General features: G+C 69.8%; 45 protein-coding genes, 1 tRNA gene, 1 other RNA gene and 1 pseudogene (1 of these 48 cut by a window edge). 38 read left to right on the top strand and 10 right to left on the bottom strand.

The features are described 5' to 3' along the window. Positions 1 to 216 precede the first annotated feature (216 nt). From ftsE to dacB, 6 genes are all read left to right on the top strand, one after another. A complete protein-coding gene (ftsE, locus tag ACFC96_RS26715) occupies positions 217 to 906 on the top strand; it encodes a cell division ATP-binding protein FtsE (RefSeq protein WP_116512695.1) in 690 nt (229 codons plus the stop codon). 49 nt (positions 907 to 955) lie between these two features. Further along, a complete protein-coding gene (gene ftsX / locus ACFC96_RS26720) occupies positions 956 to 1,873 on the top strand; it encodes a permease-like cell division protein FtsX (RefSeq protein WP_376256728.1) in 918 nt (305 codons plus the stop codon). A 78-nt stretch (positions 1,874 to 1,951) separates the two neighbouring features. Then, positions 1,952 to 3,109, top strand: a complete 1,158-nt coding sequence (locus tag ACFC96_RS26725) for a S41 family peptidase (protein ID WP_376256726.1) — start codon at positions 1,952 to 1,954, stop codon at positions 3,107 to 3,109. A gap of 30 nt (positions 3,110 to 3,139) precedes the next feature. Next, positions 3,140 to 3,682 (top strand): SsrA-binding protein SmpB, encoded by a 543-nt coding sequence (smpB, locus tag ACFC96_RS26730; RefSeq protein WP_376256724.1) that lies wholly within the window; start codon positions 3,140 to 3,142, stop codon positions 3,680 to 3,682. Positions 3,683 to 3,837: 155 nt separating this feature from the next. Beyond that, positions 3,838 to 4,207: a transfer-messenger RNA gene (gene ssrA / locus ACFC96_RS26735) on the top strand. A 262-nt stretch (positions 4,208 to 4,469) separates the two neighbouring features. Next, positions 4,470 to 6,089: a D-alanyl-D-alanine carboxypeptidase/D-alanyl-D-alanine-endopeptidase gene (gene dacB, locus ACFC96_RS26740; protein WP_376256722.1), complete on the top strand. Its 1,620-nt coding sequence runs from the start codon at positions 4,470 to 4,472 to the stop codon at positions 6,087 to 6,089. Positions 6,090 to 6,102: 13 nt separating this feature from the next. Here dacB and ACFC96_RS26745 read toward each other — a convergent pair whose 3' ends face one another. Next, complete coding sequence (locus ACFC96_RS26745; RefSeq protein ID WP_376614486.1) at positions 6,103 to 7,359, bottom strand: MFS transporter; 1,257 nt, start codon at positions 7,357 to 7,359, stop codon at positions 6,103 to 6,105. 83 nt (positions 7,360 to 7,442) lie between these two features. On the opposite strand from ACFC96_RS26745, the gene ACFC96_RS26750 reads away from it, so the two are divergent. The 14 genes from ACFC96_RS26750 (at position 7,443) to ACFC96_RS26815 (ending at position 24,238) form a co-directional block, all read left to right on the top strand. Continuing rightward, a complete protein-coding gene (locus ACFC96_RS26750) occupies positions 7,443 to 8,456 on the top strand; it encodes a LysR family transcriptional regulator (protein WP_376256719.1) in 1,014 nt (337 codons plus the stop codon). Between the two features lie 214 nt (positions 8,457 to 8,670). Further along, positions 8,671 to 9,390: a hypothetical protein gene (locus ACFC96_RS26755; protein ID WP_376256717.1), complete on the top strand. Its 720-nt coding sequence runs from the start codon at positions 8,671 to 8,673 to the stop codon at positions 9,388 to 9,390. Continuing rightward, positions 9,391 to 11,565, top strand: coding sequence for a glycosyltransferase (locus tag ACFC96_RS26760; RefSeq protein WP_376614488.1), 2,175 nt, complete (start codon positions 9,391 to 9,393; stop codon positions 11,563 to 11,565). Continuing rightward, positions 11,562 to 12,851: an acyltransferase gene (locus ACFC96_RS26765; protein WP_376256713.1), complete on the top strand. Its 1,290-nt coding sequence runs from the start codon at positions 11,562 to 11,564 to the stop codon at positions 12,849 to 12,851. The genes ACFC96_RS26760 and ACFC96_RS26765 overlap by 4 nt, the downstream gene beginning before the upstream one ends. A 151-nt stretch (positions 12,852 to 13,002) precedes the next feature. Beyond that, the gene (locus ACFC96_RS26770) at positions 13,003 to 13,911 is read left to right on the top strand and encodes a hypothetical protein (RefSeq protein WP_376614490.1); all 909 of its coding nucleotides are present in this window, start codon (positions 13,003 to 13,005) and stop codon (positions 13,909 to 13,911) included. Positions 13,912 to 14,057: 146 nt separating this feature from the next. Further along, positions 14,058 to 15,410 carry a nitrate/nitrite transporter gene (locus ACFC96_RS26775; RefSeq protein WP_376614492.1) on the top strand — a complete coding sequence of 451 codons (1,353 nt, stop codon included), beginning with the start codon at positions 14,058 to 14,060 and terminating at the stop codon, positions 15,408 to 15,410. Positions 15,411 to 15,507: 97 nt separating this feature from the next. Continuing rightward, a complete protein-coding gene (locus tag ACFC96_RS26780; RefSeq protein WP_376614494.1) occupies positions 15,508 to 16,668 on the top strand; it encodes a uroporphyrinogen-III synthase in 1,161 nt (386 codons plus the stop codon). Positions 16,669 to 16,708: 40 nt separating this feature from the next. Continuing rightward, positions 16,709 to 17,233, top strand: coding sequence for a GNAT family N-acetyltransferase (locus ACFC96_RS26785; RefSeq protein WP_376256706.1), 525 nt, complete (start codon positions 16,709 to 16,711; stop codon positions 17,231 to 17,233). A gap of 64 nt (positions 17,234 to 17,297) precedes the next feature. Continuing rightward, the gene (locus tag ACFC96_RS26790) at positions 17,298 to 17,885 is read left to right on the top strand and encodes a CGNR zinc finger domain-containing protein (RefSeq protein ID WP_376614495.1); all 588 of its coding nucleotides are present in this window, start codon (positions 17,298 to 17,300) and stop codon (positions 17,883 to 17,885) included. Positions 17,886 to 18,030: 145 nt separating this feature from the next. After that, positions 18,031 to 18,606 (top strand): sigma-70 family RNA polymerase sigma factor, encoded by a 576-nt coding sequence (locus tag ACFC96_RS26795; protein ID WP_227295039.1) that lies wholly within the window; start codon positions 18,031 to 18,033, stop codon positions 18,604 to 18,606. After that, on the top strand, positions 18,603 to 19,400 hold the full coding sequence (locus ACFC96_RS26800) for an anti-sigma factor family protein (RefSeq protein ID WP_376256703.1): 798 nt from the start codon (positions 18,603 to 18,605) through the stop codon (positions 19,398 to 19,400). Before ACFC96_RS26795 ends, ACFC96_RS26800 begins: the two co-directional genes overlap by 4 nt. 81 nt (positions 19,401 to 19,481) lie before the next feature. Further along, complete coding sequence (locus ACFC96_RS26805) at positions 19,482 to 21,863, top strand: HelD family protein (protein ID WP_376614497.1); 2,382 nt, start codon at positions 19,482 to 19,484, stop codon at positions 21,861 to 21,863. Between the two features lie 363 nt (positions 21,864 to 22,226). Beyond that, a complete protein-coding gene (locus ACFC96_RS26810) occupies positions 22,227 to 23,660 on the top strand; it encodes an NAD-dependent malic enzyme (RefSeq protein ID WP_376256699.1) in 1,434 nt (477 codons plus the stop codon). Between the two features lie 296 nt (positions 23,661 to 23,956). Next, entirely contained in the window at positions 23,957 to 24,238 is a 282-nt protein-coding gene (locus tag ACFC96_RS26815) for an HU family DNA-binding protein (protein WP_030680681.1), read from the top strand. A 219-nt stretch (positions 24,239 to 24,457) separates the two neighbouring features. Here the strand turns inward: ACFC96_RS26815 and murA are convergent, their stop codons facing one another. Continuing rightward, positions 24,458 to 25,798: a UDP-N-acetylglucosamine 1-carboxyvinyltransferase gene (gene murA / locus ACFC96_RS26820; RefSeq protein WP_100593927.1), complete on the bottom strand. Its 1,341-nt coding sequence runs from the start codon at positions 25,796 to 25,798 to the stop codon at positions 24,458 to 24,460. Positions 25,799 to 26,124: 326 nt separating this feature from the next. On the opposite strand from murA, the gene ACFC96_RS26825 reads away from it, so the two are divergent. The 12 genes from ACFC96_RS26825 to mycP all read left to right on the top strand — a co-directional run bounded on the left by ACFC96_RS26825 (position 26,125) and on the right by mycP (position 41,055). Continuing rightward, on the top strand, positions 26,125 to 26,685 hold the full coding sequence (locus ACFC96_RS26825; RefSeq protein ID WP_376256697.1) for a YqgE/AlgH family protein: 561 nt from the start codon (positions 26,125 to 26,127) through the stop codon (positions 26,683 to 26,685). 100 nt (positions 26,686 to 26,785) lie between these two features. Beyond that, positions 26,786 to 27,073, top strand: coding sequence for a DUF3039 domain-containing protein (locus tag ACFC96_RS26830; protein ID WP_100593929.1), 288 nt, complete (start codon positions 26,786 to 26,788; stop codon positions 27,071 to 27,073). A gap of 237 nt (positions 27,074 to 27,310) precedes the next feature. After that, positions 27,311 to 28,603 carry an extracellular solute-binding protein gene (locus ACFC96_RS26835; protein WP_376614499.1) on the top strand — a complete coding sequence of 431 codons (1,293 nt, stop codon included), beginning with the start codon at positions 27,311 to 27,313 and terminating at the stop codon, positions 28,601 to 28,603. A gap of 4 nt (positions 28,604 to 28,607) precedes the next feature. Beyond that, entirely contained in the window at positions 28,608 to 29,507 is a 900-nt protein-coding gene (locus ACFC96_RS26840; protein WP_376256693.1) for a carbohydrate ABC transporter permease, read from the top strand. Then, positions 29,504 to 30,349 carry a carbohydrate ABC transporter permease gene (locus ACFC96_RS26845; protein WP_376256692.1) on the top strand — a complete coding sequence of 282 codons (846 nt, stop codon included), beginning with the start codon at positions 29,504 to 29,506 and terminating at the stop codon, positions 30,347 to 30,349. Before ACFC96_RS26840 ends, ACFC96_RS26845 begins: the two co-directional genes overlap by 4 nt. Next, positions 30,349 to 32,001, top strand: coding sequence for a beta-N-acetylhexosaminidase (locus ACFC96_RS26850; RefSeq protein ID WP_376614501.1), 1,653 nt, complete (start codon positions 30,349 to 30,351; stop codon positions 31,999 to 32,001). The genes ACFC96_RS26845 and ACFC96_RS26850 overlap by 1 nt, the downstream gene beginning before the upstream one ends. Before the next feature lie 317 nt (positions 32,002 to 32,318). Continuing rightward, positions 32,319 to 33,203, top strand: coding sequence for a xanthine dehydrogenase family protein subunit M (locus ACFC96_RS26855; protein ID WP_116512717.1), 885 nt, complete (start codon positions 32,319 to 32,321; stop codon positions 33,201 to 33,203). After that, the gene (locus ACFC96_RS26860) at positions 33,200 to 34,918 is read left to right on the top strand and encodes a 2Fe-2S iron-sulfur cluster-binding protein (RefSeq protein ID WP_376614503.1); all 1,719 of its coding nucleotides are present in this window, start codon (positions 33,200 to 33,202) and stop codon (positions 34,916 to 34,918) included. The genes ACFC96_RS26855 and ACFC96_RS26860 overlap by 4 nt, the downstream gene beginning before the upstream one ends. Further along, positions 34,915 to 37,242, top strand: a complete 2,328-nt coding sequence (locus tag ACFC96_RS26865; RefSeq protein ID WP_376256686.1) for a xanthine dehydrogenase family protein molybdopterin-binding subunit — start codon at positions 34,915 to 34,917, stop codon at positions 37,240 to 37,242. Before ACFC96_RS26860 ends, ACFC96_RS26865 begins: the two co-directional genes overlap by 4 nt. A 177-nt stretch (positions 37,243 to 37,419) precedes the next feature. Then, the gene (locus tag ACFC96_RS26870; RefSeq protein ID WP_376614505.1) at positions 37,420 to 38,022 is read left to right on the top strand and encodes a hypothetical protein; all 603 of its coding nucleotides are present in this window, start codon (positions 37,420 to 37,422) and stop codon (positions 38,020 to 38,022) included. After that, the gene (locus ACFC96_RS26875; RefSeq protein ID WP_376614507.1) at positions 38,022 to 39,656 is read left to right on the top strand and encodes a translation initiation factor IF-2; all 1,635 of its coding nucleotides are present in this window, start codon (positions 38,022 to 38,024) and stop codon (positions 39,654 to 39,656) included. Before ACFC96_RS26870 ends, ACFC96_RS26875 begins: the two co-directional genes overlap by 1 nt. Positions 39,657 to 39,660: 4 nt before the next feature. Next, entirely contained in the window at positions 39,661 to 41,055 is a 1,395-nt protein-coding gene (gene mycP, locus ACFC96_RS26880; protein WP_376614509.1) for a type VII secretion-associated serine protease mycosin, read from the top strand. Between the two features lie 455 nt (positions 41,056 to 41,510). Here the strand turns inward: mycP and ACFC96_RS26885 are convergent, their stop codons facing one another. The 3 genes from ACFC96_RS26885 to ACFC96_RS26895 form a co-directional block, all read right to left on the bottom strand. Then, positions 41,511 to 42,020, bottom strand: coding sequence for a hypothetical protein (locus ACFC96_RS26885; protein ID WP_376614511.1), 510 nt, complete (start codon positions 42,018 to 42,020; stop codon positions 41,511 to 41,513). Between the two features lie 189 nt (positions 42,021 to 42,209). Next, the gene (locus ACFC96_RS26890) at positions 42,210 to 44,456 is read right to left on the bottom strand and encodes a hypothetical protein (RefSeq protein ID WP_376614512.1); all 2,247 of its coding nucleotides are present in this window, start codon (positions 44,454 to 44,456) and stop codon (positions 42,210 to 42,212) included. Then, positions 44,456 to 44,914 carry a hypothetical protein gene (locus ACFC96_RS26895; protein ID WP_376614513.1) on the bottom strand — a complete coding sequence of 153 codons (459 nt, stop codon included), beginning with the start codon at positions 44,912 to 44,914 and terminating at the stop codon, positions 44,456 to 44,458. Before ACFC96_RS26895 ends, ACFC96_RS26890 begins: the two co-directional genes overlap by 1 nt. Before the next feature lie 423 nt (positions 44,915 to 45,337). Between ACFC96_RS26895 and ACFC96_RS26900 the strand changes: the two are divergent. Beyond that, positions 45,338 to 45,505: pseudogene (locus tag ACFC96_RS26900) on the top strand (transcriptional regulator); the annotation flags it as partial. 466 nt (positions 45,506 to 45,971) lie between these two features. Here ACFC96_RS26900 and ACFC96_RS26905 read toward each other — a convergent pair. Continuing rightward, the gene (locus ACFC96_RS26905) at positions 45,972 to 46,094 is read right to left on the bottom strand and encodes a hypothetical protein (protein WP_376614515.1); all 123 of its coding nucleotides are present in this window, start codon (positions 46,092 to 46,094) and stop codon (positions 45,972 to 45,974) included. A gap of 515 nt (positions 46,095 to 46,609) precedes the next feature. On the opposite strand from ACFC96_RS26905, the gene ACFC96_RS26910 reads away from it, so the two are divergent. After that, the gene (locus ACFC96_RS26910; RefSeq protein WP_376614516.1) at positions 46,610 to 47,257 is read left to right on the top strand and encodes a TetR/AcrR family transcriptional regulator C-terminal ligand-binding domain-containing protein; all 648 of its coding nucleotides are present in this window, start codon (positions 46,610 to 46,612) and stop codon (positions 47,255 to 47,257) included. Between the two features lie 751 nt (positions 47,258 to 48,008). Here the strand turns inward: ACFC96_RS26910 and ACFC96_RS26915 are convergent. The 4 genes from ACFC96_RS26915 to ACFC96_RS26930 all read right to left on the bottom strand — a co-directional run bounded on the left by ACFC96_RS26915 (position 48,009) and on the right by ACFC96_RS26930 (position 51,513). After that, positions 48,009 to 48,536: a hypothetical protein gene (locus ACFC96_RS26915; RefSeq protein ID WP_376614518.1), complete on the bottom strand. Its 528-nt coding sequence runs from the start codon at positions 48,534 to 48,536 to the stop codon at positions 48,009 to 48,011. 8 nt (positions 48,537 to 48,544) lie between these two features. Further along, positions 48,545 to 50,617, bottom strand: coding sequence for a hypothetical protein (locus tag ACFC96_RS26920; RefSeq protein ID WP_376614520.1), 2,073 nt, complete (start codon positions 50,615 to 50,617; stop codon positions 48,545 to 48,547). 64 nt (positions 50,618 to 50,681) lie between these two features. Beyond that, a complete protein-coding gene (locus ACFC96_RS26925) occupies positions 50,682 to 51,038 on the bottom strand; it encodes a hypothetical protein (protein ID WP_376228273.1) in 357 nt (118 codons plus the stop codon). 403 nt (positions 51,039 to 51,441) lie between these two features. Beyond that, a tRNA-Cys gene (locus ACFC96_RS26930) sits at positions 51,442 to 51,513 on the bottom strand. Positions 51,514 to 51,725: 212 nt separating this feature from the next. Here ACFC96_RS26930 and ACFC96_RS26935 point away from each other — a divergent pair. The 4 genes from ACFC96_RS26935 to ACFC96_RS26950 all read left to right on the top strand — a co-directional run. Beyond that, on the top strand, positions 51,726 to 53,300 hold the full coding sequence (locus ACFC96_RS26935) for an MFS transporter (RefSeq protein ID WP_376614522.1): 1,575 nt from the start codon (positions 51,726 to 51,728) through the stop codon (positions 53,298 to 53,300). Between the two features lie 434 nt (positions 53,301 to 53,734). Beyond that, on the top strand, positions 53,735 to 55,543 hold the full coding sequence (locus ACFC96_RS26940) for a DEAD/DEAH box helicase (RefSeq protein ID WP_376614524.1): 1,809 nt from the start codon (positions 53,735 to 53,737) through the stop codon (positions 55,541 to 55,543). Positions 55,544 to 55,906: 363 nt separating this feature from the next. Beyond that, the gene (locus ACFC96_RS26945; protein WP_266671017.1) at positions 55,907 to 56,548 is read left to right on the top strand and encodes an IclR family transcriptional regulator; all 642 of its coding nucleotides are present in this window, start codon (positions 55,907 to 55,909) and stop codon (positions 56,546 to 56,548) included. Positions 56,549 to 57,003: 455 nt separating this feature from the next. Beyond that, positions 57,004 to 57,671: the 5' portion of a S16 family serine protease gene (locus ACFC96_RS26950; protein WP_376256671.1), read on the top strand. 91 nt of this gene lie beyond the right edge of the window; the window shows 668 of its 759 coding nt (coding positions 1–668); it begins with the start codon at positions 57,004 to 57,006; its stop codon lies beyond the right edge, outside the window.

Raw genomic sequence — 57,671 nt, forward strand, 5'->3', positions numbered from 1 at the left:
GTTCCCCCTACCACTGTGCCAGCTTCCGGGGATTTCGGCGCGCCTCCCCGGATGCTGCCCCTTTGGACCCGTTCCGTTCCCGTCAGGACCTGCCTGTGCCCGGGCAATCATCGGGACAAACCACTCAACCGAGGACGCCGACTGCGCCGCACAGCCGGGTTCGCGTATGGTCACGCACACCTACCCCCGACGCCCACGATGCACCGAGGCGCACCCGTGATCCGATTCGACAACGTCTCCAAGGCCTACCCCAAGCAGACCCGGCCCGCCCTCAGGGATGTGTCCCTCGAGGTCGAGCGCGGCGAATTCGTCTTCCTTGTGGGATCTTCCGGCTCCGGAAAGTCCACCTTCCTGCGGCTGGTCCTGCGCGAGGAGCGCACCAGCCACGGCCAGGTGCACGTCCTGGGCAAGGACCTGGCACGCCTGTCCAACTGGAAGGTGCCGCAGATGCGCCGCCAGCTCGGCACGGTCTTCCAGGACTTCCGGCTCCTGCCCAACAAGACCGTCGGCGAGAACGTCGCCTTCGCGCAGGAAGTCATCGGCAAGTCCCGCGGCGAGATCCGCAAGTCCGTGCCCCAGGTGCTCGACCTCGTCGGCCTGGGCGGCAAGGAGGACCGGATGCCCGGCGAGCTCTCCGGTGGTGAGCAGCAGCGTGTGGCCATCGCCCGCGCCTTCGTGAACCGCCCCAAGCTCCTGATCGCCGACGAGCCGACCGGCAACCTCGACCCGCAGACCTCGGTCGGCATCATGAAGCTGCTGGACCGGATCAACCGCACCGGGACGACCGTCGTGATGGCCACCCACGATCAGCAGATCGTGGACCAGATGCGCAAGCGCGTCATCGAGCTGGAGAAGGGCCGTCTCGTCCGCGACCAGTCGCGCGGCGTCTACGGCTACCAGCACTGATCCCGTGCCCAAGAGCACCAGAGCACTGAGAAAGGCCTGACCAGACGCCATGCGCGCCCAATTCGTCCTGTCGGAGATCGGCGTCGGTCTCCGCCGAAATCTCACGATGACCTTCGCGGTCATCGTCTCGGTCGCCCTCTCGCTCGCCCTGTTCGGCGGCTCGCTGCTCATGCGTGACCAGGTGAGCACGATGAAGGGCTACTGGTACGACAAGGTCAACGTCTCGATCTTCCTGTGCAACAAGGGCGACGCCGAGTCCGACCCGAAGTGTGCCAAGGGAGCCGTCACCGCCGAGCAGAAGCAGCAGATCCTCTCCGACCTGCACAAGATGCCGGTCGTCGAGAAGGTCTCCTACGAGTCGGCGGACCAGGCGTACAAGCACTACAAGGAGCAGTTCGGCGACTCCCCGCTGGCCAGCTCGCTGACGCCGGACCAGCTCCAGGAGTCGTACCGGATCAAGCTCAAGGACCCGGAGAAGTACCAGGTCGTCGCGACCGCCTTCGACGGGCGTGACGGGGTGCAGTCCGTGCAGGACCAGAAGGGCATCCTCGACAACCTCTTCGGACTCCTCAACGGCATGAACTGGGCGGCGCTCGCCGTGATGGCGCTGATGCTCGTCGTCGCGCTGATGCTGATCGTCAACACGGTGCGCGTCTCGGCGTTCAGCCGCCGCAGAGAGACCGGCATCATGCGCCTGGTGGGCGCGTCCAGCTTCTACATCCAGATGCCGTTCATCATGGAGGCCGCCGTCGCCGGGGTCATCGGCGGTGTGGTCGCCTGCGGCATGCTCCTCGTGGGCCGTTACTTCATGATCGACCACGGTCTGGCGCTCTCCGAGAAGCTGAACCTGATCAACTTCATCGGCTGGGACGCGGTCCTGACCAAGCTGCCTCTCGTCCTCGCGATCGGCCTGCTGATGCCCGCGATTGCCGCTTTCTTCGCGTTGCGCAAGTATCTGAAGGTGTGACAAGACTCCCCGGAGTTGCAGGGCGCCGTGCGGTTCAACGAGCCGTACGGCGCTTCTCGTTGTCCTAGACTCACCGTCATGTCGGGCCCCGAGCTGTTCTCCCGGCCCCGCCGCTTCGGCCGCGGGGCGGCCCTGACATTGGTCTTCGCGAGCGTCCTCGCGACCGGCGTCGCGACGGGTTCGTGGAGCGCCGAGGGCGGCGGCAAGTCCGAGGAGCGCCCGGCCGGTTCGGCCGCCGGCGGCGGACACGAGGACGTGCGGGACGCGGCCGCCGAGGCGATGGCGGACGGCAAATCCCCTACGCAGGCTGCCGAGGAGGCCGTCAGCCGCAGCGGTGACCGCTGGGGCGCGGTCTACTCGCAGGGTGAGTACAAGGAGTTCGAGCAGGAACTCGACGGCCAGTACACGGGCGTCGGCCTCTGGGCCAGGCGTACCGCCGACGGACGGATCGAGGTCTCCAAGGTCGGTTCCGGTTCTCCCGCGGCCCGCGCGGGCGTGCGCCCGGGCGACCGGCTCCGCACCGTCGACGGCCGGCCCGTCACCGGCCGCCCCGTCACCGAGGTCGTCTCCCTGCTGCGCGGCGAGCACGCGGGGACGGCGGTCCGGCTGGGCCTGGCGCGCGGCACGCGCGCGTGGACCGAGACCCTGCGCCGGGCGAATCTCGCCACCGAGCCCGTCACCGTCTCCCGCCTCCCCGGCGGCACCGTCCTGATCAAGGTCGCCGCCTTCACCAAGGGCTCAGGCGATCGCGTACGGTCCGCCGTGCGCGACGCCCCCCACGGCGACGGCGTCCTCCTCGACCTGCGCGGAAACTCGGGCGGCCTGGTCACGGAGGCGGTCACCGCGGCGTCGGCGTTCTTCGACGGCGGGCTCGTGGCGACGTACGACGTGCGCGGACGCCAGCGCGCCCTGCACGCCGAGCGCGGCGGCGACACCTCCAGGCCGGTGGTCGCGCTCGTCGACGGCGGCACGATGAGCGCGGCCGAGCTGCTCACCGGGGCCCTCCAGGACCGCGGCCGTGCGGTCGTCGTGGGCTCGAAGACCTTCGGCAAGGGCTCGGTCCAGATGCCGAGCCGGCTTCCCGACGGGTCCGTGGCCGAGCTGACCGTCGGCCACTACCGCACCCCCACCGGCCGCGGCGTCGACGGCCGGGGCATCATCCCCGACCTCGAGGCCGAGGAGGGCGCCCGGCAGCGGGCCGAGACAGTATTGAGTGGCCTCGGGGACCCCTCGTAGTGCGAAAATGGCCGCACTATGGCTAAGGGAATGTTCGTACCGAAGGAATCACAGCCCAAGCAGGGCGCGTCCGGGAAGTCCGGCAAGGACAAGGACGGCAAGCGCAAGATCGTCGCGCAGAACAAGAAGGCCCGTCACGACTACGCCATCGTCGACACGTACGAGGCGGGCATGGTCCTGACCGGCACCGAGGTGAAGTCGCTGCGGCAGGGCCGCGCCTCGCTGGTCGACGGCTTCGTCCAGATCGACGGGCACGAGGCGTGGCTGCACAACGCCCACATCCCCGAGTACAGCCAGGGCACCTGGACCAACCACTCCGTGCGCCGCAAGCGCAAGCTGCTCCTGCACCGCGAGGAGATCGACAAGCTGGAGTCGAAGTCCCAGGAGACGGGTCACACGATCGTGCCGCTCGCCCTGTACTTCAAGGACGGCCGCGCGAAGGCGGAGATCGCGCTCGCCAAGGGCAAGAAGGAGTACGACAAGCGGCAGACGCTGCGTGAGCAGCAGGACCGGCGCGACTCCGACCGTGCGATCGCGGCGGCCAAGCGGCGGCAGCGGGCGCGGGAGCGCTGACGCTCCGCCCGGATCCGGCAGTCCGGCGGGTCCGGCAGTCCGGCTTCGTCCGCCCTTGCCGTCCGCGCCGGGAATTGGCTGGCACCGTCGGCCGTCGGTCACGTACGATGGGTCTTGTCCCGCTGGTGACGGGGCACATTTTGAAAAATCAACATGGGGATGATCGGTTTCGACAGCGGCTGTCGAAGCAGGGGAAGCGTGTCGAGGAAGCGGCAATGATCTCGTTAACCATATGTCGCAACCTATAATCGCCAACACCAAGCGCGATTCCTTCGCCCTCGCTGCCTAAGTAGCGACTTGCGAAGTGTCAGCCCGGGGGTGATCCCGACCCGGATCCTGGCATCATCAAGGGATCTAAACTTCTAAGCCCGGTCACGGGGCCTAGAAGGAAATCAAACAGTGACTGAGCCCGTCGGAGACTTGTTCGCGTGATCTCCGGGGCTGAGAAAATCGAAGCGAACTGCACACGGAGAAGCCCTGATTCTGCACCGTTGGACGCGGGTTCGATTCCCGCCATCTCCACAGAATTCCCATGTGAGACGAAGGCCCGGCTGCCATGCAGCCGGGCCTTCGTCGTGCCCCGACGCCCTCGAGGCGACCGGGCCGCCGAACGTCGGCGCGACCTCCGGGACGATGGCCGCGCACCCGGGGAAAGCTCCGCCGGAGGCGTCGCCGCCGGGCTGCCGTACGGGCCGTGCGGGTGCGAGGCCGACCCGGCGGGCCATTCCTGGAGTCCCGGCTGACGCACCCTGTCCACGGGAGCCGTGATCCGGGATGCTCCTGAGGCATGAGTAGATCCGACGGACCTGTGAGACGCATCCTCAATCCCCTTGCGCGTCAACGGCGTTACCTCGTCTGGCCCGCCCTCGTCGCGCTCGCTGCGGGCCTGGCCTGGGGCTCGCCTGCCGGTGCCGACGGCGACAGCACCGGCCTCCCGGAGGCCATGGACACCATCCTCGGCGACCCATCCATGGAGGGCGGCGCGGCGAGCGTCGTCGTCGCCGACGCCAGGAGCGGCGACATCATCTACCAGCACAACCCCACCGGACGCCTGATGCCCGCGTCCAACACCAAGCTCCTCACCTCGACCGCCGCGACGGAACTCCTCGGTACCGGCTACCGGTTCACCACCGACGTGCTCGGCGACGGGCGGCGGCGGGGGAGCGTGCTCGACGGTGATCTGTATCTGCGCGGCACCGGCGACCCGACCGCCCTCGCCAAGGACTACGACGAGCTCGCCGCCAAGGTCGCCGCGTCGGGCGTGAAGTCGGTCAGCGGTCGTCTCGTCGCCGACGACACCGCGTTCGACAGCCGGCGCCTCGGCCGCTCGTGGGCCGCCGACGACGAGTCCTCGTACTACTCGGCGCAGATCTCCGCCCTGAGCGTCGCGCCCGACACCGACTACGACACCGGAACGGTGATCGTCGAGGTCTCGCCGGGCGCGAAGGCCGGGGACAAGCCGAAGATCACCCTCACGCCGAGGACGCGCTACGTGAACGTCGACGTGCGGGCCACGACCGTCGCGGCCGGTGGTGACGACAGCCTCACCGTCGAGCGGCAGCACGGCACGAACACCGTCACCGTCACCGGCACCGTTCCCGTCGGTGGGGACACCACCAAGGAGTGGGTCGCCGTCTGGGAGCCCACCGGATACGCGGCCTCCGTCTTCCGCGACGCGCTCGCCGCGCACGGTGTGAAGGTGTCGGGCGGCACGAAGCTCGGGCGTGCCACCCCGAAGGGTGCCGTGCGGCTCGCCACGCACGACTCCATGCCCCTGAAGGACCTGCTGATCCCCTTCATGAAGCTGAGCAACAACATGCACGCCGAGATCCTCACCAAGGCCATGGGCGCGAAGGCGACCGGCCGTGCGGGCAGCTGGGACGACGGACTGGCGGCGATCAGCGGATATCTGAAGGGCATCGGTGTCGACACCGGGCGGCTGCGCCAGGCCGACGGGTCCGGACTCTCCCGCATGGACAGCATCCCGGCGGGCCAGATCGCGAAGCTGCTGCTCGCGGTGCGGGCCGAGCCGTGGTTCGGCGACTGGTACAAGGCGCTGCCGGTGGCCTGCGACCCCGACCGGTTCGTCGGCGGGACGCTGCGCTCGCGGATGTGCGGGACACCGGCCGCGCTCAACGCCCGCGGCAAGACCGGCTCCCTGACCGGCGCGTCCGCGCTCTCCGGCTATGTGAAGGACGCCGGGGGACGTGAACTCGTCTACAGCGTCGTCCAGAACAACTACCTGGTCGACTCGGTGAAGCCTCTCGAGGACGCGATCGTGGTGACGCTCGCGAAGTCCGACGCGGACGCGGCGGTGGCGGTGAAGCCGCGCTCGCTGCGCTCCGTGCCGGTCTCCGAACGCGGGGGCGACCTGGAGTGCTCGTGGCGTAAACCGGCGGTGTGCTGACGGCTGCGGGCGACTACGTACGGGCGCGTGCGGCGCCGCGTACATAGCCGATGAGCGCGAGCACGAGCGCGCACGCGGACGCGGCGGCCGGGACCGCGTAGCCCGCGGTGGGACCCAGGTGCTCCACCGCGGAGCCGCCCGCCGCCGCGCCACAGGCGATGCCCCCGAGCAGGCCGGTCACGGCGAGGGTCATGCCCTCGTTCAGCTGGCCCTCGGGGGTCCGGGCCTGGACCAGCGTCATGCCCGTGACCATCGTCGGGGCCGTCGCCATGCCGGCGACAAGGAGAGCCCCGGCGAGCATGAGGAGGGAACCGGTGAGCGCCGCGCACAGGGGAAGGGTCAGCAGGACGGTCATCGCGGCGACGCACCAGGGGTGCCGGCGCGCCGCCGGACCGGCGGGCCGCACCGCCCCGTAGACCAGACCCGCCACACAGGAACCGGCCGCCTGGAGCGCGAGGACCGCGCCGGCCGCCGCCTTGTGACCCCCCTCGTCCGCGAACGCGATCGTGACCACCTCCATCGAGCCGAACACGGCGCCGGTGGCGAGGAACGACGCCAGGAGAACGGGCATCCCGCGCGCGCGGAGGGGCGATTTCGTGGCCGTGCGCCCATGGGTGGGCGGTTCCGTGGCGCGCTGCGCGGCGAAGACCAGTACCCCGGTGAACAGCAGGACCGCGCCGATCAGGGTGCCGGCCTCCGGGAAGAGCGACCCGCACAGGAAGGCGGCGAGCACCGGGCCGAGCATGAAACACAGCTCGTCCACCGCCTGTTCGAAGGAGTTAGCGGTGTGCAGGGCGGCCGGGTCGCCCTGGAGGAGATGGGCCCAGCGGGCGCGTGACATGCCGCCCGTGTTGGGCGTCGTGGCCGTCGCCGCGTAGGACGCGAAGAGCGTCCAGTCGGGCGCTTCGAGGTGCACGCACAGGAGCAGGGCGAGCGATCCGCAGACCGCGACCGCCGTGGCGGGCACGGCGATCCTGGCCTGCCCGTACCGGTCCACGAGGCGTGCCGTCCACGGGGCGACGACGGCGGTCGCGGCCATCCCGGTCGCGGTGACGGCCCCGGCGAGCGCGTACGAGCCGCGCGCCCCGGCGACCATGATGACGGCGCTGACGCTGAACATGCCCACGGGCAGGCGGGCGAGGAGGTTCCCGAGCGTGAAGGCGAGCGCGCCGGGCGTGGACAGGAGCCGGACGTACGGGGAGCGGCCGGGCCGGGGCCGGCGGGTGGCGGTCAGGGGAGCGGTGGCGGGCTCGGATATCGCGTCGGGCATGTGATCAGCGTCGTCGTGGACCGGGCGCCCGGTCCAACACCTTCTCCGTACCGATTCACGCACCGGCGTTGTAAGTTCGCCGGATGCCCGACCAGCCAGCCGCGCCCGGCACGTCCGCCCCCGCCCACCTGGAGCCCCGGCTGCTGCGCGCGTTCCTCGCCGTCGCCGAGGAGCTGCACTTCACGCGCGCCGCCGCCCGGCTGTACGTCGCACAGCAGGCCCTGAGCAGGGACATTCGCCGGCTCGAACGGGAACTGGGCGCCGAGCTGTTCGCGCGGAGCACGCGCCAGGTCGCCCTGACCGCGGACGGTGCGCGGCTGCTGCCGTACGCGCGCCGGGTCCTCGATGCGCAGGACGAACTGCTCGCCGCCTTCACGCGCCGCCCGGCCGGAGGGGCGGCGCGGCCGCTGCTCGTCGACGTGAACAGCCCCGGCCTCGTCTTCGAGCGCATCCTGGAGCGGGCCCGCGAGTTCGCTCCCCAGTGCGAGCTGATGGCCCGCTACGAGAGCGGTCTGACCGGCGCCGCCGCGGAGATGACCGCGGGCCGCCTGGACGCGTCGTTCGGGCGCTACGCGGGGCTCGATCCGGCGGTGCGGGCACGCCTGTCGCAGCAGCCGGTGCGGTACGAGCCGATGACGGTGGTCCTGCCCGACGGCCACCCCCTCGCCACCCTGCGCGCCGTACCGCTCGCCCGGCTCGCGGGCGAGACGGTGTACGCGGGCGCGGGCAATCCCCGTACACCGGAGTGGACCGACCTGGCCGGGCGGCTCTTCGAGGGGCGCGGGATAGCGGTCGCGCCGCCCGCGCCGCTCGCCGTGGGCGTCGAGGAGTTCCGGCGGATCATGGCCAAGACGGGTACCCCGGTGCTCGCCGCCGGGGACTTTCCTGCCATGCCCGGCTCCGTCGTGAGGCCCCTGACCGACCCCGTGCCCCTGTCGCCGGTGTCGCTGGTGTGGCCGACGGGGCTCGTGCACCCGGGGATCGACGCGCTGCGTGCGGCGGCGGCCACGCTCGCGGAGGAGAACGACTGGCTCCGTAAGCCCCCAGGCGCCTGGATTCCGGCCATAGATGCACTCATCATGATGAGTCAGGACTGAGGGTTGGACACGGCTGTCACTCGCGTGCGCTACATTCGTCGTCCGAGCGCATTGTGATAAGGGGGGCGCTCGGATCGGGTGGGGGCCCGGTCCGAACGACGAGTGCTCGGTACGTCGTGCGCGCACCCGCTATCCATGTCCTTGGGGGGATGTGCGTACGGTGGAACATTGGCGAGAAAATGCCCGTTCCGGGCAGACTCACGATCCTAATGAAGTGACGGTCCAACTCGACGGCGCAGGCCGCCAGTTGGACGAGCTCATCGCTGCACGGCGCGAGGGAGCGGCCGCCAAGGAAGTCCCGGTCTTCGTGGACGACTCGGGCCGGCGAAACCGCAGGTACCGCCGCTTCGGCGCGATCGTCGGGATGATCTGCGCGGTCTACGCCGTGGTCATCGTGGCGACGCTGCTCTCCGGAAACTCGAACGCGCCCTGGCTGCCCATCCAGGGCGAGGACCGCGACAGGCCCGCCGGCAAGGTGGACACGTCGCCGCTGCCCGCCGACCCGTCGGCCAGGCCGTCCTCCTCGGCGGGTGTCACGGCCGAACCCGGTGCTTCCGGCACGGGAGCGGTGTCCGACGAGCCGGGTGCCGGCTCGTCCACCGGGCCGGACGCCAGTGCGAGCGCCGAGCCGGACGACAAATCCGGCACGTCGCCCACCCCGAAGCCGTCCGGCGGCCATGGCAAACCCGCCCCCGGCAAGTCGCCCGACCCCGGCCCCGGCCCCTCGGAGCAGCCCAGCTCACCCGACCCCGGCGAGCCGTCCCCGTCCGACAGCGGACCACCCGTCGAGCCGTCGGGCTCCCCGGCCGCCCAAGGCGGTTCGGAGACGGTCGCGGCGTCGTCCGTCGAGTCGCCCGTCGTGTCACCCGTCGACCCGAGCAAGAGTCCGGCCGGACCGTCAGCGGCCTCGTCCCCGGAAAGCGGCATCCTGTAAATGTCCTCCCGCCCACGCAGCAACCGCAGGGCGCCGCGTCGCCGCCTGCCCATGCGCTATCTGCTGCCGTCGCTGCTCCTTGTCGCCCTGCTCGCGATGCTCATGCTCCGCGGGTACGTGCACAGCGAGATCCTCGCCGACCACCGCATCCAGCCGCCCGCCGCCACCGATCACGTGCCCGAGAAGATCCTCGAGGGCGGTCCCGTCATCGACACCCGCGGCGGGCGCGAGACCAGCATGAGTGTGCCCGAGCACCGGCTCGTCCTCACCTTCGACGACGGCCCCGACCCGGAGTGGACCCCGAAGGTCCTCGACGTCCTGAAGGAACACCACGCGCACGGCGTCTTCTTCGTCACCGGCACCATGGCCTCCCGCTACCCGGACCTGGTCAAACGCATGGTCGACGAGGGTCATGAGGTCGGCCTGCACACCTTCAACCACCCCGACCTCTCGTACCAGTCCAAGAGCCGCATCGACTGGGAGCTCACCCAGAACCAGACGGCCCTCGCCGGTGCGGCCGGCATCCGCACCTCGCTGTTCCGGCCGCCGTACTCCTCGTTCGCCGACGCCATGGACAACAAGTCGTGGCCGGTCACCAAGTACATCGGCAGCCGCGGGTACATCACCGTCGTCAACAACACCGACAGCGAGGACTGGAAGCGCCCCGGCGTCGACGAGATCATCCGTCGCGCCACGCCCAAGGGCGGCAAGGGCGCGATCGTCCTGATGCACGACTCCGGTGGAGACCGCTCGCAGACCGTCGCGGCCCTCGACCGTTTCCTGCCCCGGCTCCAGAGCCAGGGATACGACTTCGTCAACCTCACCGAGGCGCTCGGGGCACCCAGCGCCCACACGCCCGTGCACGGTGTCGAACTGGCCAAGGGCAAGGCGTGGATCTACGCCGTCGACGCCTCGGATAACGTGACGGACGTGCTCGTCGTCGGGCTCGCGGTGATCGGCGTCCTCGTCTTCACCCGCTTCGGCCTGATGCTCCTCCTGTCCGGAGCGCACGCCCGGCGCGTGCGGCGCCGCGGATTCTCCTGGGGGCCGCCCGTCACCGAACCGGTGTCGGTGCTGGTCCCGGCGTTCAACGAGGCCAAGTGCATCGAGAACACGGTGCGTTCACTCATGTCGAGCGAGCACCCCATCGAGATCATCGTCATCGACGACGGCTCGACCGACGGCACGGCCCGCATCGTCGAGAATCTGCGCCTGCCGGGCGTCCGGGTGGTCCGCCAGCACAACGCGGGCAAGCCGGCGGCCCTCAACAGGGGCCTGGCCAACGCCCGGTGCGACCTGATCGTGATGATGGACGGCGACACGGTCTTCGAGCCGTCCACCGTCCGCGAGCTCGTCCAGCCCTTCGGTGACCGCCGCGTCGGCGCGGTCGCGGGCAACGCGAAGGTCGGCAACAAGGACTCCCTGATCGGGGCCTGGCAGCACATCGAGTACGTGATGGGCTTCAACCTCGACCGCCGCATGTACGACATGCTGCGCTGCATGCCCACGATCCCCGGGGCCGTGGGCGCCTTCCGCCGCAGCGCGCTCGAGCGCATCGGCGGCATGAGCGACGACACGCTCGCCGAGGACACCGACGTCACCATGGCCCTGCACCGGGACGGCTGGCGCGTCGTCTACGCCGAGAAGGCCCGTGCCTGGACCGAGGCCCCGGAGTCCGTCCAGCAGCTGTGGTCCCAGCGCTACCGGTGGTCCTACGGCACGATGCAGGCGATCTGGAAGCACCGCCGCTCCGTGATCGAGTCGGGCCCCTCCGGGCGCTTCGGCCGCATCGGCCTGCCGTTCGTCGCCCTCTTCATGGTCGTGGCGCCGCTCCTGGCACCCCTCATCGACGTCTTCCTGCTCTACGGCCTCGTGTTCGGCCCCACGGAGAAGACGATCGGCGCCTGGCTCGGCGTCCTCGCCGTCCAGGCCGTCTGCGCGGCGTACGCCTTCCGGCTCGACCGCGAACGCATGACCCATCTCATCTCACTCCCGCTCCAGCAGATCCTCTACCGGCAGCTGATGTACGTCGTGCTGCTCCAGTCCTGGATCACCGCCCTCACCGGCGGCCGACTGCGCTGGCAGAAGCTGCGGCGCACCGGAGCGGTCGAGGCGCCGGGGGCGATTCCGCGCCAGCGGGCGTCGCGCGGCAACGATCGGAGGCCCGTCGCATGACGTATCCCACTCCCGCCACCGACGGCCAGAGCGGGTTCCGGCAGACGCGGCGCCTGCCGCAAGTGCCCTTCCCGCAGGTGCCGTTCACACCGGAGCCGTCGCCCGCCCCCGTTCCGCCCGCACCGCCCGCGCAGGCGGCCGCGCCGAAGAAGCCGGGCCGCGACCGCTATCTGGACCTGCTGCGCTCCATCGCGCTCGTCCGCGTCGTCGCCTACCACCTCTTCGGGTGGGCCTGGCTGACGGTCCTCTTCCCGTCCATGGGCGTGATGTTCGCGCTCGCCGGATCGCTGATGGCGCGCTCCCTGAGCCGGCCCGCCATAGGTGTCATCAGGGGCCGTGTCCGCCGGCTCCTGCCGCCCATGTGGGCGTTCAGCGTCGTCGTCCTCGCCCTGCTCTTCCTGGGCGGCTGGAACCCCGGCAAGGACCCCGACAGCGGGGGGACCTGGGGCTGGATCAGCCTGTTCAACTACTTCGTGCCCGTCGGCGCACCGTCGTTCCCCTGGCATCTCGGTGACAAGGCGGGCCTCCTGGAGGACACCTGGCCGTCGCAGGCCGCGGGCCCGCTCTGGTATCTGCGGGCCTACCTGTGGTTCGTCATCGCCTCCCCGCTCCTGCTGTGGGCGTTCCGCAAGGTGCCGTGGGCGACGCTGCTCGCGCCGCTCGCGCTGACGGCCGTCGTCGGTACGGGCATCGTCACCATCCCCGGCGAGACGGGGAACGCGGTGACCGACTTCGCGGTCTACGGCGGCTGCTGGGTCCTCGGTTTCGCCCACCACGAGGGCGTCCTCGCGAAGGTGCCGCGCTATCTCGCCGTGTCCTGCTCGGCGATCGTGATGGCGTTCGGACTGTGGTGGGCCTCGGGCCATCTCGGGCCGGACGGCTGGGACCTGAACGACATCCCCCTGGCGCAGGCGACCTGGTCCTTCGGTTTCGTCGTCATCCTGCTCCAGTACTCGCCGTCCTGGCAGGAGCTGCCCGGCCGGCTCGCCAAGTGGGACAAGCTCATCACGTTGTCCAACAACCGCGCGGTCACGATCTATCTGTGGCACAACATGCTGATCATGGCGACGGTGCCGATCATCGACCTCGCGTACAACCTGCCGTTCATGCAGGACGCGAGATGGAGCGGCGCCCTCGACTCCACGTACATGCTCTGGATGTTCGTGCTGACCTGGCCGCTGATCGCTCTCGCGGTCCTCGGCACGGGCTGGATCGAGGACCTGGCCGCCAAGCGGCGCCCGCGGCTGTGGCCGAACGGCGTCAAGAAGCGGGCACACCGCCGCTAGGACCTGTCGTCCGGATCACGCCGGGCTCGCGGGTGCGGGTCCGGCCTGATCCGGACGAAAGGCCCTGGGCGGGGTTGTGCGGCCGGTGGGGGTGGAGGAGGTTGGGTCGCGAGCGACCAGTGACCGCAGGACCACGAGGGGACCCGGACCGATGACACAGCCTCCCGGCCAGCCGCCGCAGGACGGATCCGGGCACCACCCGGCGTACGGGCCGCCGCCCACCCCGCCGCAGTCGCCGTCCGGCGGCGGGCAGGACAACCCGTACGCCGGCGCGCCGACCCCGCCGCCGGCTCCGCCCCAGACACCGCCACCGGCCCCTCAGGGCCGGCCCGGCTACGGGGACCAGCCCGCATACGGCTCCCAGCCTCCCTACGGCCCGCCCCCGCAGGGGCAGCCGCAGGGTCAACCCCCGTACGGGCAAGCCCCGTACGGGCAAGCCCCGTACGGGCAGCCGCCCCACGGCGGGGGTGCCTATCCGCCGCCCCCGCCCCCGCAGGGCAGTGGTGGCACGCGCCGGACCGCCGTCATCATCGGGTCCGCGGTCGTCGCGCTCGTCGTGATCGTCGGCGGGGTCTTCCTCGCCACGAACGGCGGCGGCGACGACAAGCCGAAGGCGAAGGACTCCGTGTCCGCGGAGCCCGCCACGTCGGACGGGCCCTCCGACGAGCCCACGAGCGAGGACCCCGCGACGGAGGACCCCGTCGAGGAGCCGAGTGATCCCTCGGGGACGGATCAGGAGCGGCCCGCCGGGTCCACCGGCTACCAGGGCCAGTGGCAGGACGAGCAGGCCAGGACCCTCACGGTCGGCGACAAGGTCGCGTCCGGATCGGCCAAGGGCAAGTACAGCGTGTCCTACATCGACGCCGGCGGTAAGGGCATCTGCACCGGCATCGGGGAGAACCGCAGCGGCGGGGCGTTCCGGATCGCCGTCAAGTGCATGGGCAAGGACACCGGCGACGAGGTCTTCGGCGCGAACCTGACACAGGCCGACGACGTGGTCACGCTGAAGTGGGACAAGGGCGGCTCGGCGAGCCTCAAGTGGGCGGGCACCACGACCTGACCCGCGCCGGGGAGCGAAGCTCACCGCCGGGCCCCGCGCCCGGTGAGAGCAACGTTCCCCGCCGGTCACGGTGCGGCACAGCGCGGTAATCCCGCCTCCCTACCTTCGGGGTCATCAGCCGAGAACCGTGACCCTGGAGGCGTGTGATGGCAGCCCGGAGTTGGATCCAGAGGTGGGATCCGGAGGACGAGACGTTCTGGTCGCAGGGGGGCGGCGAGAAGGTCGCGCGGCGCAATCTCGCGTTCTCCATCCTGTCCGAGCACATCGGGTTCTCGATCTGGACCCTGTGGTCCGTGATGGTCCTGTTCATGGGGCCCGAGTACGGCATCGACCCGGCCGGCAAGTTCTTCCTGGTCTCGATGGCCACGCTGGTCGGGGCGGTCGTCCGCGTGCCCTACACCTTCGCCGTCGCCCGCTTCGGCGGCCGGAACTGGACGGTCTTCGCGGCGAGCCTGCTCCTGATCCCGACGGTTGCCGCGTTCGCCGTGATGGAGCCGGGGACCTCGTACACCACGTTCATGGTGTGCGCGCTGCTCACCGGGGTCGGCGGCGGCAACTTCGCCTCGTCGATGACCAACATCAACTCCTTCTTCCCGCTGCGGAAGAAGGGCTGGGCCCTCGGTCTGAACGCGGGCGGCGGCAACATCGGCGTCCCCGTGGTGCAGCTCGCCGGGCTCGCCGTGATCGGCGCGAGCGGCGGGCCGCGCGTCCTGCTCGGGATCTACATCCCGCTCATCGCGGTGTCGGCGATCTGCGCCGCGCTGTTCATGGACAACCTCGCGACCGTGAAGAACGACACCGGGGCCGCCCAGGAGGCCGTGCGCGACCCGCACACATGGATCATGGCGCTCCTGTACGTCGGGACGTTCGGGTCGTTCATCGGTTACAGCTTCGCGTTCGGGCTCGTCCTGCAGACGCAGTTCGGCAGGACGCCGCTGCAGGCCGCGTCGATCACGTTCATCGGGCCGCTGCTCGGCTCCCTGATCCGGCCCGTCGGCGGCCGGCTCGCCGACCGGTTCGGCGGCGCCCGCATCACGCTGTGGAACTTCGTCGGGATGGCCGTCGCCACCGCCGTGGTCGTCCTCGCGTCGACGCAGAAGTCGCTGCCGCTGTTCACCACGGCGTTCATCGCCCTGTTCGTGCTCACGGGCCTCGGCAACGGGTCGACGTACAAGATGATCCCCGGCATCTTCCAGGCCAAGGCCGCCGCCATGGGGCTCGCGGGGGAGGAGGCCGCGGCGTACGGCCGGCGTCTGTCCGGGGCCTCGATGGGGTTGATCGGCGCGGTGGGCGCGCTCGGCGGGCTCGGCATCAACCTCGCCTTCCGCCAGTCCTTCCAGACCGCCGGCACGGGCACGGCCGCGTTCGTCGGGTTCCTCGTCTTCTACGCGGTGTGCTTCGCCCTGACCTGGGTCGTATACATTCGCCGCCCGGCCGCCGCGAAGGCTCCCGTCGAGGCCACGGAGACGGAAGCCCGGCTCAGCTACGCCGAGGTGTGACGTAACACCGCTGACATCATGGGGAACCGAGCCCGTCACGGGATCCTGACAGGCTCGGTCGACCCCGGCAGAACCACCCGAGCGGGACGAGAGCCACATGTACGACGCACAGCAGGACCCCCCGGCGGGGCAGCACGGCCCCCTCGCGGGCTTCACCGTGGGCGTGACCGCCGCGCGCCGCGCCGACGAGCTCGGCGCGCTGCTCCAGCGGCGCGGCGCGGCCGTCCTGCACGCACCCGCGCTGCGCATCGTCCCGCTCGCCGACGACAGCGAGCTCCTCGCGGCGACCAAGGACATCGTCGACCACGCGCCCGACGTCGTCGTCGCGACCACCGCCATCGGGTTCCGCGGCTGGATCGAGGCCGCCGACGGCTGGGGCCTGGGCGAGGCGCTCGTCGCCCGGCTGCGCGGCGTGGAGCTGCTCGCCCGCGGGCCCAAGGTCAAGGGCGCCGTCAGGGCCGCCGGGCTCACCGAGGAGTGGTCCCCGTCGTCCGAGTCGATGGCGGAGGTCCTCGAACGGCTCCTCGACGAGGGCGTCGACGGCCGCCGGGTCGCCGTCCAGCTGCACGGCGAGCCGCTGCCCGGCTTCGTCGAGGCGCTGCGCGAGGCGGGCGCCGACGTCGTGGGCGTGCCGGTGTACCGGTGGATGCCGCCGGAGGACACAGCACCCCTCGACCGGCTGCTCGACGCGACGCTCAGCCGGGGCGTCGACGCGCTCACGTTCACCAGCGCGCCCGCCGCCGTGTCCCTGCTCTCCCGGGCCGAACTGCGGGGCCAACTGACGGAGCTGCTCGCCGCTCTGCATCACGACGTCCTGCCCGCCTGCGTCGGTCCCGTGACCGCGCTGCCGCTCCAGGCCCACGGCGTGGACACCGTGCAGCCCGAACGTTTCCGGCTCGGCCCGCTCGTCCAGCTCCTGTGCGCCGAACTCCCGGGCAGGGCGCGTACGTTGCCGGTCGCGGGTCACCGCGTGGAGATCCGCGGGCAGGCCGTCCTGGTCGACGGCGACCTGCGCCCGGTGCCGCCCGCCGGGATGTCGCTCCTGCGCTCCCTGTCGCGCCGGCCCGGCTGGGTCGTGCCGCGTGCCGAACTGCTGCGCGCGCTGCCCGGCGCGGGCAGCGACGAACACGCGGTGGAGACGGCGATGGCCAGACTGCGCACGGCGCTCGGCGCCCCGAAGCTGATCCAGACGGTGGTCAAACGCGGCTACCGCCTGGCCCTGGACCCGGCGGCGGACTCCAAGTACGGGACGGAGTAAGGGAGTTCGGAGCCGGCGCGCGCCCGGCTACCGTGGGCGGATGGTCACCGACGCCTTTCAGGTCCGCCCCGCCGAGCCCGCCGACGCGCAGGCCATCGCCGACGCCTATCGGCGCAACCGTGCACACCTGCGGCCCTTCGAGCCGTGGCGGGGGCCCGAGTTCTGCACCGCGGCCGGTCAGGCGGCGCGGCTCGCCGAGCCGGGGAGCGCGCGCTGGGTCGTGACCGACGGCGACCTCGTCATCGGCCGCGCGGATCTCTCCGGCATCGTGCTCGGACCGTTCCGCAGCGCCTCGCTCGGCTACTGGATCGACGCCGGATACGTGGGCCGCGGCCTCGCCCGCAGGGCGGTGCGGGAGGTGTGCCGGGCCGCCCGCGACGAGCTCGGCCTGCACCGCGTCGACGCCAGTACCCTGCTGGACAACCACGCTTCCCAGCGTGTCCTCGCCGCCTGCGGGTTCGAGCGTTACGGGACCGCTCCCGAGTACCTCCACATCAACGGCCGCTGGCGCGATCACCACCTCTTCCAGCGGATCCTGCACGACGGTCCGCCGGCCCGTCCGTGAACCCTTCGTGAGGGGCCCGGCACCAGGGGTTCCGGCGGTGCGTGCGTGCGGGCACTGTAGGGACATGGCATCGCCATCGTCCTCGTCCTCGTACGAGCTGCGCTTCGACTCCGGGCGCAGTTCGCTGGATCTCCTGGCCACGGCGCATCCCGACGAACGGCTCGACTCGGTGGGGCGGCTGCGGGCCTGGCTGGTCGGCTCGGGGCTCGTGCCCGCGGACACGCCGCTGCGCGACGCCGACGCGGCCTGGCTCGACGCCGTGCAGGAACTGCGCGGCCACATCGGCCGGTTGGTGCGCGGCGAACTCGACGGCAGGCCCGCGTCCGGCTCCCTGGAGCGGGTCAACGCCCTCGCCCGCGCGGCGCCGCCCGCGCCCCGCGCGACCCGCCGCACCGACGGCACTCTTGTCAGGGACCTGCACACCGACCCCGGCTGCCGCGAGCTGCTCGCGGCCGTCGCCCGCGACGCCGTGGAACTGCTCACGGACCCGGTCGCCCGCTCCTGTCTGCGCCGCTGCGAGGGCGACAGCTGCCCGATCATCTACCTCGACACGTCCCGGGGACGGCGCCGTCGCTGGTGCTCCAGCGAGGTGTGCGGCAACCGCGAGCGGGTGGCGCGGCACCGTCGCAGGGCGGCGCTCGCCCGGGCCTGAGGATCCCCCGAACACCTCCCCGAACCTCTTTTGGCATGTCCCGGCAGATCGTTTGAACGCTTCGCGGCCCGCTTGCGTACTGGGGTGCGTCCAGCCGAGCGGCGACCAAGCCGGAACGCTCAACCAGGGGACAGCGGAGGTAGGCGTGCGCAAGGATTCCGCCGTGGCCGATGAACGCCCGCCGAGGGCACGACATCGCGCGCCGCAGCCTCCCGAGCCCGACGAGGAGCTGATGCGCGCGCTCTACCGCGAGCACGCGGGTCCCCTTCTCGCCTATGTGCTCCGGCTGGTGGCGGGGGACCGGCAGCGTGCCGAGGACGTCGTGCAGGAAACGCTCATCCGTGCCTGGAAGAACGCCGGTCAGCTCAACCGAGCGACCGGTTCGGTACGCCCCTGGCTGGTGACGGTCGCCCGGCGCATCGTCATCGACGCTCACCGCAGCCGGCAGGCCCGGCCGCAGGAGGTCGATCCGTCGCCGCTGGAGGTCATCCCCGCGGAGGACGAGATCGACAAGGCGCTGTGGCTGATGACGCTTTCGGATGCGCTCGAGGACCTGACGCCTGCCCACCGCGAGGTGCTGGTGGAGACGTACTTCAAGGGGCGTACGGTCAACGAGGCGGCCGCGACACTCGGTATTCCCAGCGGAACGGTGCGCTCACGGGTGTTCTACGCGCTGCGTTCCATGAAGCTGGCGCTGGAGGAGCGGGGGGTGACGGCATGAGTGCCTCGTACGACGACTACGGACCGCATGGGTCCGGTGACGTTCACGAGACGGTCGGCGCCTACGTGCTCGGCGTCCTCGACGACGCCGAGGCGAGCGCCTTCGAGGCGCATCTGGCGGGGTGCGAGCTGTGCGCGCGCCAGCTGGAGGAGTTCGCCGGCATGGAGCCGATGCTCGCCGCGCTCGCGGATCTCCCCGAGCCGCAGGGCACCCCCGGCAGAGAACGCCTCGGCGCGCAGCTCGGCGCCCGCCCGAGCGACCGGCTCGCCGGCCGGCTCTTCGACGAGGTGGCGCAGCGGCGGGCGCGCAAGCGCCGCCGTGGGATGTACCTGGTGGCGGCCGCGGCCGCGCTGATCATCGGCGGACCGCTGACGGTGATGGCGGTGAACGGCGGCGGCACGCACGACACCGCGTCTCCCCACCCCACCAGCCCCGCCGAGGACGCCTTCTTCAACCACATGGACGAGAAGGTCAGGGCGACCGACCCGGCCACGAAGGTCACCGCCACCATCGGCATGGAGAAGAAGGCCTGGGGCACCCACACCGTCCTGGAGCTGAAGAACGTCAAGGGCCCGCTCACCTGCTCGCTGGTCGCGGTCGGCAAGAACGGCCGGCGCGAGACGGTCACCACCTGGGCCGTGCCGAAGTGGGGTTACGGCATTCCCAACAGCAAGCACGAGGCGTCGAAGTACCCCTTGTACGTGCACGGGGGCGCCGCGTTCGAGCGCAACGCCATCGACCACTTCGAGGTCGAGACGCTCGACGGCAAACGCCTCGTGGAGGTCGACGCGTAGCCCCGGCAGCCGGATGCGTAGCCTCGCGGGCCTCCCTTCGCGTACCTTTGACGGCTGCCCAGCACGTCAGAAGGGGGCCCGGTGGCCGCTCAGGCTCATCAGCAGACCGCGCTCGACCAGGATCACGATTCCGTCCGGGACCGCGAGGTCGGTGTCGAACAGGAACACCTCGACCAGGTGTACCGCCGGCTCGAGGAAAAGATCCACGAGGCCGAGTTCCTGATGAACGACGCGGCCCAGCGGGGACAGGTCGGCACGCCCGGCGCCCTCGCCGAGCGCGACGCCCAGGTGTTCCGCGCGGGGATCCACCTCAACCGCCTCAACAACGAGTTCGAGGACTTCCTCTTCGGCCGGATCGACCTGCTGCTCGGCAAGGACGGCAAGAAGGGCCCCGACGGCGCGTACACGGCCGTGGAGCCCGCCGAGGGGTCCGTGCGCGAGGACGCGGACGGGAAGCGGACCGCCGACATCGCCGAGACGCTCCACATCGGCAGGATCGGCGTCCTGGACGCCGACTACTCGCCCCTGGTCATCGACTGGCGCGCGCCGGCCGCCGCGCCCTTCTACCGCTCGACGCCGGTCGATCCGGGACGGGTCGTACGCCGCCGGGTCATCCGCTCCAAGGGCCGCAAGGTGCTCGGCGTCGAGGACGACCTGATGCGCCCCGAGCTGACCGCGTACCTCGACGGCGAGCAGCTGCCCGTCATCGGCGACGGCGCCCTGATGGCCGCCCTCGGCCAGGCCCGCAGCCACACCATGCGCGACATCGTGGCGTCCATCCAGGCCGAGCAGGACCTCGTGATCCGGGCCCCCGCCGCGTCCGTGACGTACGTGGAGGGGGGACCCGGCACCGGCAAGACGGCCGTCGCCCTGCACCGCGCCGCGTATCTGCTCTACCAGGACCGCCGCCGGTACGCGGGCGGCATCCTGATCGTCTCCCCGACGCCGCTCCTCGTCGCCTACACCGAGGGCGTCCTGCCCTCGCTCGGCGAGGAGGGCCAGGTCGCGATCCGCGCGGTCGGCTCCCTGGTCGACGGCGCGGAGGCCACGGTCTACGACTCCCCGGCGGTGGCCCGCGTCAAGGGCTCCTCGCGGATGCTGCGCGTCCTGCGCAAGGCCGCGCGCGGCGCGCTCGAACTGGGCACGCAGGACCCGCAGCAGGGCACGGGCCAGCTGGCCTTCGGCGAGGAGCCCGACGACAGGCCGGCCCCCGTCGAGCAGCCCACGCGCCTGCGCGTCGTCGCCTTCGGCCGCCGCCTGGAGCTGGAGGCCGCCGACCTGGCGAGGATCCGCCAGAACGCGCTGAGCGGCACCGCCCCCGTCAACCTGCTGCGCCCGCGCGCCCGCAAGCTCCTCCTGGACGCCCTGTGGTCGCAGTCCGGCGCGGGCACCCGCCACAGCGACCCGGAACTCGCCGCGGAGCTGCGCTCCTCGTTCGACGACGACATCACCTCCGAGGACGACTTCCTGCGCTTCCTCGACGCGTGGTGGCCCGAGCTCACCCCGCGCGGTGTCCTCGCCGCGATGGGCGACGAGCGCCGCCTCGGCCGCTGGGCCCGCCGGATCCTCAACCCCGGTGAGGTCCGCAAGGTCGCCCGCTCGCTGCGCCGCGACGACCTGTCGGTGCACGACGTGGCGCTCCTCGACGAGCTGAACGCGGTCCTCGGCACCCCCGTACGCCCGAAGAAGAAGCGCGAGTACGACCCCCTCGACCAGCTCACCGGTCTCGAGGAGCTGATGCCCTCGCGCGAGGAGACGCAGCGCGAGCGCGCCGAGCGCCTGGCCCAGGAGCGCACGGAGTACGCGCACGTCATCGTCGACGAGGCGCAGGACCTCACGCCCATGCAGTGGCGGATGGTCGGCCGCCGCGGCCGGCACGCGACCTGGACGGTGGTCGGCGACCCCGCCCAGTCGTCCTGGTCGGACCCGGACGAGGCGGCCGAGGCCCGCGACGAGGCCCTCGGCTCCCGTCCCCGCCGCCGCTTCACCCTCACCGTGAACTACCGCAACCCGGCCGAGATCGCCGAACTCGCCGCCAAGGTCCTCGCGCTCGCCATGCCGGGCTCCGAGTCCCCGTCGGCGGTCCGCTCGACGGGCGTGCGTCCCCGGTTCGCGGTCGTACAGGAGGGCCTCGGGCACACCGTCCGCGAGGAGGCGGCGCGCCTGCTCGACCAGGTCGACGGCACGGTCGGCGTCGTCGTCGCGATGAACCGGCGGGACGAGGCGGCGCGCTGGCTGGCGGGGCTCGGCGACCGCGTGGTCGCGCTCGGCAGCCTGGAGGCCAAGGGCCTGGAGTACGACGCGACGGTCGTCGTGTCGCCCGCGGAGATCGCCGACGAGTCCCCGGCGGGCCTGCGCGTCCTGTACGTGGCGCTGACCCGCGCCACGCAGCAGCTCACGGTCGTTTCGGGCAGCCGCGACGAACCGGACGAGGGCGGGGTGCCGGACCTGCTCCGTGAATGAGTTCGAGGGATGGGAATTGCCTTACGGGGATCCTTTGTTACCTTGGACGTGGCACCGGCTCGATCCAAGCCCCCGGGCCCAACCTTCGTCGCTACGAGCGACCACTTGCCGCGAGGCGAGCATGGCGGGTCGGTGTCGTCAACGTAAGTGAGAGGTCCACGTCAGCTGACGTGGACCTCTTTCTGTTTCCTGTCACTTCTCGTATGGTGGAAACAACTTTCCGAAAGTGCGCGACCGAGGTGCTGTCCGGGCAGTGAACAAAACGTTCGCAATCCGGGGCGGCTACCACGTACTCAGCGGTAGGTGCGACGATCGGACGGAAAAACAGCAGCAGCCACACGGTGAAAGCAGAGGAAGTCGGCCATGGCAACGGCGCCCAGCGTCTCCTACTCGATGACGGTCCGCCTTGAGGTGCCCGCCAGCGGAACAGCGGTATCCCAACTCACGACGGCCGTGGAGTCCCACGGAGGCTCGGTGACCGGTCTCGACGTGACGGCGTCCGGCCACGAGAAACTCCGGATCGACGTCACGATCGCCGCGAGCTCCACCGCGCACGCCGACGAGATCGTCGAGGGCCTGAGCGGCATCGAGGGCGTCATCCTCGGCAAGGTCTCCGACCGTACGTTCCTGATGCACCTCGGCGGCAAGATCGAGATGCAGTCGAAGCACCCCATCCGCAACCGTGACGACCTGTCCATGGTCTACACGCCGGGTGTGGCCCGCGTGTGCATGGCGATCGCCGAGAACCCCGAGGACGCCCGGCGTCTGACGATCAAGCGGAACACCGTTGCGGTCGTGACGGACGGCTCCGCGGTGCTCGGCCTCGGCAACATCGGCCCGATGGCCGCCATGCCGGTCATGGAGGGCAAGGCGGCCCTCTTCAAGCGCTTCGCCGACATCGATGCCTGGCCGATCTGCCTGGACACCCAGGACACCGACGCGATCGTCGAGATCGTCAAGGCCATCGCCCCCGGCTTCGCGGGCATCAACCTCGAGGACATCTCCGCCCCGCGCTGCTTCGAGATCGAGGCCCGCCTGCGCGAGGCCCTCGACATCCCGGTCTTCCACGACGACCAGCACGGCACGGCCATCGTCGTCCTCGCCGCCCTGACGAACGCCCTGCGTGTCGCGGGTAAGGCCATCGGCGACATCCGCGTCGTCATGTCCGGCGCGGGCGCGGCCGGCACGGCGATTCTCAAGCTCCTGATCGCGGCCGGCGTCAAGAACGCGGTCGTCGCCGACATCCACGGTGTCGTGCACGCGGACCGCGCGGATCTCGTCGACGCCCAGGCCGATTCGCCGCTGCGCTGGATCGCCGACAACACCAACCCCGAGGGCCTCACGGGCACGCTCAAGGAGGCCGTGCGCGGCGCCGACGTGTTCATCGGAGTCTCCGCTCCGAACGTGCTCGACGGCGACGACGTGGCGGCCATGGCCGAGGGTGCGATCGTGTTCGCGCTCGCGAACCCCGACCCCGAGGTCGACCCCGCAATCGCCCGTCAGACGGCGGCAGTTGTGGCCACGGGCCGCTCGGACTTCCCGAACCAGATCAACAACGTCCTCGTGTTCCCGGGCGTCTTCCGTGGCCTCCTCGACGCCCAGTCGCGTACGGTCAACACGGAGATGATGCTGGCCGCCGCGGCCGCCCTGGCGGACGTGGTGAGCGAGGACGAGCTCAACCCGAACTACATCATTCCGAGCGTCTTCAACGACAAGGTCGCGGGCGCCGTCGCCGGAGCGGTGCGCAACGCCGCCAAGGCCGTCGGCGGTGCTGTGACGGGCGCCACGGCCTCCTGAGGCCCGGCGCGTCGCGGAATGCGGGGCCCCTGGCCGCCCTCTAGGGTGGCCGGGAAGCACGGCCCCACCCCGCCCCACAGCGGGACGGCGACGCAATCCGTGTGACCCCCAAGGGCGCCGGATTGGCTTTCCCGCCGCTGGTGGGGGCAGGATGCGTCTTCGGGCGCGAGGGTCTGAAGACGGACCCGGGTCCGGGGCCTGACCGAGGACCCTGGCAGCATCGGCTTCGCTGTGCCCAACATGCGGCTCCGCCGCGTGGCACGCCTCAACGGCAAGAAGAACACGGGAGTACAAACATGAACCGCAGTGAGCTGGTGGCCGCGCTGGCCGACCGCGCCGAGGTGACCCGCAAGGACGCCGACGCCGTGCTGGCCGCGTTCGCCGAGACGGTCGGCGAGATCGTCGCCAAGGGCGACGAGAAGGTCACCATCCCCGGCTTCCTGACCTTCGAGCGCACGCACCGTGCCGCTCGCACCGCCCGCAACCCGCAGACCGGCGAGCCGATCAACATCCCGGCCGGTTTCAGCGTGAAGGTGTCCGCGGGCTCCAAGCTCAAGGAAGCCGCCAAGGGCAAGTAAGCCAGGCAGCACAAGGGGCGGCCACCCGGTTCGGGTGGCCGCCCCTTCTGTGTTGTCACGGGGCCCTGCCGGCGCTCAGGAAGGGCCCCGGCAGGGCCTGTGGTGGCGTGTGACCGGCCCGGCGCCCTGCCCGGCAGCTCGACCTTCGCGCCGAGCCCGACGAGCTTCTCCATGCCGAAGGCCCGGGGGATGCCCCCGGGCCTTCGGCGGAGCGTGTGGCTAGCCCAGTGCCTTGCCCGGCAGCTCGACCTTCGCGCCGAGCTCGACGAGCTTCTCCATGAAGTTCTCGTAGCCGCGGTTGATCAGGTCGATGCCGTGGACGCGGCTCGTGCCCTGGGCGGCCAGGGCGGCGATCAGGTACGAGAAGCCGCCGCGCAGGTCGGGGATGACCAGGTCGGCGCCCTGGAGCTTCGTCGGGCCCGACACGACCGCGGAGTGCAGGAAGTTGCGCTGGCCGAAGCGGCAGTCCGAGCCGCCCAGGCACTCGCGGTAGAGCTGGATGTGCGCGCCCATCTGGTTCAGCGCGGACGTGAAGCCGAGGCGGGACTCGTAGACCGTCTCGTGGACGATGGACAGGCCCGAGGCCTGCGTCAGGGCCACGACGAGCGGCTGCTGCCAGTCGGTCTGGAAGCCGGGGTGGACGTCCGTCTCCAGGGCGATCGACTTCAGCGAGCCGCCCGGGTGCCAGAAGCGGATGCCCTCGTCGTCGATCTCGAAGGCGCCGCCGACCTTGCGGTACGTGTTCAGGAACGTCATCATCGAGCGCTGCTGGGCGCCGCGGACGTAGATGTTGCCCTCGGTCGCCAGCGCGGCCGACGCCCACGACGCGGCCTCCAGGCGGTCCGAGAGAGCGCGGTGCGTGTAGCCGCCCAGCTTGTCGACACCCGTGACCCGGATGGTCCGGTCGGTGTCCATGGCGATGATCGCGCCCATCTTCTGCAGAACGCAGATGAGGTCCTCGATCTCGGGCTCCACGGCCGCGTTCGAGAGCTCGGTCACGCCCTCGGCCAGCACGGCCGTCAGGAGGACCTGCTCGGTCGCGCCGACCGACGGGTACGGCAGCCGGATCTTCGTGCCGCGCAGCCGCTGCGGGGCCTCCAGGTACTGGCCGTCCGCCCGCTTCTCGATGGTCGCGCCGAACTGGCGGAGCACCTCGAAGTGGAAGTCGATCGGCCGGCCGCCGATGTCGCAGCCGCCGAGCCCCGGGATGAACGCGTGGCCGAGCCGGTGCAGGAGCGGCCCGCACAGCAGGATCGGAATGCGCGAGGAGCCCGCGTGCGCGTCGATGTCGGCGACGTTGGCGCTCTCCACGTGCGAGGGATCCATGATCAGCTCGCCGGGTTCCTCACCCGGGCGGACCGTCACGCCGTGCAGCTGGAGGAGGCCGCGTACGACCCGGACGTCGCGGATGTCCGGGACATTGCGCAGCCGGCTCGGCTCGCTGCCGAGCAGCGCGGCGACCATGGCCTTGGGCACGAGGTTCTTCGCGCCGCGGACACGGATCTCGCCCTCCAGCGGGGTTCCGCCGTGGACAAGCAGTACATCGTCGGTGACGGTCATGAATCTCGCGTTCCGATGAGATGGACAGGACAGATGGGCAGGACCGCAGGGCGGAGCCGTCGGGCGAGGCCTTTCGGGCCGGGCCGCTGGGCGGGCCAAGGCATAAGCCTAAGGGCCGCCTACCCCCCTTCCGTAAGCCCAAGTGCGCCAGGGGGACGTCATGACTTCGCTACAACACGAAATGTCGCTAAACGGGCGCGGAGGGTCACCTTCCAGGGCCGGTTCGCGGCGCGTGCCCCGGGCGCGTGAGGTGTCTCTGAGCTGGGCGCACCCGGGAAGAGTCATTGACTCCCCGCTCGGCGGCAAGATGCGGGATCATGTCTGGCATGACCGAGGTGTCCTCGCTCACAGGGCGGCTGCTCGTGGCCACACCCGCCCTCACGGACCCGAACTTCGACCGGGCGGTCGTGCTGCTCCTCGACCACGACGAGGAGGGCTCGCTCGGCGTCGTCCTCAACCGGCCCACGCCGGTCGGGGTGGGCGACATCCTGGAGGGCTGGGGCGCGCTCGCCGGCGATCCGGGCGTCGTCTTCCAGGGCGGCCCGGTCTCGCTCGACTCGGCGCTCGGCGTCGCGGTGATCCCCGGCGACGAAGGGCCCCTCGGCTGGCGCCGCGTGCACGGCGCGATCGGCCTGGTCGACCTGGAGGCCCCTCCCGAGCTGCTCGCCTCGGCGCTCGGATCCCTGCGGATCTTCGCCGGGTACGCGGGCTGGGGCCCGCGTCAGCTGGAGTCCGAGCTGACCGACGGCGCCTGGTACGTCGTCGAGTCGGAGCCGGGCGACGTCTCGTCGACGGATCCCGAGGGCCTGTGGCGCGCGGTGCTGCGACGTCAGCGCAGTGACCTGGCGATGGTGGCGACATATCCGGACGATCCGTCGCTCAACTGAGGCCGTCGGCCGGTGCCGTGATCGGCGGGAATCGGGGGTGCGGGGCCTTCGCCCCGAGGCCGCTGACCCTTCCCCCGGGGCTTCAGTACCCTTGGCCTTTATGAGCACTCTTGAGCCCGAGCGCGGGACAGGTACGGGGACCCTCGTAGAGCCGACGCCGCAGACATCGCACGGTGACGGCGACCACGAGCGCTACGCCCACTATGTCCAGAAGGACAAGATCATGGCGAGCGCCCTCGAGGGGACGCCGGTCGTCGCGCTCTGCGGCAAGGTCTGGGTGCCGGGCCGGGACCCGAAGAAGTACCCCGTGTGTCCCATGTGCAAGGAGATCTACGAGTCCATGGGCGCCGGCGGCGACAAGGACAAGGGCGGCAAGGACAAGAAGTAGCGGGCAAGGGGGAGCGGGCGAGAGGCGGCGGGCGAGAAGTGGTCGCCCGCGCCGCCGCGGAAGGTTCCTGAGGCTGCTGCGAAAGGCCCCCGAGGTGCGTATCTGTCGCGCCATGGGGGCCTTTGTGCTGCCTCCGTAACCGTTGCGCTCAGTGGTCTGGACCTCCTAGCCTCCTCAGTGTTGTGCACAGCAAAACCGCCATTGCGTATGTTGCAACGACACTTCGGAGGCTGCCCCATGAAGCTCCCCGTCCGAATGGCCTTGCCCCTGGCCGCACTTGCCCTCGCCACCGCCTGCGCCCCCGGGACCTCGGACAACGGCTCCGCCGGGGACGACAGGAGCGGGACCCTGCGCGTCTGGCTCTTCCAGGAGGTCGACAACCGGCCGAAGCAGAAGGTCGTCGACGCGGCCGTCGCCGCCTTCGAGAAGTCCCACAAAGGTGCCGACGTCAAGGTCGAGTACATCCCCGTCGAGACCCGCGCCGAGAAGATCAAGGCCGCCTTCAACGACCCGAAGAGCGCCCCCGACGTCATCGAGTACGGCAACACCGACACCGCCGGATACGTCAAGGACGGCGGCCTCGCCGACGTGACCGAGGAGTTCCGCGCCTGGCCCGAGGCCAAGGACACCGACCCGACGGCCGAGGAGTCCGTGACCGTCGACGGAAAGATCTACGGCGCCCCCTACTTCGTCGGCGTACGCGCCCTCTACTACCGCACCGACGTCTTCAAGGCCCTCAAGCTCGACGTCCCGACGACACAGGCACAGCTCGCCACCGCGGCACGGAGGATCCACAAGGAGAGGCCGGACCTGTACGGTCTCGCGGTCGGCGGTGCCTACACCTACGGCGCCATGCCCTTCATCTGGTCCCAGGGCGGCGAACTCGCCGAGAAGAAGGGCGGATCGTACGAGTCGGCCATCGACAGCCCGGCCGCGCGCAAGGGCATCGAGGCGTACACGTCCCTCTTCGGCGAAGGCAACTGTCCCGCCGCGAAGTGCGCGGGCATGGGCGGCAACGACACCGTCACCGCGTTCGCCTCAGGCAAGGCCGGCATGGCCATCGGCGGCGACTTCAGCCACCAGGCCATGGAGGACGGCGCGGTGAAGGGCAAGTACGCCGTCGTGCCGCTGCCCGGCACGGACAAGGGCGACATCGCCCCGGCGTTCGCGGGCGGCAACAACATCGGCGTACTCAGGAGCACCTCGCACCGCACGCTCGCCGTGGACCTCATGAAGAGCCTCGCCTCGAAGAAGACGCAGGGCGAACTCTTCGACGCGATGGGCTTCCTGCCCACGTACACGGACGTCCGCGAGAGCGTCGCGAAGAAGGAGCCCTTCGTCGCGCCCTTCATCAAGACCCTCGGCGCCGGCGCCGAGTTCGTGCCCGCGTCGCCCGCCTGGGGCCAGATAGACGCCTCGCTGGTCCTGCCGACCATGTTCCAGGAGATCGTCAGCGGACGTAAGGACGTGGCGACGGCCTCGCGGGACGCGGCGAAGAAGATGGACGCCGCCTTCCGCACCGCGGGCTGACCACGTGGCCACCGACTCCACCGTCCGCCGCACCGGCGCCTGGACCCCCTGGCTCTATCTCGCCCCCGCCCTGCTCCTCCTCGGCGGGCTCCTCGTCTACCCCGTCTGGCAACTCGGCCTGATCTCGTTCCTCGAATACACCCAGGCCCAGGTCAGCGGCGGCGAACCGACCACCTTCCAGGGGCTCGGGAACTACGCGGCGCTCTTCGCCGACGAGCAGTTCTGGCAGGTGCTGCTCGCCACGGTCCTGTTCGCCGCCGCGTGCGTCGTCTCCACCCTCGCCGCCGGCTGCGCCCTCGCCGTGCTGCTCACCCGCGTACGCGCCCTGCCCCGGCTCGCCCTCATGCTGGCCGCGCTCGGCGCCTGGGCGACCCCCGCCGTGACCGGCTCCACGGTCTGGATGTTCCTCTTCGACCCGGACTTCGGCCCGGTCAACCGGGTGTTCGGGCTCGGCGACTTCTCGTGGACGTACGGCCGCTACAGCTCCTTCGCGCTCGTCCTGCTCGAAGTGGTGTGGTGCTCCTTCCCGTTCGTGATGGTCACCGTGTACGCGGGCATCAGGGCCGTCCCGGCGGAGGTCGTCGAGGCGGCCGCGCTCGACGGGGCCTCGCAGTGGCGGATCTGGCGCTCGGTGCTCGCCCCGATGCTGCGGCCGATCCTCCTCGTCGTCACCGTCCAGTCGGTCATCTGGGACTTCAAGGTGTTCACCCAGATCTACGTCATGACGAACGGCGGCGGCATCGCGGGCCAGAACCTCGTCCTCAACGTGTACGCGTACCAGAAGGCCTTCGCGTCCAGCCAGTACGGCCTCGGCTCCGCGATCGGCGTCGTCATGCTGCTGATCCTGCTCGCCGTCACGCTCGGACACCTGCGCATCCTGCGCCGCAGAGGGGAGGAGCTGTGAATCCGGTACGGGTGAGGGCGCGACGGCCGTGGCGGCTCGCCGCCGAGGCGTCCGCGCTCCTGATCGCCCTCGTCGTCGCCTTCCCCCTCTACTGGATGGTGCTCGGCGCCTTCAAACCGGCCGGCGAGATCGAGTCGGCAGAGCCGAGGCCCTGGACGCTCGCGCCCTCGCTCGACTCCTTCCGGCGCGTCTTCCAACAGGATGAATTCGGCCGGTACTTCCTCAACAGTCTGATCGTCGCGGGCACCGTCGTCGTGATCTCCGGCCTCGTCGCATTCCTCGCCGCGACCGCGGTGACAAGGTTCCGGTTCAGGTTCCGCACGACGCTTCTCATCATGTTCCTGGTCGCGCAGATGGTGCCCGTCGAGGCCCTCACCATTCCGCTCTTCTTCCTCATGCGGGATTTCGGGCAGCTCAACACACTCGGCTCACTGATCCTGCCCCACCTGGCGTTCTCCCTGCCGTTCGCCGTGTGGATGCTCCGGGGCTTTGTGAAGGCCGTCCCTGAAGCGCTTGAGGAGGCCGCGTACATCGACGGGGCGAGCCGCGCCCGGTTCCTGTGGCAGATCCTTTTCCCGCTGGTCTTTCCCGGCCTCGTGGCGACCAGCGTCTTCTCCTTCATCTCCACCTGGAACGACTTCCTGTTCGCGAAGTCCTTCATCATCAGCGACACCTCGCAGTCGACCCTGCCCATGGCCCTGCTCGTCTTCTTCAAACCCGACGAGAACGACTGGGGCGGCATCATGGCGGCGTCGACGGTAATGACCATTCCGGTACTGGTCTTCTTCGTACTCGTACAGCGGCGCCTGGTGTCCGGGCTCGGCGGCGCGGTTAAGGACTGATGTCAGTGACTTCGGCAGATCTCATTCCCGCACCCCGCCGGACGGCGCCCGGTGACGGCCTCCACGAACTCGGCGACGCCACCACGATCGACGCCGCCGCTGGTACCGAGGGCGTCGCCCGCTGGCTGCGCTCGACCGTCGCAGCGGCCACGGGCCTCGGCCTGCCCCCCGCCGGCACCGGCGCCGACCTGCGCGACGGTGAAACCCGTATAGAGCTGCGCATCGACCCGGAACTCGGCCCGGAGGCCTACCGGATGACCGTCGACCGGCGCACCGTCCGTATCGAAGGCGGCGGCGCGGCCGGGGTCTTCTGGGGTGCCCAGACCTTCCGTCAGCTCCTCGGCCCCGACGCGTTCCGGCGCGCACCCCTCGAACCGGGCCGCAGGTGGACCGTCCCCACCGGCGCCGTCGAGGACGCACCCCGCTTCGCCTGGCGCGGCCTGATGCTCGACGTGTCACGCCACTTCATGCCCAAGGAAGGGGTCCTGCGCTATCTCGACCTGCTCGCCGCGCACAAACTGAACGTCTTCCACTTCCACCTCACCGACGACCAGGGATGGCGCATCGAGATCAAGCGTCACCCCCGGCTCACGGAGCACGGAGCCTGGCGCGCCCGCACGAAATTTGGCCACCGTGCCTCCCCTCTGTGGGACGACCGTCCGCACGGCGGCTTCTACACGCAGGACGACATCCGCGAGATCGTCGCGTACGCCGCCGAACGGCATATCCGCGTCGTCCCCGAGATCGATGTCCCCGGCCACTCCCAGGCTGCCATCTCGGCCTATCCGGAACTCGGCAACACGGACGTCGTCGACACCGCCTCCCTCACCGTCTGGGACAACTGGGGAGTAACCCCGAACGTACTCGCGCCGACCGACCGGACACTGCGCTTCTACGAGGGCGTATTCGAGGAACTCCTCGACCTCTTCCCCGCCGACGTCTCGCCGTTCATTCACATCGGCGGCGACGAGTGCCCCAAGGACCAGTGGAAGCAGTCGCCCGCCGCGCAGGCCCGGATCGCCGAACTCGGCCTGAAGGACGAGGACGAGCTCCAGTCCTGGTTCATCCGGCACTTCGACACCTGGCTCACCGCACGCGGCCGTCGCCTCATCGGCTGGGACGAGATCCTGGAGGGCGGCCTCGCGCCCGGCGCGGCCGTGTCGTCCTGGCGCGGCTACGCGGGCGGCATCACCGCAGCCCGCGCCGGACACGACGTCGTCATGTGCCCGGAGCAGCAGGTGTATCTGGACCACCGTCAGGCGCCGGGCGACGACGAGCCGATGCCCATCGGATACGTCCGCACGCTGGAGGACGTCTACCGCTTCGAGCCCGTCCCCCCGCAGCTCACCGAGGAGGAGGCGCGTCATGTCCTGGGCACCCAGGCCAACGTGTGGACCGAGGTGATGGAGAGCCAGGCGCGCGTCGACTACCAGGTGTTCCCGCGCCTGGCCGCCTTCGCCGAGGTCGCCTGGAGCGCCCTGCCCGCCCCCGCCGAGCGTGACTACGCGGACTTCCGGCGCCGAATGACCGCCCACTACGGCCGCCTTGACGCCCTCGGCGTCGACTACCGTCCGCCCGCGGGCCCCCTTCCGTGGCAGCAGCGACCGGGTGTGCTCGGACGCCCGATCGAGGGGGCGCCCCCGAACGTGTGAGACGCCCGCCGTACGCGTGCCCCGGGGCCTCGGCCCTGGGACCGTGGGACCGCACGAAAAAGCCTTACAAAAATCACCGAAGAGTGGCAATGCGTACTGACCGGTGACCAGGGGCGAAAACGATCCATCTCCCTGGTCCTCGGGGCGAAAGCCTCCTAGCGGACCCCCTCGCCGGGCCCCCGGGAAGATGTGCCAGAGTTGCCACGTCCGGCCTGTCAGCACGTACCGTACGGCGGAACAGGCGTAACGGCGCGAACGACGGCTCACATGCCGAAGCCGCCGGGCGAAGTGCCGGACATCGGGAAGGGGCAGCCGGTTTGACCACGCACGCAACGCAGGCCGTGACGCTCCCGGGCTCGCTGGACGAGGCCGTGGCAGCACTCGCCGCCATGCCCGCCGCGGTCCCGGTCGCGGGCGGCACCGACCTGATGGCCTCGGTCAACGCCGGACTGCTGCGCCCCGCCGCCCTCGTCGGCCTCGGCCGCATCAGCGAGATCCGCGGCTGGCAGTACCAGGACGGTCACGCTCTGCTCGGCGCCGGCCTCACCCACGCCCGCATCGGGCGCCCCGACTTCGCCGCCCTGATCCCCGCGCTCGCGGCCGCGGCCCGCGCCGCCGGACCGCCCCAGATCCGTAACGCGGGCACCCTCGGCGGCAACATCGCCTCCGCCGCGGCGACCGGCGACACCCTGCCCGTCCTGGCCGCCCTCGAAGCGACCCTCATCATCGCGGGCCCCGGCGGCGCGCGGCGCGAGGTTCCCGTCTCCCATCTGCTCGCGGGCATGGAGATGCTCAGCCCCGGCGAGCTCATCGGCTTCGTGCGCGTGCCGCTCCTGCACGCCCCGCAGACCTTCCTCAAGGCCACCGGCCGCACCGGCCCAGGACGCGCCCTCGCGTCCGTCGCGCTCGTCCTCGACCCCGCGAGGCGCGGCGTGCGGTGCGCGGTCGGCGCCATCGCGCCCATGCCGCTGCGGCCCCTGGAGGCCGAGCAGTGGGTGGCCTCGCTCATCGACTGGGACGGCGAGCGGATGCTCGTGCCCGAGGCGCTGACCGCGTTCGGCGAGTACGTCGCCGCGGCCTGCATCCCCGACGCCGCCCCGGCCCCGGACGGCACCCAGGAACAGCTGCCGCCCGCCGTACTGCACCTGCGGCGCACGGTCGCCGCGCTGGCCCGACGTGCACTTGGGAGGGCGCTGTCGTGACTGACGAGCACAACCACGGTGGCCACCAGGGCGGCGGCTGGGAGCCGTTGCCCCAGGGCGACTACGACGCGGACGCCACCGCCTTCGTGCAGCTCCCCGAGGGTGGCCTGCCCGACGTGCCGCTGGCCGCGCCGGGGCACGGTTACGTACCGCCGCAGATCACCGTCGCGCCCGGCGGCCCCGCGGCCACGGACCCGGCGGCGACGGGCGTGTGGGTGCTGCCGCCCGACATGACGGGCGCGCAGGCGGCGCCCACGGGCGCGGCGACCGGCGAGGTGCACTGGCCCGAGCCCGCCGAACACGCGGAGTATGCCGACCACGCCGATCACGCCGGACCGGCCGCTCCGGAGGCGACGCCTTCGTACGGTCACGGGGCCGGGGTGACCGGACAGTGGAACTTCTCGGACGTCGAGCACCAGGCGCCGCCCGCCCACGGCCACGCGGTGACCGAAACGGCGGGGCAGGCGGGACAGACCGGACAGTGGTCGATTCCGGTCATCGCCGAAGGGGATCTTCCGGACGAGTCGGGCGAGTTCACCACATCGTCCATCGCCGCGCAGTGGGGCCGGACGCCTCCGGCGACGCTGCCGGGGGGCGCGGTGGCGCCCTGGGCGGCGCAGGAGTGGGCGCAGAAGCAGCCCTCGCAGGGCGTTCCGGAGCCTGAGTTCGAGCCCGAGTTCGAGCCCGGGTTCGAGCCCGAAGGGGCGCCGGAGATCACGCCGGAGCCGGCGCAGGAGAACGTAAGCGACATACACGCCGCACCCGCCATACACGGCGAACCCGAGCCGGTCGGGACGGTGGACGACGAGGCGCACACCTTCGCGGACGTCGCCGCCGAGTCGGCGGAGGAGTCGGCGCGGGTGCCGACTACCGAGGCCCCGGAGGCCCTGGAGGCCCCGGAGGTCTCTGAGGTCCCCGAGACTCCTGAGGTCGCTACGGCGTCCGCGGCGTCCGCGGCCTCCGCGTCTTCTGAGGCTTCTGAGGCTTCCGAGCTCGACGAGGTCCCCGACGCCGTCACCGAGGCCCTCGCCCCAGAGGATGCCGTCGCCGAAGAGTCCGCGCCCGACGCCGTGGTCGCGCCCCTCCACGACGACCACCCCCTCGCCTCCTACGTCCTGCGGGTCAACGGCACCGACCGCCCCGTCACCGGCGCCTGGATCGGCGAGTCCCTGCTCTACGTCCTGCGCGAGCGCCTCGGCCTCGCCGGGGCCAAGGACGGCTGCTCGCAGGGCGAGTGCGGTGCCTGCAACGTGCAGGTCGACGGCCGCCTCGTAGCCTCCTGCCTCGTGCCCGGCGCCACCGCCGCCGGCAGCGAAGTACGCACCGTGGAGGGCCTGGCCGCCGACGGGCAGCCCTCCGACGTGCAGCGCGCCCTCGCCGGCCGCTGCGCGGTCCAGTGCGGCTTCTGCGTGCCCGGCATGGCGATGACCGTGCACGACCTGCTCGAAGGCAACCCGGCCCCCACCGAGCTGGAGACCCGGCAGGCGCTGTGCGGCAACCTGTGCCGCTGCTCCGGCTACCGCGGGATCCTGGACGCCGTGCAGCAGGTCGTCACCGAACGCGAGGCGACGGCGACGGGCGCGGCCGCCGCGACGGACCCGGCGGACGCGACGGGCCCGTCCGCCTCCGCGGGTGACGCCGGGGGCGAGGCCCGCATCCCGCACCAGGCGGGCCCCAGCGCGACCGAAGGTATTCAGGACGGAGGCCTGGCGTGAGTGACGAAGCAACAGCCACCGCGCCCGCGGCCCCCGTGGCCGAGCCACTGCCGCACGGCCTCGGCGCCTCCCTGCCGCCCGCCGAGGCGCGGGCCAAGACGGAGGGCACCTTCCCGTACGCCGCCGACCTGTGGGCCGAGGGCCTGCTGTGGGCGGCCGTCCTGCGCTCCCCGCACCCGCACGCGCGCATTCTCTCCATCGACACCACCCACGCGCGCGAGATGCCCGGCGTACGCGCCGTCATCACGCACGAGGACGTCCCCGGAGCACCCCTTCCCGGCCACCGCGCCGCGGACCGCCCGGTGTTCGCCTCCGACGTCGTACGCCACCACGGCGAGGCCATCGCGGCCGTCGCCGCCGACCACCCCGACACCGCGCGCATGGCCGCCGCGGCCGTCATCGTCGAGTACGAGGTGCTCGAACCGGTCACCGACCCCGAGCAGTCCTTCGCGGCCGAGCCCCTGCACCCCGACGGCAACCTGATCCGCCACATCCCCCTGCGCCACGGCGACCAGGACGCGATCGGCGAAATCGTTGTCGAGGGCCAGTACCGCATCGGCCGCCAGGACCCGGCCCCCATCGGCGCCGAGGCCGGCCTCGCCGTCCCGCGGCCCGACGGGGGAGTGGAGCTCTACATCGCCTCCACCGATCCGCACGGCGACCGCGACCTCGCCGCCGCCCGCTACGGCCTCGAACCCGAGCGCGTGAAGGTCGTCGTCACGGGCGTGCCCGGCGCGACCGGCGACCGCGAGGACCAGAGCTTCCAACTCCCGCTCGGACTGCTCGCGTTGAGGACCGGCTGCCCGGTCAAACTCACCGCCACGCGCGAGGAGTCCTTCCTCGGTCACACCCACCGCCACCCCACCCTCCTGCGCTACCGCCACCACGCGGACGCCGAGGGCAAGCTGGTCAAGGTCGAGGCGCAGATCCTCCTCGACGCGGGCGCGTACGCCGACACGTCCTCGGACGCGCTCGCCGCCGCGGTCTCCTTCGCCTGTGGCCCGTACGTCGTCCCGCACGCCTTCATCGAGGGCTGGGCGGTACGCACCAACAACCCGCCCTCCGGCCACGTGCGCGGAGAGGGCGCCCTCCAGGTCTGTGCCGCGTACGAGGCGCAGATGGACAAGCTCGCGAAGAAACTCGGCATCGACCCGGCGGAGCTGCGCCTGCGCAACGTCATGGCGACGGGCGACGTACTCCCCACCGGGCAGACGGTGACGTGCCCGGCGCCGGTCGCCGAACTGCTGGGCGCGGTACGGGACTTCCCGCTCCCGGAGCTGCCCAGGGACACCCCCGAGGACGAGTGGCTGCTGCCCGGCGGTCCCGAAGGCGCGGGCGAACCCGGCGCGGTGCGCCGCGGCGTCGGCTACGGCATCGGCATGGTGCACATGCTCGGCGCGGAAGGCACCGACGAGGTGTCGACGGCGACGGTGAAGGTCCACGACGGCGTGGCCACGGTCATCTGCGCGGCGGTCGAGACCGGTCAGGGCTTCACCACTCTCGCCCGCCAGATCGTCCAGGAGACCCTCGGGATCGACGAGGTCCAGGTCGCCCCCGTCGACACCGATCAGCCGCCGGCCGGCCCCGGCTGCCGCGGCCGCCACACGTGGGTCTCCGGCGGAGCGGTCGAACGCGCCGCGAAAATGGTCCGCACTCAGCTTCTCCAGCCCCTGGCGCACAAGTTCGGCATGTCCACGGAGCTGCTCCAGATCGCCGACGGCAAGATCACGTCGTACGACGGAGTCCTGTCGACGACGGTCACCGAGGCGATGGACGGCAAGGAGCTGTGGGCCACGGCCCAGTGCCGCCCGCACCCCACCGAACCCCTCGACGCCGACGGCCAGGGCGACGCCTTCGTGGGCCTCGCGTTCTGCGCGATCCGCGCGGTGGTCGACGTGGACATCGAACTCGGTTCCGTACGAGTCGTGGAACTCGCGGTCGCCCAGGACGTGGGCAGGGTGCTGAACCCGGCCCAGCTGACGGCCCGTATCGAAGCGGGTGTCACGCAGGGCGTGGGCGCGGCCCTCACGGAGAACCTTCGCACCCCGCGCGGCCTGGTCCGCCACCCCGACTTCACGGGTTACGCGCTCCCGACGTCCCTGGACGCCCCCGACATCCGCATCGTCAAACTGGTCGAGGAACGGGACGTGGTGGCCCCCTTCGGGGCGAAGGCGGCGAGCGCGGTCCCGGTGGTCGCGTCCCCGGCGGCGATCGCCTCAGCGGTCCGCGCCGCCACGGGCCGCCCCGTCAACCGCCTCCCGATCCGCCCGCAGGCGGCGGTCGTGACGAACGCGTCCGCTCCGGCGATGGTGTCAACGGACTGACCCTGCCTGCCCGTTGCGACTTGTGACACGTCGTGTCGTTGTGTGACGCGTTGTGGATGGTCTCTGCAACGGGCCGCGTGTGAACTGACAGTGCGCATGGCTAGAGTTGTTGTCGAGACTTCGCAGACAACGGCGGCCGATGACCTTCGGCGGGCACGGGGGAACGGGGAGGACGCGATGGCAGAGGACACGGGTGACGGCGGCGGGGGATCGCCGTGGGCATCCTTCGGCATTCTCGGAGCGGTGGGCGCGGCGCAGGCGGCGGTGGGGGAGGTCGTCACCGAACTCGAGTCGTTCACCAAGTTCCAGCAGCGGGTCGATGAGCTGATCAAGAACCTCAAGGGTTCCGACGCGGGCCCGAAGAAGATCGGCCAGGAGCCGCTCAGCCGTCATCAGTTCGGGGGAGGCGCAGCCGGCTGGGGAGCGGCGGACGGCCTGTTCACCTCGTACCAGACGGTGCTCACGGAGCTGGAGAACCTGTCGAAGGTCCTGTCCGACTCCATAGAGGGCATGGGCATCGCGGTGCTCGCCTCGCACAAGGGGTACGCCAACATCGACGCCGACATCCGTGACCGGATGGCGGCGATCAGCGCGGAGACGAAGGACCACTACGGGGGCGAGTACGACCCGGAGAAGTCCCGGCTGTGGCATCACGGCGAGGGGCCGAAGATGGATGAGATCGGCACGGAGGACGCCAAGGACGCCAAGGACGCCAAGGACGCCCCGTCGTCCCAGTCCGCGCCGGCCGACAAGGGCGAATACAAGGGCGGAGCGGCCTGATGGCACGAGACCCGTTCGACGGCATGAGTCACGAGGCGATGCTGGAGTGGCTCGATCAAGCGAACTCAGGATCGATCCAGGCCGCTGCTGAAAGGCTCAAGGCGGCGGCCAAGGAGATCCATTCGATCGCCGAGGACCTGAAGGTTCGCCCTCAGTGGGTGAAGTGGAAGGGCGAGGGCGCCGAGGCGTTCCGCACCTGGTCGGGAGACCTGGCCAACGCGACGTTGTCGCTGGGTGATTTCAGCCAGGATTCGTCCAAGTGGCTGGCCCGCGCGTCGGAGGCCATCGGCACTGCCCAGGCGTCCATCCCGCGCGACAAGGCCGGCGCCAAGGCGAACCTGGACGCGGCAACCGCGGCCCACAACGACCCGGACGCCGCGGCGGTCGCGCGCAAGTCGTCGAGCGAGCTGGCGGCGATCGCGGCGAACAAGGAGAAGGTCCGGCAGGAAGCCGCCGGCGAGATGCGGAAGTTGGGGCAGGCGTACTCGCTGTCCTCTACGCAGATGGACAGCTTGCCCAGGCCGAAGTTCCCTCCGCCACCCAAGGCGTTTGTGCCGGAGGACAGGGCGCGTGACACTGCTGAGCGGTATGGAGGAGCGGCCGGGCAGGCGTCCTCCGGAGCTGGCACGGGTGCGGTCGGCGCTGCGCCGGGGGCGACTGGACACGCGACAGCTACGTCGAACGCGACGCCGGCGCACCGAGGCCCGGTGACATCCCCGCAGCCCACTCCGAGTGTCGACGAGCGCCCCACGCAGATGGGCATCGACTCTGTGGGCACGCTCCCCGAAGTCTCACCGCCTGTGACAGCTCCTGGCCCGTCGCAGCCGGGACCGAGTGTGACGGGGGCCAGCCCCACTCCACCGCCAGTTGCCGGGCCCACCCTGCCCGCGTACGGAAACAGCCGCGGCCCACTCACCGGACGTGGCACCGGACCCACTGCACGTGGTATCTCGCCCACAGGTAGTGCCAAGGGAACCGTGAGGCCCGGAGGCGCGCCGGTGGAGGGCGCCACAGGTCGTCCGTCGACGCCAGGCGGGCGTGGACCGTTGATGCCCGGCCAGAACGCCACCTCCACGGGCCGGTCCGGCGCTCCGGGCCGCATGCCGACGAGCAACGGCGTGTCGGGTGGTCGCCCTCAACCGGTAACGGGCCAGCCTGCGAAGGGAATTCCTCGCGGCAAGGTCATGGGTACCGAGGGCGTGTCCAACGGCCGGGGAGCCACAGGCCAAGGACAGACGGGCGCCAGGCCTACCACCATGGGGGCGAGCGGGAGCCCCCGGGGTGTGTCGGCAGGACGACGGACAGCCGGTGTGACGGGCGAGAACGGCGGAATCGTCGGCGGTCGTGCGCAACAGCAAGGCCGTGCGAACAGCCGTTCCTTCAGCTCGGGCGGATCGGGACTGGTACGCGGCCAGGGATCCGCTGCCGGTGCTTCGCCGGAGGAGTCACACCGTACGGGCCAGGCGGGGCGAGCCGGAGCGACGCCTCAGGGCGCACGTCCCGATGGACGCCGTGACGAAGAGCAGGATTCGCGGCCCGGCTACCTCGTCGAGGACGAGGAGATCTGGCAGCCGGACACCCGGCGCAATGTGCCGTCGGTCGTCGACGACGCATCACAGAACAGCGAGAGGTAGTCGCATGCCCACCAGCACAAGTCGCTACGGTCGCCGAGCTGTTTCCTCGGCAGCCCTCGGTCTGGTGTTGGTGGGTGCCGCAGCCACACCTTCCCTGGCGAAATCGCCACGGGACGATCAGTGGTACCTCACCGTCATGAAGGCGGAGAGCATGTGGCGCACCAGCAAGGGCTCGGGCGTCACCGTCGCGGTTATTGACGGGGGCGTGGATCCGGCAAACGCAGATCTCCGCGGGCGGGTGTTGGACGGCCTGGATCTCGCTACCAAGGAGCCAGGTGACGAGCACACCGACTATGACGGTCACGGCACAGGAATGGCTGGGCTGATTGCCGGAACCGGAGCGCGCGATGGAGGGCAGGGGGCGTTCGGCCTTGCGCCGGGAGCCAAGATCCTTCCGATCCGGCTACCGGACGGGGGAAAACTGGGGAACCAGTACCAATCGGCTGGGCAGTTCAACAAGCTCGCTCCCAAGGCGATCCGTTACGCGGTGGACCATGGCGCCAAGGTCATCAACATCTCCCAAGGTGTGTTGTCAGGTTCGGACCGGCTCACGGAGGCAGTGGACTATGCGTTGAAGAAGGGTTCGCTGATTTTTGCGTCCTCCGGCAATGACGGAAACGACGGAAACACCGTGGAGTTCCCCGCTGCGACTCCAGGCGTGGTGGGCGTGAGTGCCGTCGGTAAAAACCTTGGCATGACGCCCGAATCCACGCATGGTCCGCAGGTGGACATGTCAGCTCCGGGCGACGAAATGGTCCACGCTTGTGGGACCAAGGCAAGCGCGACCGGTCTCTGCAAGAGCCACGGCACGAGTGACGCCACCGCGCTCGCCTCCGCCAGCGCCGCCCTGATCTGGTCCAAGCACCCGAACTGGACCAACAACCAGGTCCTCCGGGTCATGCTCAACACCATCGGCGGACCGACGGACGGCGCGAAGCGCAACGACGGCATCGGCTATGGAATCGTCCGCCCCCGCATCGCTCTGAAGACCCCCGGCAACCCGGGACCGGCCGACAAGTACCCGCTCCCGGACTACCCCGTCACAGCCGCCAAGTCCCCGTCTGCCGAGCCCTCCAAGGCCGCGGACGGTGGCAAGTCGGCTGCGCCGGCGACCGCGTCCAAGGGCGATGACAGCAACACGCCTCTGTGGATCGGCATCGGCGTGGGCGCGGCAGTCGTGATTGCGGCCGGTGTCGCCGTAGGAGTCACCCGCAGCCGCAAGCGCAGCGCTGCCCAGCAGCCGCCTGCCTATCCCTACGCCCCTGCACAGGCTCCTGTGCCCGCTCCCGGCCAGCTGCACCAGTACCAGCCATACGGCGCTCCGCAGAACCACCCGGTGAACCATGACCCGAACTCGCCGTACGGCACCGGATCGCAGGGGCCGGGCGCGTCTGCGTGAGGGCGCGGACGGGAGCTGGTCCGGCTCCGTCGGTGTGACGGCGCGGTCGCTTCGGCAGTTGTGGGGCTGCTAAGGAAGCCGCCGCTCTCTACCTACGGCTTGACGGCCTCAGTGACAACGAGATGGCCAGGATCGCGCAGCTCACGAAGTGCGGCCTGGCCCAGTGCGGCTGTGGAACGGCACAAGGGGCGTTAGAGCTTATGCGGTCGGCGTCGCCCTGGTCCGACGTGATCATTCGAATAGCGCGGCACGCCAGATGGGCGTTGCTGGGAGCGATGGTGATGGCGCTCGCTCCTTCTCCGCGTTGGACGAGTAGGAGTCTTGAGTTTCCCTAGGCGGCCTTCTGTGCGGCTTCACTGCCCCGGCCTTCCATTCTCGTGTGTCGAGGAATGGAAGGCCGGGGCACAGCCGTCCTGGTCTGACTTCTGGGTCACCCTCGCGGTAAGCGAGTCTGGTCAATTAGTCTGGGCTGCCGGTACTCGAGACGGCAGGGAGGCCTGCGAGGCACAACCCAATTGCTTCGCCATGGCCCGCGAGACGGCGTTGAGGACGGTCATGCTGTCGCGGCCAGTGCTCTTCGCTGATATCTGGTCCGGAGTTCCGGTGAGCTCCGCTTCGACGTAGGGCGTGGACTGCCCTGGTGCATCGGGGTTTTTTGTCGGGCACTTGAAGTACAACGAGGCACCAGCGGTGCCGCGCGCCACGGCGTACACGCCCATCCGGTAGTGGGAAGCCTTCGGGTCTCCGCCGCCACTTTTGGTCGTTTTCGGGTAGAACTTAGCGGCTGAGAAATCCACCGTGATCAGTGGATGACTGGTGGTGTCTCCTGTTTTGAAGACGACACATTGGTTTCGTTGCGTCATGTCGTTATGGAGAGTCTCTGCGGATTGTTTCAGTGAGAACTTGTTGGGTTTTCCCGAGTCATTGGTTCCGGGGAGTTCAGTAAACTCCTTGATCTCGCCCATGCGTTCGATGGATGCAGCTGCCGGTGCGTCCAGAGTTGAGGCGCATAGCTGGGACGCAGTCAAGTTCGGCTCGTCCTGGTTTCCTTCGTCGTCGCTGCACGAGACCAGGCAGAGCGTCGCCAGAGAGATAGCTGTGGCCATCCTGCACGTAGTGCGGGTGCGAGGTCGTTTGCTGATCTGTCGCACGGGTCAGTCCTTGTGCGGAGCGCGGCCGCGGTAGTCGTTTTCTTGTGAGCCGGTTCCGTAGTAAGCGTTGTTGATGTCTTGGACCCAGTTCTGATCATTGGCAATGCCTTTGACCTTAGGGCTGTCGTCAATGTAGGACGTATAGTCGGTCCCGAGCTGGTTGATTCCCTTCTTGTAGAACTCGCTGCTCGTCACCTGGGATTGCTCGGCGGGGTCTTTTTCTGCGGCGTCCACCCCCTTGTCGATTTGCTGCCCGATGAATGTGTTTACCGCCTCTCCAACGGTATCCGCAGCGAGCGGCGCGACTACGAGGGCAGCTGCCGTGGACCCTGGAAGGGGAATCGCGGCGATGCCACCGCCGACAACGGCTCCGGCCCCGAGCTTGATCCAGTCTGCAGACCTTCCCAGCGATTTGTTGGCTTCCTCCGTACCGGCCTTGTACGTAGCCTCGGCTTGCTGAACACGGGAGTTGTCGAGGATTCCCCGGGCCTGGGCCTCGGTGGTCAGCACGTCATGAGCGTGTCCGATGTTGGCATCGGAGGTCGGAGGGTAGGCGTCGAGCGCGCTCAGGGAATAGAGATGCTGCGCAGCAGTGATGGCGCGATGTGAATTCTCGTCCTGGCCGAGAACGCTCATGAAGTTGATCGCGCCCTCGTTGGTGAAGTGGGCGCGCCCGGGATATTTCGCAGGGAAAGTGTCACTGTCCATGGCGCTCTCTCCGATGCCGGAGAGGTTGTAGTCAAGGTCGTCGATATAGGCGCCGCCCATCTTCCCCAGACTGTCGGCCAGTTCTGGTTGGGCGTGCAACATGTCCGGCCCGTCTTTACTGCCGTAGAGGTATGCGACCTGCTCCATGACGCCCGCTGTTGCGGCTGTGCGGTGATCGCCAGCCTGCATTGCTTTCGCGTCGGCGTCGTATGGGTAACCGATGGTGGCAGCTTCCAAGGCGTGCCCAAGAGAGTCTCGTCCGGCCACGACCTTGTCATTGCCGTCGAGCGTGGCATCGGAGAGCCAGATGCGTTCTTTGGTCAGGTACTTGAGGTGGTCGTTGACCTCGGAGTCCTTGTCCACGTCGGCCCCGGTACCATCAGGCTGTTCGAAGAACTGCGTCGATGCGTCCGGGTTGTGCCCGAGTGCCTCGAGGAAACCGGTCATCGGGTCGCGGCCTCGGTCGTCTTTTCCCCAATAATTGAGGTCGCCTTGATTCCAGTTGTTGACCCAAGGGCTCAACCCCTTGACGTTGTGTTCCTTGTCGAACGCGTAGAGCTTGTCCCCGTAATCGTTGAGGAATTGGTCGTCGTAGTCCCCGAAGCGCATGAGATTACTCATGACCGCGAAGCCGCGCGGGTTGTTGGCGTCATCGGTTCCCAGTTCACCCGGTCCTAGATTCACCATCTGCTTCTCCCAGCTCCGCATGTTCGCGCTGTCCGAGACTGTGGCTGTTCCGAGTGTGATGCCCAGATTCTTCTGAAGTTTCTTTGCCAGTGCCCCGCGCTCCGGGTCGTAGTGCATTCCATAGGGGTCGGCGATGCCCGCGTAGAACGTCATGATCTTCTTCGGGCCCGCGTCTACGGCGAACTGTTCGGCGAAGAGTGGATCGTTCTTGTATTTGGCCAAGGTCGAGTCAAGGGACGAAAGTTCCGTGTTCGTCACGTCGTGAGGATTCTTGCGTAGCGTCTTGGCGGCCTCCTCGGCTGCCTTGATCGCTGCGGCTGCCGAGTCCCGGTCCTTGTAGCTTGCGTCCGAGAATCCGTACTCGGCGTGATCGACGATGAGGCGCAAGGCCTTAGCGGCTGTTGTGTCGCTTTCGCTGGCCTTCTTGAGGATTCCCTCGATCTGGTCACGCAGGCCGGCGGCGTCGGTCTTGGCGTTCGTGGGATCGGTCGTGGGGTTGGGGATGACATTGAACGAGCCGTTACCTGTGTCCACTACTGTCATGCTTGTGGTCGACTCGATCAAGGTATTCAGCTGCGTCTTGTAGGTCCCCAGTTCGCCCCGGGTGTCCTTGAGGATCTTGGTGACGGTGTCCGCCTGTGTGTGGGCATCGCTGAACTCTCCCGAAGTCTTGTCGATGAACTCCTTGGTGACGGCCGCGTTGTATCCCGACCAGTTGGCTTTGTCAGCCTTTCCTTTGAGGTTTCTGTCAGCGTGGTCTGCGACGGTTTTGAGGTCTCGTGTCATCTGGTCCCAGTCGTCGATGGCGTCATCGAGCTGGGAGAAGTTCAGATGGCGGAGCGCATCGAGATCCATCAGTGGCCCGCCCCGCGCTCGTCGAAGCCCTTGTCCAACTGGGCGATGCTGCTGATCGTGCCGGCGATGTAGACCTCGTCCTTGGCGTGTACACCTTTGGTGTAGTCAAGGTGGTTGGAGATGTGAGCCGTCGCATCGAGAAGGTTCTGAACTTGGTCGACCCAGTGCGTGGCGACGTGGTCGAGCGCCTCACCCAGCGCGAACCCGTCGCTCTTCTTCAGGCTGTTCGTGACCCTCATGGAGGAGAGGCGGGCGCGGTCGCTGACTCCCTCGAATTCTGTGCGGAGTTCGAAGGCGGCGTTACCGACCGCCGCGAGACCCTTCTGGCTGACCGTGAGATCGCCCTGCGTGCTCCCGCCTCCGCCACCCGGATCCGCCGGGATGCTGTTGAGTTGCATGCCGGCCGAGTGCCGGGCTGCCGCCTCGGCCTTGAGCTGATCCCATTCTTCCCAAGCCATGGGTGAGCACCTTTCCCCCGTGTACCCGGTTGCTTCTGTGATCGTCAGATGCATTGGTTCGATCAAGTTAGCAACTCGCTGCGAAGATCACAGACCAGAGTGTGATCTCACAGATGCAAATTGGGAGAAATGCCTCAACCATCGTTGGGTCCAGGCCAGCTTCGTCTCGGGCGGGGGTGGGGGTGGGTTGATGGTGTTGGGGGGATTGGCAGATTTGGGCGCGGGAGAGTTGCCGAAGTATGGGGTTTCCGCGAGGGCTGTGGCGCTGAACTGCCGATCATCGACGGTGGGTTGTTGTGCGATGTCGTGCGCGTAATCGCTCGGCCTGATGTCAGGCGTTCGCGTGCTCGGTCAAGTAGCTGTGCCCCTGCGCTTCGCGTGACGTGGCTGCGATGCGGACCTCGTCCTCCGGGATGCGGGTCGATCGAACAGCCGTTGGAGCTGGGGCAGATGCGGAACGTTGAGATCCAGGTCATGCCAACCAGTCGCGGCGACCATCCGGGTACGGGAGGGGTCATCGAGGTGTTGAGGTTTTGGGACGGTTCTGCGGTGGGCCGTTCTGGCGGGGAGTTCGGCGACCGTCTGGTCGCTGGTACGCCCACGTCCGTCCACGTCCGCGACTCCAAGGGCACCTGGCGGCATCACCTCACTGGGGCGCCGGCCGCCTGGGCCGTGTTTGGCGCTTCTTGCTGAGCCGTGGGGGGCCGGGCCAGGAGCCCCTGGTCCCGCCCCGGTCACCGTCGGCGTCGGTTGGTCAGGAGTGGACGTAGTACTTGATCGAGCAAGCGCGTACGTAGTGGTTCTTCAGGCATGCCTTCAGGCCGTAGCCGCGGTCCTCGGGGAGGTTTCCTCCCTGGCAGTCCGAGCCGGGGCTTGCCGTTCGTACTGACGGTGCGGCCCGTGGTGAGGATTCCCTTGACGAAGCAGCCGTCTGGCCGGTCGTCGGCGGCGCACAGGGTGTCGCCCTTAGGGGAGCCCGGGTAGGGATTTGCCACCGAGTGACGCGTCCGGCCTGCTTCCCGTCGGCGTAGATGATGACGGTGCTGGTCTTGCCCGGCTACATCTTGAACGTGTTGTCGGTGTAGTCGGCGTGGGCGTTCACGGCGCTGGTGGTCAGCAGGGCCGCGGCGCCGAAGAGGCCGGGCGCGGACATGGCGATCTTCCTGCGGATGGTGCGCATGGCCGGCTTGTCCTCTCTGCGGTGTGGGGAGTCCCGGGACCGGAGCTCCGGGGTACGCAGGTGCAGGTGCAGTAGAGATCGTCACCGGTGGCCGGTGGCCGGTGGCCGGTGGCTACGGCCAGAGGGAGGGGTGGCGCTGCCATGGCTGCACGGCGCGGTGAGGTTTTTGACGCTGCCGTGGCGCCACCGCTGCCGCGTGGCGTTGGCCGGTGCGGCAGCGGCGACGGTATCCCCCGTTGTGTGAGCCGGTTTGACACTGGCTCACGTTCCCCCGTGCACCCCTGCGCGACGTGCTAATGCTTCTCGCCGCGCATTAAGGTGTGGCCACGCTATCCGGAAGCCGTCGGCCGTGCAAAGCGGAAGCGTTAGAAATCGACCTGCCCGCACGTGAAGATCTGGTGCCCATGGGATCGACGTCGGGGTGGAGCGCAACGGGCGGCAGCTCGGGCTCGGCTTGTGCCTGCCCTGGTGGCTCGGCGTTTGGCTTGGTGTCGCGGCGTCTACATTTGGCGTCGATGACTGAGCGACCACAGCACGGCTCCGCCCGCCCCGGCGGACGTACGGCCCGCACTCGCGCGGCCGTCCTCGCAGCCGCGCTGCACGAGCTCGACGAGACCGGGTTCGGCGGGCTCACCCTGGACAAGCTCGCGTCGCGGTCCGGCGTGCACGTTTCGACGATCCGGCGTCGCTGGCGCAGTGTCGAGGGCGTCGTCGTCGATCTGATGGCCCAGCACAGCAAGACGATCGCCACGCCGGACTCCGGTGAGTTCCGTCAAGACCTGTACGAGCTGGCCGAGGCCATCGCCGGGTTCCACGCCCAGCCGCGTAGCCGCAATCTCGTCGAGGCGATGGTGGCGGCCGCCGCGTACGACCCGCATATCGCGGATCTTGTACGTAGTGCTTTCGTCGCGCGCACCGACGTCGTGACGGCGCTGGTTCACCGTGCGGTGGAGCGGGGTGAGGTTCCGCCGGACACGGACGCGTACGAAGTCATCGCCGCCCTGAGCGCGCCCTTCTATTACCGGCTCCTCATCATGCGGGGCTCCATCGACGAACGGCTGGTCCGCGCGAGTGCCGAGGCGGCGTACCAGGCGGCTCGGGGCGGGGTGTTCGGTGGGGCGGAAGTGGAGGAGGAGGCGGAGGCGGAGGGGGCGGCGGGCTAGGTCCGCTTTCGAGGTCGGGGTAGCCGGGTGTGGTGGGGCTAGGGGGCGGCTCTGGCGCGCGGGCGGGTTCACCGATCGACTTCAGCCGAACGGGCTCGGCCTCGTGGCGCCGCCCGCACGACTCGTTCATGGCCGTGACCAGCGGAGACTGCTGTGTGACGGTCGCGCGTCGAGCGTGCAGATCGAGCAAACTTCGGCCGTCCGTGTCCCCGCAGCCGTTGTCAGTAACTTACTCTTGAGTAAGAGGGCCGCCCCACTTCCCCCCCGTGGTTGGGCGGCCCTCATTCCGTTTGCGGAAGCCTGGTAGTCATCCCGTGGCAGCACGGTGGAATTGCAATGGTCCAGGCCTATGGTGATGCGGCACTGCCGCGTCACGGGGGTGGCAGGAGTGGTCGGAGGGGCCCCGCATCAGATGCGGGGCCCTGTACGACCAGTCGCGAGGTTCGCTGCGCGGGCTGATGCGCGAGCCGGAACGCCGAATCGGGCGGGGTCGCTGACTGTGGGTCCTGACGAGGTCGTACTTTGGGAGTGCGAACTTCGCGGAGAGAGGACGGCAGCGGTGACGACGACAGGTGAATCCTCAGGTCGCCAGGAGTCGGCGGGTGGGCCCGAGCCGCGCGACTACGAGCCCGGACCTTCCGCCGGGAAGCTGATGCTCTTCGTTGCGGTGTTTGTTGCCTTCGCGGTGATTGTCGTGGGAGGGGGCGTCATTCTGACGGCCGGGGGATGACGTCCCGGGCGCGCTCGCTCGTCACGGGTGGGTACAGCCCACGGCTTTCATGGTGGCGGGCATGTAGGCGCGCATGAACTTCTCGATATCCCGTCTGTGATGGGGTACATCACTTCGGTGGCTCAGCTTGAGGGTCAGGGTGAAGTGATTGTCCGGTTTAGTTCGGCAGCGGGTGGTCGCGATCGCGCCGTCATCGCCGAGTGCGGCTTTATCCGCCAAGTTCATCTGAGTTGGTTCCCAGAGGCCTGTGACGTTGTTATTGGGAGAGGCTGACTTCATTGGGTCCATGGTGTCCGAGTGCCATGCAAACTTCAGGCGCAGAGATTCGTCTCCTGCGACTCGGACAATGCACCAATTCGTCTCTCGCTTGCCCCACCCTGCCGTGTGCGATTCGCTGACTTTTCCTGTAGCCCTGAGTAGCGGCTCGACGAGTTTCGCATTCACGTGCGTGCCGCAGATGGATTTCGGGATCTCAGCCCCTTGAGGGCTACAAGAGGCAAGTGAAGCCAGTCCTGAGAACGCGGCCAGGGTCAGCAGTCCGATGCGCATCCGATGGTTCATTTGGCCTTCTCCCCTGATGTGCCTCGACCTCGCTCGAATCCTGCGTAGGCGGCTTCGTCGATGGCTTCCTGTGCTGCGATGGCGGAGCCGTCGTGGGAGTCGTGGACCTTGTGCCACTCGCCTGCGAGGGCCATGAGTTGCCTGTTCCGATTGGTGTAGTCGGCGACGTTGCCCTCGGCTGCCTTGTCGTCCAGCTTCTTCTGCTCGTCCGCCAGCCATCGGTCCGTCACATAGTCGACTCCGGATTGGATTTCGTCGCCACCGACGGGAATGTAGCCGATAGCTTGATCGACCACCCATTTGTGTTTGAATTCGGCTACCTCGGGATCCCCTGCTGCGTTGGCGCGAGCCTGTTCGAGGAAACCTACTGTTCGCCCGGCGTGGGTCAGTGAATCCTTCGGGTGCTCCTGATCCGGGTCGTGAATATCTGCGACCATGGCATGGTTGATTCCACTATTGAGAGCCCCATACGCTCCCTGATCCTTGGACACCTGCTTCACGACCTCATAGAGCTGATCCTGCTCCAGTGGTGCCTCGTTCATGTCGATCGCGCCGGCCGCCGCATGCACCGTGTCCCCGTGATTGACCAGAATCTTCGCCATGGGCTCCCGGAGTGACGGCGGGAACTTGTCGCCTTCCTCCGCCAGGTATTTCAGTGACGACGTGAAGACCTTGTTGTTGTCCTCGGAGTGCTCGACATACTTCGCGTTCGGGTCCGATGGGTCCAGGCCCGTTGCCCCCGCCTGGAGCGCCGCCGCGAAGCCCGCGCGGGTGTCCGTGTCCAGGGACGGGGTGTGGACCGTCGCCTTCGGCGTCTCCTCCGTGTGCTGCGTGATCTTCCAGTCGCGGTCGTGCATCAGGTACTTCATGCGGCCGTCGTCATGGAGGTAATGCGCGGCGGTGGCCGGCTCGTGGCTCATGAGGCCGAGTACGCCGTCCACCGGGTCGTTGGCGAACCACCCGGCCCGTTTCCCGCTGTACTCGCCCTTCAGGTCCCACAGGCCGGGGGTCTTCTTCTCGGCCTTGATCATGTCGTCGCCGAGGTCCTCGAGGACATCGCGACCGTATCCGTCGCCGTGCTGCATGAGCGTGATCAGCGACTGGTATCCCCGGATCTTGTCCAGCCTGGCCGCCTGGAAGTCGGTCTCGTAGCGCGCGACGCCCGCCTTTTGCATTTCCGTCCGCCAGTCCTTGTACCACTGGGAGTGGGGGTTCCTGGTGGCTGTCGCGAGGGAGTTGGCGAGGCCGGTTTCGATGGAGTCGTAGTCGGCGGCGTGCCGGGGGTCGGTCACGTGGGCGAGGTCGCCGAGGTGGTTGGTCAGGCGGATCGTGCCGCTCGGGCCCAGGCTGTCCAGGACGGTGCGGCTGAACCCCGGATCGTGGCTGTTGTCGCGGAACGAGCGTTGGAGTTCGGCGAGTTGATGTGGCGTGAGCCGTTCGCCCTGAGCGAGTTTGCGGGCGGATTCCTTTGCCGCGTCCGCCTCGTATTGTTCGATGTCGCTCTTGGCTCGGGCGTTGAAGCCGTTTCCGGTGCCGTCGGTGAGGTCGGCGTCGAAGACCGCGGCGCTCAGGGCGATCTCAACCCCCGTATCGGCGTCTCCGACCGCGCGCACCGCCTTGTCGATGCGGCCCTGCCAGGATTCGACCGCTCTGTGCACCTCGGCCCTGCTGCCGGGGTCGTGCATCGCCGAGCCCGACTCGCTCGCGGCCGCGCGTTCCTCGTCGTATGCCACCACGCCGCGATCCGAGACCTTCATGCCGGCCTTGACGGCCGCCTCGCGCTCGGACTTGAGGTGGCCGCGCAACGTGGTGAACTGCGCGTGAGCGTCCCGGAGGAGCGAGGCGATCGCCCTTGCTTCCGTCTGGGCGTTTTGGAATTCGTGGAGCGTCACGTCGAAGCGTTTGCCGGCCGCGTCGGCGCTCAGGCCGGTCCAGGTCGAGGGGGACGGCGGACCGGGCGTGATGCCGTGCACGTCCCGTCGGTAGTCCGTCTCCCGCTGTCCGAATTCCTTCGCCATGCTGTCCCAGCGGTCGGCGGCGGTGGTGAGCGTGGCGAGGTCGGTGGTCATGATCTCGTGGTACGTGGGCATGGGGGTGTCCTCGTGCGTCGGTCGGGGCCGGGCCGTACGGCGGTCAGTAGCGGTCGAGCGATGACGTCGTGCGGACCTGCGCCCCTACGCCGAAGTCCGTTCCCTGGAGGAGTGCCGTGGTGGCGCGCAGCGACACCTTCTCCGAACTCAGCCTGTTCATGAGGGATTTCACTTGATCGCCCCAGGCCTTGTGCGCCTTCTTCAGGGCCGATGACGTGATCCAGCCGTGTCCGTCCTTCGCGTCGAACGCCTTGACGGCCGCCCCGGTGTCCTCGTCCGCCCATTCACCCGAACGGCGCGTGTCGGGCTCGATGTGGTTCTCGATCGCCCGGGCCGCGGCGCGCTTGCGCGCCGGCGACGAAGCGAGGTTCTGCTGCCCCTGGGCAGGTCCGATGACCATGGTGTTGCTGTCCTCCCCGTTGTCTGTTCCCGCACCCCGTTTCTCGCCCAACTGCCGTGCGGCGAGGCGGGATTCTGGGCAACGAGGGACCGGACGCGCTGGTCACCCCACGTCCGGGTGATCGGTGACACGGCCCCGTGGCGGGCGGGTCACAGGGGCGTCCGCCCCGGGTGACGTACTTCGCCCGGCTTGACGGAGCGTGCCGATGCCGGGCTTTCTTGCGCGGTTCACGGCCCTGCGGTTCACGGCCCTGCGGTTCACGGCCCTGCGGTTCACGGCCCTGCGGTTCACGGCCCTGCGGTTTACGGCCCCGCGGTCCACGGCCCCGCGGTACGGCACCGCGGGGCAACGCCGAAGGGGCGCCCTGCCGAAGCGGGGCGCCCCTTTGCGGGCGGGCTGGTCGAGGCCGTGACCGGAATCGAACCGGTGTGCTTCGCTTTGCAGGCGAATCCCTAAGCCACTCGGGCACACGGCCAACTGAGTCCGAACAGCGTTCGTCGAACTCGATGTCTCGACCGTACGGCCCGTCCGACGCCGGGCCAAGAGGGGCGCGTGGGCCGCAATGTGACTGCCATACGGCGTTCATGGTGGGCGGGGCGTGCACGAGGAGTCGTACGACCAAGGGACCACGAGAACGGGGACCACCGACAGGGGTCAAGTCGTGTCGTGCCCCTTACGCTGAGGTCCATGACCGCCCTGGAACCGTCCGGTGACGCCGAGGTCGCCCACGACATGGCCCACGACACGCCCCACACCAACGCTCGCGCCATCGCCTCCGACACCCCAGCCCAACTCGCTGCCGGCGGCGCCGCCGACCTGGCTGCCGGTCTCGCTGCCGATGTCATGACCGGGGAAGGCGTGCTCGGGCGGGGCTATCGCGCCCTCAGCATCGGCATCGTCTCCGTCGTGCTGCTGATCGCCTTCGAGGCGACCGCCGTCGGGACGGCGATGCCCGTAGCCGCGCGTGAACTGGGCGGGGTGTCGCTCTACGCGTTCGCGTTCTCCGGCTACTTCACGACGAGTCTGTTCGGGATGGTGTTCTCGGGACAGTGGGCGGACCGGCGCGGTCCGCTCGGGCCGTTGGGTGCCGGGATTGCCGCGTTCGCGGCGGGGCTGCTGCTCGCCGGGACCGCGGGGTCGATGTGGCTGTTCATCGCCGGGCGGGCCGTGCAGGGGCTCGGGGGCGGGCTCGTCATCGTGGCGTTGTACGTCGTCGTCAGCCGCGCCTACCCGGAGCGGCTGCGGCCCGCGATCATGGCGGCGTTCGCGGCGAGCTGGGTCGTCCCGTCCGTGGTCGGGCCGCTCGCGTCGGGGGCGGTGACCGAGCATCTCGGGTGGCGGTCGGTGTTCATCGGGATCCCGGTGCTCGTCGTGTTCCCGCTGGCGCTCGCGCTGCCGCAGATCCGGCGCCGCGCCGCGGGGCCCGCGGAGGGCGCGGCGCGCGGAGCCGTCGACGGCCGTCGCATCCGGCTCGCCCTCGGGATCTCGCTCGGAGCCGGTCTGCTCCAGTACGCCGCCCAGGACCTGCGGTGGATCTCGCTCCTGCCCGGTGCGGTGGGCGTGGCCCTGCTCGTTCCGGCCGTGCTCGGGCTGCTGCCCCGCGGGACGTACCGGGCGGCGCGCGGGCTGCCGTCGGTGGTGCTGCTGCGGGGTGTCGCGGCCGGGTCCTTCATCGCGGCCGAGTCGTTCGTGCCGCTGATGCTCGTCACACAGCGCGGGCTCTCGCCGATGACGGCCGGACTCTCGCTCGCGGTGGGCGGGGCCACCTGGGCGTTCGGGTCGTTCCTGCAGTCGCGGCCGCGTTTCGAGGCGTATCGGGAGCGGCTGATGGCGGGCGGGATGGTGCTGGTGGCGGCGGCCGTCGCGACGGCGCCGAGCGTGCTGATCCCGACCGTGCCGGTGTGGATCGTCGCCGTGGCGTGGGGCTTCGGGTGCCTGGGGATGGGTCTGGTCATCTCGTCGACGAGCGTGCTGCTGCTGGAGCTGTCGGCGCCCGAGGAGGCGGGGGCCAACTCGGCCGCCCTCCAGATCTCGGACGGGCTGTCCAATGTCGTGCTGCTGGCCGTCGGGGGAGCGGCCTTCGCCGCGCTCGGGGGCGGTGCGGTGGGCTCCGCCCACGAGGTGGCCTCGGCCGCCGGCGGCGGATCCCACCCGGCGGCCTTCGTCGCGGTGTTCCTGCCGATGGCGGCGGTGGCCCTGGTGGGGGCCTGGGTCGCTACGCGGGTGCGGTCCGTCTCCCCGGCCCCCGCCCCGGCCTGCTGAAAGACGCCGGCCTGGGCTCGCCCGCACGCGCTCCGCGGAGAGGGCAGGGACGCGTTCCGCGGAGAGGGCAGGGATGCGCTCCACGGAGAGGGGAGGGACGCGCTCCGCGGAAAGGGGAGGGAAGCGCTCTACGGAGAGGGGAGGGACGCGTTCCGCGGAGCGGACCGGCGCGTGCCGCAGGGTGGACAAACACGCTCCGCAGAGCGGACGGACGCGCTCCGTACGGCATCCGGACGCGCTGCGTGAGACGGACTGTGAAACGGGTCGCATCGCGCGGCGCCCCGGCGCTGTTCCCCGGCTGACCCGACCACCCCACCGGTAGGGTGGCCCGGTTGTCGTACGTACCCCCAGCGTCAAAGTGCGTACCCCCAGCGTCAGAAGCCTGCGTCAGTACTCCGCAGCCCGCGCCCGTACCTGCGTCAAAACCGGAGACCGTGACTACCACCGCCGCCGCCACCGCCGCTTCCGCCTCCTCCCACCACCTCTCACCCGCCTTCCCCGGCCGTGCCCCCTGGGGCACCGCGGGCAAGCTGCGTGCCTGGCAGCAAGGGGCCATGGAGCGGTACCTCCAGGAGCAGCCGCGAGACTTTCTCGCCGTCGCCACCCCGGGCGCCGGCAAGACGACGTTCGCGCTCACCCTCGCGTCCTGGCTGCTGCACCACCATGTCGTGCAGCAGGTCACCGTGGTCGCGCCGACCGAGCACCTGAAGAAGCAGTGGGCCGAGGCCGCCGCGCGCATAGGGATCAAGCTGGACCCGGAGTACAGCGCGGGGCCGCTCAGCAAGGAGTACCAGGGCGTCGCCGTCACGTACGCGGGTGTGGGCGTGCGGCCGATGCTGCACCGCAACCGCAGCGAGCAGCGCAAGACGCTCGTCATCCTCGACGAGATCCACCACGCCGGCGACAGCAAGTCGTGGGGTGAGGCGTGCCTGGAGGCCTTCGAGCCGGCGACCCGCCGACTCGCCCTCACCGGTACGCCGTTCCGCTCGGACACCAACCCCATTCCCTTCGTCCAGTACGAAGAGGGCAAGGACGGCATCAGGCGCTCCTCCGCCGACTACACGTACGGCTACGGCAGCGCGCTCGGCGACGGCGTCGTGCGGCCCGTCATCTTCCTCTCCTACAGCGGCAACATGCGGTGGCGCACGAAGGCCGGTGACGAGATCGCCGCCCGGCTCGGCGAACCCATGACCAAGGACGCCATCAGCCAGGCCTGGCGTACCGCCCTCGACCCGCGCGGCGAGTGGATGCCGAGTGTGCTGCGCGCCGCCGACCAGCGGCTCACCGAGGTCCGCAAGGGCATCCCGGACGCCGGTGGTCTCGTCATCGCCGCCGACCAGGACTCCGCCCGCGCCTACGCCAAGCTGATCCGGGAGATCACCGGCACGAAGCCTACGACCGTCCTGTCCGACGACACCGGCGCCTCGAAGCGGATCGACGACTTCTCGGGGAGCAACGACCGCTGGATGGTCGCCGTCCGCATGGTGTCCGAGGGCGTCGACGTGCCCCGGCTCGCCGTGGGCGTCTACGCGACGACGATCTCGACCCCGCTCTTCTTCGCGCAGGCCGTGGGCCGTTTCGTACGTTCACGAAGGCGCGGCGAGACCGCGTCCGTCTTCCTGCCCACCGTCCCCGACCTCCTCGGCTTCGCCAACGAGATGGAGGTCGAGCGCGACCACGTGCTCGACAAGCCGAAGAGGGACGGGGAGGAGGACCCCTACGCCGAGTCCGAGCAGGAGATGGACGAGGCGAACAAGGAGCAGGACGAGGACACGGGGGAGCAGGAGCAGTTCTCCTTCGAGGCGCTCGAGTCCGAGGCCACGTTCGACCGGGTCCTGTACGACGGCGCCGAGTTCGGCATGCAGGCCCACCCGGGGAGTGAGGAGGAGCAGGACTACCTCGGCATTCCCGGGCTCCTCGAACCCGACCAGGTGCAGATGCTGCTCCAGAAGCGGCAGGCCCGGCAGATCGCGCACAGCAGGAAGAAGCCGGACAGCGAGGCCGATCTCCTCGAGATGCCGGCCGAGCGGCGGCCCGTCGTCTCGCACAAGGAGCTCCTCGAACTCCGGAAGTCGCTGAACACCATGGTCGGGGCGTACGTACATCAGAGCGGGAAGCCGCACGGTGTCATCCACACCGAGCTGCGGCGGGTGTGCGGGGGGCCGCCGAGCGCGGAGGCCACGGCCGGGCAGTTGCGGCAGCGCATCGCGAAGGTCCAGGAGTGGGCCACCCGGATGAAGTGACATCCGTGTGCGTCGTGCCGGGCCGGCGAGCCGGAAATCGTGTGCGCTACGTGCAGAGGTGGTGCACGCTCCGTTGATCACCCTCCGCGTAACGGGGCAATCGGTACAGGTCAGGATAGTTACTGCCCGGATTCTGGACGGAGTCTTCCGCTGAGCGGGACGACCTCGCTACATTCCCGGCAACGCACACGCCCCGTGGCAGAGCCGCCGCGGAGCGCAGCCGGTGCGCCATGCGCCTCCGCCCGGGACCATCCGAACCGGGTCGATTGCCGACCGGCGGCCTCTGACGCGCGTCGCCCACGGGACCGGCGTCGCAACCGCCGCGGAGGGGGCCGCCGCCTTCACCACTAAGGAGTGGGCGTCGTGACCGCGGAGACCTCCCAGACGCTCGACCGAGGACTGCGTGTCCTCAAGCTGCTCGCCGACACCGACCACGGGCTGACGGTCACCGAGCTGTCCAACAAGCTCGGTGTGAACCGCACCGTCGTGTACCGCCTGCTCGCCACGCTCGAACAGCACGCCCTGGTCCGACGCGACCTCGGAGGCCGGGCTCGCGTGGGGCTCGGCGTGCTGCGCCTGGGCCGCCAGGTGCATCCGCTGGTGCGGGAGGCCGCGCTGCCGGCGCTGCGATCCCTTGCCGAGGACATCGGGGCCACCGCGCATCTCACGTTGGTCGACGGGTCGGAGGCGCTCGCCGTGGCCGTCGTCGAGCCGACCTGGACGGACTATCACGTGGCGTACCGGGCGGGGTTCCGGCATCCGCTCGACCGGGGGGCCGCAGGGCGGGCGATACTCGCTGCGCGGCAGGGGCTCGTGCCGGAGCCCGGTTACACGCTGACCCATGGGGAGCTGGAGGCCGGTGCCTGTGGAGCCGCGGCGCCGTTGGTGGGGGTGACCGGGCTCGAGGGGAGCGTGGGGGTCGTGATGCTTTCCGATTCCGTGCCGGAGCGGGTGGGGCCGCGGGTTCTCGACGCGGCGCGGGAGGTGGCCGACGCGTTGCGCTAGCGCGCTGCGTGGCCGGTTGTTTGTGCGGGGGCAGTGGCGGGCGTTTCGCGCAGTTCCCCGCGCCCCTTGAGGGGGCCGTTTTCGGCTGCGGGCTGATTGCGGCTGGTTGCGCCGTTCCCCGCGCCCCTTGAGGAGGCCGTTTTCGGCTGCGGGTTCGTGTCGGCTGGTCGCGCCGTTCCTCGCGCCCCTTGGGTGATGCGGTGCGTTGTTGGCTGCGGGCTGGTTGTGGCTGGTCGCGCCGTTCCCCGCGCCCCTTGGGGGAAGTTTCGGTTCGGTGTCGGCTGTTGGTTTGTGTCGGCTGGTCCGCCGTTCACCGCGCCCCTGTGTGAAGCGGCGGTGTTCGCCGCGCGCCTTGGGCGACGGGCGGGTGCCCCCGCCACCGTGGGCGCGTCTGTCCCTCGCGTTAGATTGGGCTCGTGCTTCTCTCTCGGATTTCTCGGCCCAAGGCCCTTGCCGTGTGTGCTGTGCCGGTGGTGGCCCTGCTGGCCGTGGCGGGGTTCGCGCCGCTGCCGTTCGCCATCGCGCAGCCCGGGCCGACCACGGATGTGCTCGGGGATTCGAAGGGGAAGCCCGTCATCGAGATCTCCGGGGCGCCCACCCGCGACACCTCGGGGAAGCTGCGCATGGTGACGATCGTGGCCACGGGGCCCGACGCGGAGGTGAGTCTGGGCGATGTCGTCGACAGCTGGTTCCGTACGGACCGTGCGGTCATGCCCCGCGATTCCGTGTATCCGGCGGGCGACTCCACCAAGGAGATCGAGCGGCACAACCTCGGCGAGATGAAGAAGTCGCAGGACTCCGCGACCGAGGCCGCGCTCGGCTATCTGGGCAAGGACCCGCAGGACGTGCACGTGAAACTTCAGCTCGCCGATGTCGGCGGGCCGAGCGCGGGGCTGTTCTTCTCCCTCGGCATCGTCGACAAGCTGGACGGCAACGGCAGCGGCGGCGATCTCACGGGCGGCCGTTCCATCGCCGGTACGGGCACCATCACCTCCGGCGGGAAGGTCGGCGCGGTCGGCGGGGTCTCGCTCAAGACGCAGGCGGCCTGGCGGGACGGCGCGAAGGTGTTCCTGGTGCCGCGGGCGGAGTGCGGCGACGCCAAGTCCGAGTTGCCCAAGGGCAT

Origin of the sequence: Streptomyces sp. NPDC055955, from assembly GCF_042270245.1 — a bacterium.
Taxonomy (GTDB): Bacteria; Actinomycetota; Actinomycetes; order Streptomycetales; family Streptomycetaceae; genus Streptomyces.

Coding starts and splice junctions, on each gene's coding strand:
- ACFC96_RS26775 (WP_376614492.1), top strand. CDS start 14,058: ATGGCAGCCCGGAGTTGGATCCAGAGGTGGGATCCGGAGGACGAGACG.
- ACFC96_RS26725 (WP_376256726.1), top strand. CDS start 1,952: ATGTCGGGCCCCGAGCTGTTCTCCCGGCCCCGCCGCTTCGGCCGCGGG.
- mycP (WP_376614509.1), top strand. CDS start 39,661: ATGCCCACCAGCACAAGTCGCTACGGTCGCCGAGCTGTTTCCTCGGCA.
- ACFC96_RS26915 (WP_376614518.1), bottom strand. CDS start 48,536: ATGCGCATCGGACTGCTGACCCTGGCCGCGTTCTCAGGACTGGCTTCA.
- ACFC96_RS26920 (WP_376614520.1), bottom strand. CDS start 50,617: ATGACCACCGACCTCGCCACGCTCACCACCGCCGCCGACCGCTGGGAC.
- ACFC96_RS26745 (WP_376614486.1), bottom strand. CDS start 7,359: ATGCCCGACGCGATATCCGAGCCCGCCACCGCTCCCCTGACCGCCACC.
- ACFC96_RS26835 (WP_376614499.1), top strand. CDS start 27,311: ATGAAGCTCCCCGTCCGAATGGCCTTGCCCCTGGCCGCACTTGCCCTC.
- ACFC96_RS26800 (WP_376256703.1), top strand. CDS start 18,603: ATGAGTGCCTCGTACGACGACTACGGACCGCATGGGTCCGGTGACGTT.
- ACFC96_RS26810 (WP_376256699.1), top strand. CDS start 22,227: ATGGCAACGGCGCCCAGCGTCTCCTACTCGATGACGGTCCGCCTTGAG.
- ACFC96_RS26750 (WP_376256719.1), top strand. CDS start 7,443: ATGCCCGACCAGCCAGCCGCGCCCGGCACGTCCGCCCCCGCCCACCTG.
- ACFC96_RS26780 (WP_376614494.1), top strand. CDS start 15,508: ATGTACGACGCACAGCAGGACCCCCCGGCGGGGCAGCACGGCCCCCTC.
- ACFC96_RS26830 (WP_100593929.1), top strand. CDS start 26,786: ATGAGCACTCTTGAGCCCGAGCGCGGGACAGGTACGGGGACCCTCGTA.
- ACFC96_RS26765 (WP_376256713.1), top strand. CDS start 11,562: ATGACGTATCCCACTCCCGCCACCGACGGCCAGAGCGGGTTCCGGCAG.
- ACFC96_RS26905 (WP_376614515.1), bottom strand. CDS start 46,094: ATGCGCACCATCCGCAGGAAGATCGCCATGTCCGCGCCCGGCCTCTTC.
- ACFC96_RS26815 (WP_030680681.1), top strand. CDS start 23,957: ATGAACCGCAGTGAGCTGGTGGCCGCGCTGGCCGACCGCGCCGAGGTG.
- ACFC96_RS26890 (WP_376614512.1), bottom strand. CDS start 44,456: ATGGATCTCGATGCGCTCCGCCATCTGAACTTCTCCCAGCTCGATGAC.
- ACFC96_RS26825 (WP_376256697.1), top strand. CDS start 26,125: ATGACCGAGGTGTCCTCGCTCACAGGGCGGCTGCTCGTGGCCACACCC.
- ACFC96_RS26935 (WP_376614522.1), top strand. CDS start 51,726: ATGACCGCCCTGGAACCGTCCGGTGACGCCGAGGTCGCCCACGACATG.
- ACFC96_RS26760 (WP_376614488.1), top strand. CDS start 9,391: ATGTCCTCCCGCCCACGCAGCAACCGCAGGGCGCCGCGTCGCCGCCTG.
- ACFC96_RS26785 (WP_376256706.1), top strand. CDS start 16,709: ATGGTCACCGACGCCTTTCAGGTCCGCCCCGCCGAGCCCGCCGACGCG.
- ACFC96_RS26885 (WP_376614511.1), bottom strand. CDS start 42,020: ATGGGCGAGATCAAGGAGTTTACTGAACTCCCCGGAACCAATGACTCG.
- ACFC96_RS26790 (WP_376614495.1), top strand. CDS start 17,298: ATGGCATCGCCATCGTCCTCGTCCTCGTACGAGCTGCGCTTCGACTCC.
- ACFC96_RS26770 (WP_376614490.1), top strand. CDS start 13,003: ATGACACAGCCTCCCGGCCAGCCGCCGCAGGACGGATCCGGGCACCAC.
- ACFC96_RS26910 (WP_376614516.1), top strand. CDS start 46,610: ATGACTGAGCGACCACAGCACGGCTCCGCCCGCCCCGGCGGACGTACG.
- ftsX (WP_376256728.1), top strand. CDS start 956: ATGCGCGCCCAATTCGTCCTGTCGGAGATCGGCGTCGGTCTCCGCCGA.
- ACFC96_RS26895 (WP_376614513.1), bottom strand. CDS start 44,914: ATGGCTTGGGAAGAATGGGATCAGCTCAAGGCCGAGGCGGCAGCCCGG.
- murA (WP_100593927.1), bottom strand. CDS start 25,798: ATGACCGTCACCGACGATGTACTGCTTGTCCACGGCGGAACCCCGCTG.
- smpB (WP_376256724.1), top strand. CDS start 3,140: ATGTTCGTACCGAAGGAATCACAGCCCAAGCAGGGCGCGTCCGGGAAG.
- ACFC96_RS26850 (WP_376614501.1), top strand. CDS start 30,349: ATGTCAGTGACTTCGGCAGATCTCATTCCCGCACCCCGCCGGACGGCG.
- ACFC96_RS26875 (WP_376614507.1), top strand. CDS start 38,022: ATGGCACGAGACCCGTTCGACGGCATGAGTCACGAGGCGATGCTGGAG.
- ACFC96_RS26870 (WP_376614505.1), top strand. CDS start 37,420: ATGGCAGAGGACACGGGTGACGGCGGCGGGGGATCGCCGTGGGCATCC.
- dacB (WP_376256722.1), top strand. CDS start 4,470: ATGAGTAGATCCGACGGACCTGTGAGACGCATCCTCAATCCCCTTGCG.
- ACFC96_RS26925 (WP_376228273.1), bottom strand. CDS start 51,038: ATGGTCATCGGACCTGCCCAGGGGCAGCAGAACCTCGCTTCGTCGCCG.